This window comes from Acetobacter oeni, from assembly GCF_011516825.1.
GTDB classification, from domain to species: domain Bacteria; phylum Pseudomonadota; class Alphaproteobacteria; order Acetobacterales; family Acetobacteraceae; genus Acetobacter; species Acetobacter oeni.
Window position 1 is genome coordinate 113251 of the sequence record NZ_WOTA01000006.1, and the last position, 57498, is coordinate 170748.

Here is a 57498-nt window from a genome sequence, read left to right on the forward strand (position 1 = left end):
CGCCGCAGCCGAGGCTTTCGTCATCGGCGTGGGGGACGAGGATCAGGGCGGTGCCGGGGGCGATGTCGTCCGGTGTGCCGACAGGCAGCGTGCGGAAGGCGGTTTGAATCTCTCCGGCTTTCATGATCGCGGCGGGTCGCGGCGGGTGAAATGGGCGGCGGCTTCAGCGAGGGTTTCGTCCGGGGCGGGCTGGCGGAGATAGGTGGCCAGATCGCGCATGATGCGTTCGACGACATTGGATTTGATGAAAGCGGAGAGGCCGAGGCCGCGCTGGGTGAGTTCGAGCACGTCCAGCCCGGCGCGTTCGACGGCGATGCGGGCGAGGTTGACTGTTGCGGCGGCATCGGCGGGGGCGATTGTGTCGTCATCCGCGACGAGCGCGGCTTTGCGGGTCCAGAGGGCGGCGGTTTCGCGGGCGATGAGGGCTTCGCCGATACGGGCGCGCTGATAGGGGTTTGAATCGCGGCCACGGGTAACGAGCTGGGCGCGGAGAAGGGTGACGAGGCGGTCGATGCCGCCGAGCGCGACGGCCATGCCGCGCCAGGCGCCGGCGGAGAATTCGGGCTGGCGGAGATAGTCGCCGGGTTCTCCGACGATGGCATCGGGGGTGGTTCTGAAGCCGGTGAAACTGAAGCGTCCGGTTCCGGAGCCGCGCATGCCTGACAGGCTGACGACGGAGGACGATGTCTGGCGATTGTTGCCGACCGGGACGACCAGCATGCAGGTTCCGCTTTCCGGCAATTCGGCGGTGATGAGGGGGTGGGTGACGTGCAGGGCTCCGGAGGCGAAGGATTTCTCACCTTCAAGTGAGAGGCCTGCTTCTGTGCGGACGAGGCGGACGGGGTTTGTGGTTTCGGTGACCCAGATCCCGCAGAGGGCGCCGTTGCGGATATGTGTGGCGAGCTGGCGGAGATGGGCCGGGGTGCCGTAGCGGGCGACCAGGCGGATGGCGTTGATATGGCCTTCCAGGAGGCGGCCGAGGGGGAGGCTGGCCTCGCCGGTGAGGCGTAGCAGGTGGAGGAGGCCGGTAGCGCCGCCGGGATCGGTGCCGAAACCGCAGCCGTCGAGAGATTTTGGCAGGGCGGCGGAAAGGGCGCCCAGGCTGCGGATGAGGGTGAGGCCGCCGGCGGGAAAACTGCCGTCGCGGTCATTTTCCGTGGCTTCGGCTTCGAGTTCGGGAAGGCAGGCTTTCAGGCTCTCGAAGGGAAAGGTCATTGGTACGGGGGCCTAACCGGAATGGGGATATGTATGAGAAGCGTGAAAAGATGGCGCGGGTTGCATGGCAAGGAAAAAACGACTGTGAATCCGGTCGTGTGCGGGGTGGTGTGATGTATTTTTATCTGGTTTCAGGTTGTTGTTCTGATTAGATACGGAGCGTATTTTTGATATTGCAGTGGTAATAAAATATCAATAAAATTAGTATTAAAGTAAAATTATTATTTATAAATTTCCTTGCGTGTTTAATTTTTTATTTACAAAAATTATGTAATTTAATTGTCTGGGATTTAATTAATTTTCATAGAAGGTAGGTGGTATTTAATGTCAGTGATAATCGGATTCAGAACTCACATCTGGAATGATGACATTGAATATATAGCCCGACGATTAAAAGGAGCGTTTTCAAAAGCTGATTTTGTTATTTTAGCAGATGAAACACACCAGACGTTAGATACGGGATCGCTTCCAAAGATTACTCATACAGCAGATTTTTCAGAGTTCGGATTGCCGTCAGTTCCGGACTGGAATGTGTTATGGCACAATGGTGATTATCCTTTGTATGTTCTGCGTCGGGCATTTCCGGACATTACCCATTATCTTATGGTTGAAAATGATGTTCTCGTTAATTTTGATCTGGATGTATTGTTAGATTATATACAAAAAAACAATATTGATCTGGTTGTTCATCAGATTGAAAAAACGTCTTCTGAATGGGGTGGTTATGCGAGCATAGCTGAATATTTTTCCAACCCGATGAAATGTCTTTTTCCATTTATTGCGATCTCAGGGCGGGCAATAGATGTATTGTATAAAAACAGAATAAATCATGCGCGGATGTTTCTGGAAAAGAAAACTTCTCAGTGGCCTTATTGTGAGGGTTTTATTGCATCATCCATCATGGAGGATGAAAATTTATCAGTAAAAGATATTTCTGAATTTTGCGATCCTGAGCATTATAGTTTTAATGGCTGTTACCATTACCTTGACCGCGAAGCTAATATTCATGGAACAATCTGTCACCCGGTGAGGGGGATCGGTTTTGTTCAGAGGCGTCTGGATGAAGATGGTCCGGATATCATTTTCGATCGCAACTCTGTTCTTCGCAGAGGATTATCAAATTTAAAGCCACGGGATTTTTATAATACGCTTTACAGAGCAGTTGTGGGAACAAAAAGGATAGATAAAGTTAATCAGTTTAATGATATAGCGTTGCAGGAAGGGTGGATTATGAAACCGGAGTCAATCAACCGGGCTCTTGGGGCGAAATCATCTCAGTCTTCTGTTTGTCAGTATTCAAGGGTTCAGGACGTATGTCTTGATGCGGAAGGCGCCGTGAGTGGTGTTCCGGGGAAGGATCATTTTTTTCATACTGATCTGGAATTCTCTCCATGGTGGAAGGCTGAATTGTATCAGTCAGTTAATATAAAGCATATTATTATATATAACCGTTCGATTCATAAAGAAAGAGCTTCAAAAATTCATGTTGAGATTTCGGAAAATGATCAGGACTGGGTAACTGTTGCCTCCTACCCGAATGGAATTATATTTGATGGCATTGGTGGTGTGCCTCTCGTTATCTGTGTGAATAGTATAATGGCGCGATTTATTAAAATAAGTCTTCTTGATGAGAACTTTCTTCATTTAAGTCAGGTCGAGGTGTACGATCAATAGCAGGATTACACTGCATTTAACGTTTTTAGATTCAAAATTTAGATCGGGATTGGGACGGCAGCGGCGCGACGGATTGCCGGGAAAGAGGCCGGAAGAGCCACCGTCTTCAGTGGAGAGCGAATAGTCCGGGCACGTCACCAGAGGAAAGCGCGCGGATCGGGCATCGAAAGTATTTTTAATTTTATGGTTATAAAACCTGCTGGCTGAGGTTCTTGCCAAACCATAGCCAGCAGGTTTTATAAAGAGACTATATTCGGAAGTCTGTGATCCCGGGTGGAATTTGCGGGAATTCTTAAGCGTCAGAAAATAAAATCCTGAAATCTGTCATTTAATAAATCCGGTTCAGATCAGGTTGAATTTTTCCGGGTGCGGGAAAGCCCTTGTCCTATTCCTGCTTCGGTACGAAATCTCCTGTGCTGTAAACGGTTTTTCCGCCTACCATTGTCAGAAGGACATGTGTGCCGGCGATGTCGTTTGCGGGGATGGTGGTGACGTCACGATCCAGGATGATGAGATCAGCGAATTTTCCGGGTTCCAGTGAGCCGGCGACGGTGTCTGAGCGGAGTTCGTAGTTTGAGTTGATGGTGATGGCGCGCAGGACGCTGTTACGGGACAGGCCCGGTTCGGTTCCGAGGGGGCGGGCGTATTGCGGGCCGGCATCGGGAGCATTGGTGCGGGTGACGCCGACTTTCAGGGCGAACCATTCGTTCAGCGGGTCCACGGGCCAGTCGCTGCCGTAGGCGATGCGGGCGCCGGTCTGTTCGAGCAGGGCGGCGGGTTCCATGTCGCGGAACCGGTCCGGGCCGAGATAGTCGCGGGCGCCTTCGATGGTGTCGGGCGCCTGTTTTTCCCACTGGAAGGACAGGACGGGGATGGCATTGAGCTGTTTGTAGCGGGGTCGGTCCGCGGGGTCGACGAGTTCGTCATGGGCGATGGCGGGGCGGAAGGTGTTGCCGGGGAGCGCCTGGCGGGTGGCTTTGATGGCATCGAGGGCGATTCGGACGGCGCCGTCGCCGTCGGCGTGCAGGTGGGGATCGAAGCCTGCCTCCACGACGGCTTTCAGGAGCGGAGCGAGAACTTCGGGCGGGAAGTAGGGGGCCGGGCCGTATGAGGTGCCGGGCCGCCAGTCGGGATGGGTCGCCGTGCCTTTATTGACGAAATAGGGCGCGAGGACGCGGCCGGTCAGGGCCGGGGCGCTGATGACGCCGTCCATGAAAAACTTGACGTTGCGGACGGTGATGGCTGGCGCGGTTTGCAGGGGGCCCTGATCATATTGTGCGGCGATGTCGCGCAGGCGGCGGATGTTGCCGTCAATGTCTTTTGCCTCGCCGGGGGAGATGAGGGGAGCGAAGTGGGCGCGGGCAGTGAGGTGGCCGCTTTTTTGCAGGGCGGAGAAGGCGGAGAGGTCTTCGGTGAGGGCCCAGGCGTCCAGGAAGCCGGTGATGCCCTGGGCGCGCATGGCTTTGAGGGCGGCGTCGGCGGCGGCGATGTCATCCTGCGCGGTGGGTTTCGGGAGGACGGCTTGCATGAGGGTCTGGGCGGTGTCTTCCAGGTTTCCGGCTGGCTGGCCGCTGGAGTCGTGGACGATTTCGCCGCCTGCGGGGGCCTGGGTTTGCGCGGTGATGCCGGCGGCTTTGAGCGCGGCGGAGTTGGCGAGGATGGAGTGGCCGAAGGTGGAGAGCACGATGATGGGGTGCTGGCTGTCGACGGTGTCCAGGGCCTGTTTTGTCAGCCGTGTGCCTTCCGGTTTCATGGCTTCCTGGAACCAGTTGCGGACGATGAGCCAGCCGTCGGTGGTGTGCATGGCGGGACTGGCGGCGCATGTCCGGATGCGGCTGGTGAACTCGCCGGCGGTGAGGGCGAGGTAATCGAGTGAGCAGCCGACGAGGTTCCGGCCGCCATGGAGCGGGTGCATGTGGCCGTCGGTGAGGCCGGGCATGACCATATGGCCTTTCAGGTCGATGCGTTTTGTGTGGGGGCCTGCATGGGCGGGGGCGTCCCGGTCGGAGCCGGTCCAGGTGATGCGGCCGTTGCTGATGGCGAGGGCCTGGCGGACGCTGTTCCCGCTGTCGATTGTGTGGATGGCGCCGTTGGTGAGGAGGATGTCGGCGGGGGGTGTTGCGGCCTGTGTGGTGGCGATGTGCGCGGTGGTGGCGAGGAGAGCGGTCGTGAAGAGGGCGGTGAGGCGGTGCATGAGTGGGTCCGGTGCGGTGGAGCGGGGAGAAATGTGTCGGTCGGGTCTTTGGGGACGTCTGAAAAGGCGGACGCGTTATTCTGTTACAGAAACGATAACGGGAAATTTGCCGGAGTTACAGCCCGATTGGAGTAACGGCCGGAATATTCCGGATGAGTTTGCCGGGTGCGGCGGGGCTGGCGCCCTGGACGGTTCTGTCCGGCTGCGTTTCGGTCGGTCCGCTTTTCCGGAGTGGTCGGATCGCGGGTGTCTGACCGGGACGAGACGGTGAATCGCCATCAGGCTATGCGGTGGGCCTGATTTAAGGGGATCAGGAAAGACCTTCGCCGGGGCCGTCGGGCGGGATGAAGCAGCGGTATTGCTCGCTGCGGATTGTGTCGCTGAGGAGGAGGAGGCGGGCTTCGCCGGGCCAGGTCGGGCCTTCGAGCCAGCCGCCGCCGGTGAGGACGCGCCGGATGCTGGTTCCGGAGAATGTGAGGGCTTTGAAAGAGGGATCGAGGGCGATCACGTCCGGGTCGGGGAGGCAGCCGGTCGAGGCTGTTCCGCCCCGACTTCGGGGTGGCCAGGTGGTGACATCGGGGGGCTGGCTTTGCGGGGTTGCCGCGGAGGCGGTTGTGCAGGTCCGGCCCGCGATGGTGGCGCTCAGTGTGCCTGTGAGGAAAGCGCGTCGTCCTGAAAGCATCGTGCTGTAAGTCTCCGGGTCTTTCTGGTGAGGCTGCTTTTTGTGGTGGCAGCGCGACCTGATTCTCTCCGGCCGAGGGTCGGTGGATGTTCGGTCCTCGTCAGGGAAAGCGGGTGCAACAGCCTGTGAGATGACTGGCCCGGCTTCTGTTTCGGGGTGGCCGGGCGGGTGCATCTTTCCGGGCGTACTTTTCTTTGCGTGACGGTTCGGGCAGCATATGCGGCATGAGCGATATGTCTGAAAAACTGATTTCTCCCTTGCTTCCTCTGGTTCGCAGGCTGGATGCGGAGCAGGCCCACCGGCTGGCGATCGACGCGCTGATGCTCGGGGTGGGGGTTCCGCCTGTGTCTGTCAAAGACGATCCGGCGCTGGCGATCCGGACGCTGGGGATGCGGTTTCCCAATCCGATCGGGATTGCGGCCGGGTTCGACAAGGATGCGCGTGTGCTGCGTCCGCTGGCGCGGCTGGGATTCGGGTTTGTTGAGGCCGGGACGGTAACGCCGCTTCCGCAGTCGGGCAATCCGAAGCCGCGTCTGTTCCGTCTGGTGGAAGATCGGGCGATTATTAACCGGATGGGGTTTAACAATCAGGGTATTGACCGGGTTGCGGTGCGGCTGGCGCGGCTGTTCCGGGGTCGGGCGCGGCATCCGATGGTGCCGGTGGGCGCGAATATCGGGATCAACAAGAGCGGCGCGGACCCGGAGCGGGATTATCCGGAGCTGATCCGGCGAGTGAAGCCTTATGTGGACTATATCGTTCTGAACCTGTCCTCGCCGAACACGCCGGGTTTGCGGGCGTTGCAGGGATCGGAGCGTCTGGCGGGGCTGCTGTCGGCGATTGCGGCGCAGCATGCGGAGCGGCCGCCTTTGCTGATCAAGCTGGCGCCGGATCTGTCTGCGGAGGAACTGGGGCCGATTGTGGAGGCGGCTGTGGCTGGCGGCGCGCAGGGGCTGATTATCGGCAATACGACGCTGGCGCGGCCCTCCGGACTGCGGAGTTCGCATGCGTCCGAGGCGGGCGGCTTGTCGGGGAGGCCTCTGAAGCAGAAGGCGCTGGAGGTTCTGCGTGAGGTGGCGCGGCAGGCGGACGGGCGGCTGGCACTGGTTGGTTGCGGCGGGATTGAGACGGGCACGGATATTGTTGCGCGGATACGGGCCGGGGCGGATCTGGTGCAGGTTTACACGGCGTTTGCTTATGACGGCCCGGCCTTGCTCGGGCGTCTGAAGCGGGAGGTTCTTACGATCCTGCGGGAGCAGGGGGTTGAGTCTCTCGGGGATCTGAAAGGTGCTGATGTGGGGGTGCGGTTATGAGCGGGCGTCGGATGGAGGTTTTGTCGGGCGTTTCAGCGCTGGCTGACCGGTATGACGGGTATGTCGTTGATCTCTGGGGAACGGTGCATGACGGGGTGCAGCCGTATCCGGGGGCGGTTGACTGTCTGAAGGCGTTACGCGCGGCGGGGAAGCGGGTTGTGCTGCTTTCGAATGCGCCGCGTCCGGCGGCGGTGATCCGAGAGCAGCTTGCGGGTCTTGGCGTTGATGAAGGGCTTTATGACGGGGTGATGACGTCGGGGCAGTTTACCTGGCAGTTGTTATCTTCGCGTGGAGATAAAGCATTTTATAAAGACTGGCCGTGGCTTGAGGGGATCGGGTCACGGGTGCTGCATCTTGGCGGCGACCATGATCTGTCTCTGTTAGAGGGGCTGGGTCTGACGCTTGCGGATCATCCGGGTGATGCGGATTTTGTTCTGAACACGGGGCCGGACGAGCGGCGGGGCAAGACGGATATTGAGCCGTATCTGGAACCGCTGGCGGCGTGCGCGCTGCGTGATCTGCCGATGGTGTGCGCCAACCCGGATCTGGAGGTGATCCGCGGGGGGGAGCGTCTGATCTGCGCCGGTCTGCTCGGGAAAGTTTATGAGCAGAAGGATGGCGTCGTTCACTGGATCGGCAAGCCTTATGCGGCTGTTTACGAGCCCGTGATGGAGATGCTGGGTGTGCCACGGGAGCGGGTTATCGGCGTTGGCGATGCGCTGGCGACGGATATTCGCGGCGCGGAGGCGGCGGGAATTGCCGGTTTATGGGTTCTCGGGGGGATTCACGGGGAAAAACTCGGAGATGATCCGGTGCTGGCGCAGGAGGAAGCGGACGGTGCCGGTCTGGCGCCGGTGGCGACGGTGCCGACATTTGTCTGGCAGGCGCGATGAACGCCTGAAATGCGAGGGAGACCGGAATCCTCCGGAACGCGGTGTGTTTTTGTGGATCGGGTTCATGGATGTCTGATTTTTGGCGGAAATGCGTAAATCAGCACTGGTCCATTGCGATTTTTGTAGCGTGCGGTGAGCGGAAGCGAGCAGTCTGAGCACAGAGGCAGACCTGCTTTACGGGAGACTGTTTCCGTGACCGACAATATGTTGAAACCCTGGTTTGCGGCAAAGCGATATGGCTATGGGGCGGGCTGGCCTGTTGCCTGGCAGGGGTGGGTTTTGCTGCTGGTGTTTGTGTGTGCGCTGGTGGAGATTATTGCTCTGGTTTCGGGGTGGAGGCAGAGTCTGGCGATTTTTGGGACTACGGTGGTTTTCGGAGGCATTGCTTCGCGGAAAACAGTGGGTGGCTGGCGCTGGCGATGGGGCAGGTGATGGTTTATTCCGGCTCTGTTCGTGTCCGGCGGGGAGCGTCACGCGAAGGCGTGGCAGGCATGATGGTTTCTGTACTCCGTTTGTGAGGACTGAAAGGTTTCCGGAGGCTCCCGGTCTTTGGTGGGTTTCAGCGCAATGTCCAGAGAAAAGCAGCAACATTGAATGAGAACCAGGCCATCGCTTTTTGTCGCGCGTGTGTCGTCCGGAAGATGCGTTTGTCTGTCACGCTTCTTGTCAGAGGCGGGCTTTTAGCGGCTGGTGTTTGGCGGAGCGCGCCGGTTGAAGCCGGATGTGCCTGAAATTGCGGGCAGACCGGATGTTTTCTGATCGTCCTCAGTTTCTTCGCCGGTTTTCCTTAACGGTCATAAGAGGCTGGGGCTGATCATTTGAAAGTCTTGTTTGCTTCTGATCTTCTTACAGATCTTTGAAGGTCTGTTATTTGTCTTCCACGGGTTTGTATAAAGGCAGGTTCTGATTTTATTCAGTATAATGCTGAATAACATAAATATAAGTGTGTTTTCAGCACTAAATTCAATCAACTTATATCGCGATATCTTATTTCGCTCTCCGGACCGGTCGCGCGCGGGTTACCGGATCGCAGAACGCGGTGAGGGCGGCGGCGAAGCCGGAGGCCGCGCCGAGGCCGAGCGCCCAGCGGGGGCCGTAATGGCTGGCGACCCATCCGACGAGCGGGGCGCCGACGGGGGTGCAGCCGAGGGCGACGGCGAGGCGGATGGCCATGACGCGGCCGCGCATTTCGGGGGCGCTGGAGAGCTGCATGAGGCTGTTGGTTGAGGTGGTGAAGGTGAGGGTTGCGCTGCCGATGAGGGCCAGGGCGGCAGCGAAGAGTGTGAAGGTCGGGGCGAGCGCGGCGAGCAGGCAGCCTGTTCCGAATATCAGTGATCCGGACATGAGGGTGTTGAGTGTAACATTTTTCCGGCCCGCGGCGAGGAGGGCGCCGGAAATGGTGCCGATGGCCATGATGGAATTGAGCAGGCCGTAACGGCCGGCGCCGGCATGGAAGACGGTGACGGCCATGGTTGAAATGAAGATGGGAAAGTTGAGGCCGAAGGTTCCGATCAGAAACAGCATCAGGATGATGGTCCGGAGATCGCGGCGGTGCCAGACATAATGGAAACCTTCGCTGATGCCTTTTGAGGTTTTAACGGAACGGGACGGGTGCAGATCCCGGATACGCAGAGTGGTCAGGGATATCAGCACGGCGCAGAAGGAGAGGCCGTTGAGCAGGAAGGCCCATCCGGTGCCGACGGTGGCGATGCAGAATCCGCCTGCCACGGGGCCAAGCATGCGTCCGGCGTTAAAGGAGACGGAGTTCAGGGCAACCGCGTTAGGGAGATCTTCATCACCTGTGAGTTCGGCGACGAAGGTCTGGCGCGCGGGGCCGTCGAAAGCGGCGACGGTGCCGAAGGTGAAGGCGAAGAGCCAGACTTCCCACAGGCGGATGGTGCCTGAGAGGGTCAGTATGCCGAGGGCCAGCGAGAGTGCGCCCATGAGGCCCTGGGTCAGCATGAGGAGCGTGCGGCGGTTGAAGCGGTCTGCGGCGTAACCGGTCCAGGGGAGCATGAGCAGTTGCGGGCCGAGCTGGAAGGCCATGGTGATGCCGACCGATGTTGCGTCCTGGGCGGTCAGTTCGGTCAGAACCAGCCAGTCCTGGGCGGTGCGCTGCATCCAGGTGCCTGTGTTGGACACCAGAGCGCCTCCGGCCCAGATAGCGTAGTTACGGTGACGCAGGGAGCGGGTGACGCGTTCGGCGAAAAGAGAGAGGGGTTTCAAAGCCTGTCAGCACAGTCCTGATTTATCGGGGTGATGATCCCGGTGGTGCCGGAACCCTTGTGTGCGGGGCGGGCGTGTTGTGACCGGCTGAGAGCCTTGTACCCGGTTGCCTGCGCAGGCGTGTTCCGGGGTGATGGGGAGGGCTGAAGCGGGGGGCCGGAGAAGCACCGGAACGAAGCGGGGCGCGTTGACCACGACTGGTTATATCCTGACTGAAAGTGCTGGTCAGGTTAGCTGTGCCGTTTGAAGCTGCGCAAGGGCTTTGTTCCGGGCGGCGGCTTCGGGGGATGGGTTTGCCGGGTGTCCTCAGCGGGGAAGCCCCGCCCGGTGCGGGCAGGCGGGGCTCCGGTCTGAAGGAACGGGATGTGATCCTTCGGAAAGAGGGAGTTATCTTATGCGGAGAGGCAGGCCAGCATGACCTGTACACGCGGATCGGTCTGGTCCGGGGTGAGGTAATTTCCGTTGTTGGCGAGCCATTTGTCGTCACACCAGACGGTTGTGGCCAGGACACGGGAATCCGCGGTCAGGTCCGTTAGCATGGCTTTGAGGGCGGCGACGGAGACAGCGTCGGACGGGCCGCCGGTTTCACCGAGGATGATGCCGGAGTAGCAATCGGGCAGGGTTGAGGCGAGCAGCCCGGCGAAGCGGTCGACGCCGACTGTGGTGCTGGTTGAGGCGTCTCCGGCTCCGGAATTGTCCGGGTCCAGGTAGCAATGGACCTCGACGACGCAGGGGCCGACGGAATCCACCACGGCGGGCACGGGGTTGCTGACGCTGAACTGGCTGGCGGCCTGATAGGCTGTCCAGGGAACGGTGATCACGCCTGTGTAGCCGGTGGCGCGGATTGCGGCGATGGCTGTGTTCCAGAGCGGCTGATAGGTTGCGTTGTCGTGCTGGGAGGGTTCGTTCATGAGGCCGATGGCGACGCGCCAGGGATCGGCGTCGCCCATCCAGTCTTTGATGCCGGTGGCGAGGCGGGTCATGTAATCGATATACTGGGCCTGGCCGTCGGTGGTGGTGATGTCGACGGTTGTTCCGCTGGTCTGGATGCTGCCAAATCCGTGCGGGTCGAAAATGACGAAGCCGTTTGCATCGAGATAGGGCTGTGCGAGGCTGGTGGAGTATCCGAGGTAGGTTGCGTCGAGTGCGGTGCCCTGACCGCCGGGCTGCATACGATACAGGTTATGGGGGATGCGCGCTGCGAGGCATCCCAGGGAAATCCAGTTTTCCGCGAGGGAGACTGAGGGAACATTGTAATCATAATTGGCTCTGGCGGAAAATGTGCTTCCGTCTTCAAGGCCACCGAGGTTAACGCCGATAAGCATGAGGTTCTCCTGAGAAACGATCGGCGACGTATTTGCGGAAAATACAGATCAGCCGTTCCGGAATTGTCCTGTTTCCGGCAGCGAAGTTGCTGATATCTGGAAAGGACACCCCAAAGGTGGCCGTCTCGCCGGCCTGTCGATGTAACGAAGTAATACGATTAGTATGCGCATGGGTGCTGGTGAGGCTGTGCGGGCAGTAGGAAAACCGGACACAAAAAAGCCCCTGCCGGGAGGTGTTCCGGCAGGGGCGCCTGATAGTCTGCTGAAATGTTCAGGCAGTATTCAGTTGTTATCGTCGTCGTCGCCATTATCGGGGGAGGCGCCGCTGTCGTTGCTGTTATCGCCGCTCAGAGAGACGGCGACAAACAGGGACTGGCCATCACGGAGGACCCGAAGCAGCACGGCCTGGCGGGATTTCAGCGCGGCGGCGACGGCGGTGACGGCGGCTTTCGGGTTGTCGATCTGCTGATCGCCTACTGCCTGGATGACGTCACCGGGGCGGATGCCGGCCTGTTCCGCGGGCGAGCCGGGTTTGACGTCGCTGACGACGACGCCTTTCACGGACTGGTCGAGACCGAGCTGCTGGCGGGCGTCGCTGTTGAGCGGAGCGAGCGAGACGCCGAGTTTCTGGCCGTTGCTGCCCAGGCTGGCCGGGGCGCCGGGGGCACTGCCGGAGCCTGCCTGATTGGAGATCTTCACGGTGAGGTCGCGTGGTGCGTTACCACGCAGGATTGTGAAGGTGGCGTCTGTTCCGGGGATCAGCGAGGCGACTTTGACCGCGAGGTTATGCGGTGTGTCGATGGATTTGCCGTTCAGCTTTGTAATGACGTCTCCGGCTTTGATACCGGCTTTTTCGGCCGGGCTGTCGGAGGAGACGCTGGCGACGAGGGCGCCTGCGGGCGCTGCGCCGGGGGTGGCGGGTTTGAGGCCCAGGGCGCTGGCGATGGTGGGCGAGACCACCTGTGCCTGGACGCCGAGATAGCCGCGCGTCACATGTCCGGTGGTCCGGAGCTGGGTGACGACGGTCTGGACGATATCGGAGGGGATGGCGAAGCCGATGCCGATCGAGCCGCCGGAGGGTGAGTAGATCGCGGTGTTGACGCCGACGACTTTGCCATCCTGGGTGATGAGCGGGCCGCCGGAGTTGCCACGGTTGATGGGGGCGTCGACCTGGAAGAAGTTGTCGTAAGGTCCGTCTCCGATATCGCGGCCGAGAGCGGAGACGATGCCGGCGGTGACGGTGCCGCCGAGGCCGTAGGGGTTGCCGACGGCGATGACCCATTCGCCGGGCTGCACGTCGTCGGACTCGCCGAGCTGGATGAAGGGCAGTTTGCCGGTCGGGGTGAGTTTCAGCAGGGCGATATCGGTTTTGGGATCGCGCCCGACGATGCGCGCGGAGAGTGTGGTGCCGTCATCGAGTGTGGCGGTGACTTTGGTCGCGCCTTTGACGACGTGGTTATTGGTGACGACGTAGCCGTCGGCGGAGATGATGAAGCCGGAGCCGCGGGCTTCGATGGTCTGATGCTGCTGGGGCATCATCTGGAACGGGAAGGGGAACCCGAAGGGCATCTGCTGTCCCTGTCCCTGTCCTTCGCCCGGATCGACGGAATCGGCGCGAATTTTTGCCGTGATGGAGACGACGGCGGGCTTCACCTGTTTAACGAGGCTGACGAAATCCGGGATGGTTTTGGCCGGAGCTGTCGGCTGGATCAGGCTGGCTGTATCGGCTCTCGCGGCCGGTGCCATGATGCTGGCGAAGGAGAGACCGGCGACGGCGGCGCACAGGAGAGCGCGGGACGTCCGTGTCGGCAAATTCTGTACTGGCATATCTCTTCCGATAAATCCCAAAAGACCTGGCCGCCGCGCGCGGCCCGTGTACGGTGTCATGATGGGCGAGGGTGCCGCTGAGGGCAATCCATATGCGCCTGACGGTGTTCGCAATACGCGGTTTTATCCGACGGGTATCTTACGTGGTGATGAAACATGTGTCAGGCGGCGTGGTTTCCGTGATGCGCGATCGGATTCACGATTGTCTGGCGTGAGGGCCTCGTTTTCCGGCTGCGGTTGCGCGAGGCGGGAGATCGGTGCTCAGATATGACAAAATATTGCGGGCTGGCGGAGGGCGGATGATGGCGGCGTGGTATCGGCGGGGGTTTTTTGCAGTCGGGGCTCTGGGACTGCTGACGGTTCTGCCGTCCTGTGAGAGCACCAGTGAGATAGTGGCTCAGAAAGAGGATCATCTGGCGGCGGCGGGGTTTGCGTTCAAACCCGCGAACACGCAGGAGCGTCAGGCGATGATCAACCGTCTGCCGCCGCATCATTTCGTGCGTCGGGTGAAGGGGGATCAGCCATTTTATGTGTATGCCGATCCGACGGTCTGTGATTGTCTCTATGTAGGCGATGAGGCGGCGTATGCGCGGTATCAGCAGTACCGGCAGGCGCAGGCTCTGGCCGATGAACAGGAGATGACCGCGATGGATTATCAGGACGCCTCGTGGAACTGGGGTGCCTGGGGGCCGTGGGGCGGTGGTCCTTATGGCTGGGGAGGTTTGCCGGGCGGGGCTTACGGGGGATGGAATCCGGCCTGGGGGAATTGGGACCCGGGGATGGGGCCGACCGGGTGGTGAATGTTTTCTGACCGGGGGAAGACGTGGGGCGCAGTGCTTTTCGCTTCCGCTTCGATGTTATTTCGATTGCCAGGCGGAATGGTATGCTGGTATCCGCCAGGGCCTTGATACGCCCGGCCTTCGGTCGGGCGTTTTCTTTTGGGCGCTGATAACACTGCGTCCGGGTACGGCTGTGCGTGATGATGTCCGGGGCGGGGGTTGTTGCCGGGGTTATGCAGGGCTTTTCCCGGACGGACCGGAACGGGTTTGTGAAGATATTATCAAAGAAAATTTTAATTTTGTCTTTGTGCGTGCTGAGCGGATGCTACCAGGTCGGGCCGCGTCGGCTGGATCAGGATGAGAGTGATTATTCCCGTGCGCTGACCAGTTCGGGGAAGCAGCAGACGCTGTTGAATGTGGTGCGTCTGCGTTATGCCGATACGCCGGGTTTTCTGGATACGACGCAGCTGATTTCGGGCTATCAGCTGCAGCGTAATCTGTCTGTCGGCGTGGGAACGGATTCGCCGGTGAGGCCGATTGGCGGCGCGGCGGTTCAGTTTCAGGAGAGTCCGACCTTTACCTTTCAGCCAGTGACCGGGGATGCGTATGCGCAGAGCTTTCTGCGTCCGTTGCCGCCGGGCAGTCTGCTGCCGCTGGCGATGGGTGGTCTGCCGATTGACGTATTGTTTCGGCTCTCGGTGCAGTCGATCAATCTGATCAGCAACGCGGGGGCGATCGGGGGCGATGTCGGGCGGGGATCGCCGGAGTTTTTCGAACTGATTCACGATCTGCGTCTGCTTCAGGTGGCCGGTCTGCTTGGTATTCAGCTTGAGCACGCGCCGGAGGTTTCGGGAAAAACGGCGCCGGCGGACCATGTTTTTCTGACTCTGGCCAGCACGCATGATCCGGTGTTGTCGGAAGTTGTTTATGAAACGCGGCGTTTTTTCAATATGTCGAAAAACGATGAGCGGGTGGAGGTCGTGTATGGCGGCGGGCAGCCCCGTCGTGGCGAGGTGCGGCTTCTGACGCGCACGGTGCTCGGCGTGATGGGACAGATTGCGTATCAGATCGAGGTGCCCGCCGAGGATGTGACCTCCGGGCGCACTTTGCCGCGTGTATCGCTGATCGGCCGGGAGACGAAACCGGTCGTCGTGATTCATGTCAGGAAAGAGCAGCCTGAGAATGTGTTTGCGTGGACCACGTACGATCACAAATTCTTCTGGATCTCGGATCGGGATTACGACAGCAAGCTCGCTTTCACGATGTTGCAGATTCTTCTGGAACTGTCGAAGACCAGCAAGAATCCGGGCGCGATCGTGACCATTCCTGTGAACGGGTAGGCGGCGTTCAGCGGGACGGGAGCGTGTTGGGCCGGGTGCCGGTGTCCGGGTTGCTGTTGCAGCTGACCTGCCCGTGTTTTTTGTCCGTGACAGTGATCTGGTAGAGATTTGGCCAGAGTTTTCCGGTGACGAAAAGGCGTTTTTTCTCCGGGTCCCAGGCGATGCCATTGAGGACATTATCGCTGTAGGGCGTGCGGGTCGGTCCGATATGGCTGAGATCGAGGAAGCTGGTGACTGTGCCGGTTTTCGGGTCGATGCGGGCGATCAGGCTGGTCAGCCAGATATTGGCGTAGATCTGGCCATCGACCCATTCGAGCTCGTTGAGATTTGAGACGGGGCATCCGTCGGCCGTGACGGCGAGTGTGGAAACCTGGTTCAGGGTCTGCGGGTCGAGGATGCGGAGGTTCGCGCTGCCGTCGCTCATGATGATGGCGTGGTCGTTGCGGGTAAGGCTCCAGCCTTCGCCGGGATAGGTGAAGCGGCCCAGGGGTTTCAGTGTTTTCAGGTCGTAGATGAAGCCGGTATGGTTGCGCCAGGTGAGCTGATAGAGGCGGTCTTTCCAGGTAATGATGCCTTCACCGAAATAAGGCGTGTCGAGGCGGGTTTCCTGGAGCGGTCTGGCGGTTTCGGGCTGTTCTTTCCTGATCCAGGAATGACCGGTCATGCCGGTGCTTTCGTAAAAACTGCCGTTCAGAAAGAAGAGGCCTTCGGTGAAGGCGCGGGGATCGTGCGGGAAGGTGGCCTGGACGGTGACGTCATAGATCGGCGTTGGGCTTGCGGCGGCGGGAAGGGGCAGGAGGCAGGCGGCGAACAGGCACAGGCTGGCGATTTTATGGCTGTGTCGGTTCATAAAGCGTTTTTCCTGCTGCGGTTTGTCTCCGTTGGGGGGATATAACAATATCAGGCGGTTACGGACAGTCGGGGCCGGTCAGGCTTTTCTGAAACGACGCGAGAAAATCTGGAGGAGGAGCAGAGAGCAAAGCTCGACGCTGCTCAGGGCGTACGGGTCCAGGAACAGGCTCAGGAGCGGCCAGAGTTTGCGGGCCAGTATCAGAGTCATGGCTGGCTCCTGTTCGGGGGCGGGGCGTGAAGGTCTGGCCCGGATACGTATTGTGTCGGGAGCAATCTGGCGCCGGAGTTTTTCAGGCATGTGTCCGGAATGTACCGTGTTTGAAATATGACTTTCTTTTTATGGTATTTTTAAAAAATAAGTGATTTCAGCCTGACGCCGGTTGCGCGTGAGGGGATCGCGTTCAGTTTTTCCGGAGGCTCCGGAAAAAGGCTTTCAGGAGGTGTGCGTTTTCCTGTTCCCGGATGCCGCCGATCACTTCGGGGCGGTGGAGGCAGGCTGGCTGGTCGAAGATGCGGGGGCCGTGATCGATGCCGCCGCCTTTCGGATCGTACGCGCCGAAGAGGATGCGGCGGATGCGGAAATGGACGGCGGCGGCGGCGCACATGGGACAGGGTTCGAGGGTGACGACGAGTGTGCAGTCGCTGAGGCGGGTGGTGCGGCGGGCGCGGGCGGCGGCGCGCAGGGCGAGGAGTTCGGCGTGGGCGGAGGGGTCGTGATCGGTTTCCACGCGGTTTGAGGCGCGGGCGATGGCCGTGCCGTTTGAGTCGAGGATAATGGCTCCGACGGGGACTTCGCCGTTCTGAGCGGCGTGGCGGGCCTCGGCGATCGCGAAGGCCATGGCTGTACAGGGGCGGAGGCCGCCGGGGTTGAAGGGGGTGGCGGGGGGCGGTGGCACGGGCGTTTCCGCCTCCGGACGGAATGGAAAATCCGGCGGTGAGCAGGGCGGCGTGTGTGTGTGTAAGGGGGGCTGACGGGGCACGATTATATGTTGCGTTTCAGAAATATGACATTTGCCTTAGTTTGGCCTTGATCTTGCAACCGGAGCAGATCACAATGCGTTACGGCGATGTTACCTAAATTGTAATTTGTGTCATCGTAAAAAAGAGATGCCGGACGGCGTGGTGCACGGGTTCGGTAATCTTACGGTCAATGAGGCGCAGGAAGGAGACAGTCATGCATAGTCTGACACTTGTTCTGGCTGCTGCTGCGATCGGGCTTGGTTTTGCCGCGTCGGAGCATATTGGAATCAATCATTCTGTTTCGTCGCATGATCATCTGAGACGTTCCGTGCAAACGGCAAGGGTTGTGGCTGCGGACTGAGAGCGGGTTTGTACCGGGCGTGCCGTGCGGTTTAGCCGGGCGCCGGCTGTGAGTATGATCTTTGCCTGGGTCTGGGATAAAGTCTGGCTTTTCCTGATCCGTCGTAAATTTACTTTTTGTTAATTATATGTGGCCCGGCTCTGACCCGGTCGGGACCGTGGATTTCGGAAGCCGGCTGACTGTCGGGGGCGGGGCATATACCGGCGTCCGGCATTGTTCTATGGGGAGCGGTATGACGGCTTCCCTTCCTTTGATCGGTGTGACGCCGGATCACGAATCCGGTGGTCCGGGTCAGTATTCGGCTTTTCCCTGGTATGCTTTGCGGGCGAATTATATGGGGGCGGTGGTGAAGGCTGGCGGGCTGCCTGTTGCGCTGCCTCATGTGCCCTGTCTGGCGGAGGAGATGGTCGCCCGGCTGGACGGGCTGATTGTGACGGGCGGGGCGTTTGACATTGATCCGGCGCTGTATGGTGAGGCGCGGGATGAGCGGACGCCGTTGCTGAAGCCGGGGCGGACGGAGGCCGAGCTGAAGCTGATCGGCGCGGCGCGGGCGCGGGGTATTCCGGTTTTCGGGATTTGCGGCGGGATGCAGCTTCTGGCGGCGGTTCTGGGCGGGACTTTATATCAGGACATTGCCGCGGCTGTTCCGGGTGCATTGCCGCATGAGCAGCCTAATCCCAGGGATGAGGCGGGGCATATTATCTCGATTGAGCCGGGCACCATTCTGGCGGGGATTGTCGGCCGGTCTTCGATGGCGGTGAATTCGTCGCATCATCAGGCGGTTTGCGATCCGGGCCGGGCGGTTGTGTCGGCCCGGGCGGAGGACGGTGTGATCGAGGCGATCGAGGACCCTGATGCTGCGTTTTGCCTGGGGGTGCAGTGGCATCCTGAATTTTCGATTGATCGTGGTGACGGGGCGTTGTTCGCGGCGTTTGTTGCCGCGGCGCGGAGGGTGGGCGCGTGAGCGCGGGGCATGGGGTATCCGGTGTTTTATCCGGGGGAGATGAGTGATGAGCGGGCAGAATGAAGACGCGCGGGATGAGGCTGCGCGGGGCGAGCGGATTGCGAAATGGCTGGCGCGGAGTGGCGTGGCGAGCCGTCGTGATGTGGAGCGGATGATTGAGGAGCGGCGGGTTTCGCTCAACGGTCAGATTGTGGAGCATCCGGCGACGTTTGTGAGATCGGCTGATGTGGTTCAGGTGGACGGGCAGGTTGCCGGCGCGCCGGAGCGGACGCGGCTGTGGCGGTATCACAAGCCGGACGGGCTGGTGACGACGCATCGCGATCCGGAAGGGCGGAAGACGGTATTTGAGTCGCTGCCCGAAGGAATGCCTCGCGTGGTGAGTGTCGGGCGGCTGGATCTCAATAGTGAGGGGCTGCTGCTGCTGACCAATGACGGAGCGCTGGCGCGGCGGCTGGAACTGCCTTCGAATGGGTGGCTGCGGCGGTATCGGGTGCGGGTGTTCGGCGTGGTCGATGAGAGACAACTGCGCGAACTGGCGAAGGGGTCTGTCTTTGAGGGTGTGAAATACGGGCCGATCGAGGCGGCACTGGATTCGCGCAAGGGCGACAATGCGTGGCTGACGGTGTCGTTGCGAGAGGGGCGGAACCGGGAGGTGCGCAGGGTGATGCAGGGGTTGAATCTGCATGTGAGCCGGCTGATCCGCACGTCTTACGGGCCGTTTCCGCTGGGAGATTTGCAGCCCGGGGAACTGGAGGAGGTTCAGTCGCGGGTGATTAAGGCGCAGATTCCGCGTGAGGCGGAGACGGAGGGGGCGGCCAGGCGGCGGTAGCTGCTGCTGTCTTTTTATTCAATCGAGGTGCGGGGGCCGGTGGCTTCTGCCGGGAGACGGGGCTTTGCTCCGTGGGCTGACTGATGCGGATTATTGCAGGAAGCAGGCGCGGGCGGGTGCTGGAGGCGCCGGAGGGAAGTGCCACGCGCCCGACGGCGGACCGGGTGCGTCAGGCGCTGTTCGACATGCTGTTTCATGCGCCATGGGGCGGGCGGGACTGTGTGGAGGGCGTGCGGATTCTGGACGGATTTGCCGGGACGGGGGCGTTGGGTCTGGAAGCGTTGTCCCGGGGGGCGGCGTTCTGCACGTTTTTCGAGGTGGATCGGGCGGCGCTCGGGGCGTTGCGGGCGAATCTGGCCGGGTGCCGGATGCGTGAGATGGCGCAGGTTTTTGCCGGAAGTGTGCTGAGGCCGAAGCGGGCTGTTGAGGCGTGCGGGCTGGTGTTTCTTGACCCGCCTTACGGGGAGGGGTTGCCGGCGCGGGCGCTGGCGGCGTTGTCCGGGGCCGGGTGGATTGCGCCGGGGGCGCTGATTGTTGTCGAGACCGGGCGGGAGGAAGCCGCTCCTGTGGAGAACGTGGAGATTCTGGCGGAGCGGGTGCATGGCGCGGCGCGGCTATGGGTCTGGCGTGCGGGCGGTGATGCGGCGGAGTGACGTGGGGCGATGGCTGAGACGCTGACCGGGCCGGCTCTGTTTGAGAAAGAGATAAAGAAGAGTCGTTTTATTGCGCAGGCGGCGCCGGTCGGGTCGGAGGATGATGCGGTGGCTTTTATCCGTGAGGTATCGGACGCGGAGGCGCGGCATAATTGCTGGGCGTGGAAGATCGGGGCGCAGTATCGCTCGCACGATGCGGATGAGCCGAGTGGTACGGCGGGGCGGCCGATTTTGCAGGTGATTGAGGCGCAGGGGCTGGATCGCGTTGCTGTGGTGGTGACGCGCTGGTTTGGCGGGATCAAGCTGGGTGCGGGCGGGCTGGCGCGGGCCTATGGCGGCACGGCGGCGGAGTGTCTGCGGCTGGCGGCGCGGGAGGAGATTATCGAACGGACGCGGGTTTCGTTTCATTGTCCGTTTTCGGATCTTGCTCTGGTGGGCGCGCGGTTGCCGGGGCTGGGAGCGCTGGTTGAATCCGAGGAGTTTGATGGAGAAGGGGCGGCGTATGTGGTGGCGGTTCCCTGTGAGGCGGTGTCGGAGGTACAGGCGCGGCTGGCGGATCTGACGAGCGGACGGATTGTGGCGCGGATTGTGGAGGCGGGATGAAATTTACTGGTTGTTGTGCTGATAATTTGGTGGTTTTGTTCTGAATAGCGCCGGATGGAATAGTTTTTACAGAGTATTAAAATACTTTTTCAGGAATTTTCTCTTCGAATCTGGAGTAAAAACGGGCGCAGTCGGGGTGTGAACCTTCTCGTGATTTGTTCTTGTTTTTGCATCCTTGCGTTTTTTCCGGGATGTATTTTTAACGCGTTTGAAACTCCGGCCTGGTAGAGGAAGCAGAAGGGCTTCCGGCAGGTTGGGCGTTGTTTCGTGGATGGGCTGAGGGTCAATTGTATTGTTCAGGCTGCGCTGATTCTCGTAGCCGCTCTGGTGTTTATGGCGACCGGCTCGACTCTGGATGTTGATCGCGGTTTTGTTGCGTTTTTCCTGCTGCTGTTCGGACTGTTGTTTATCGCCGTACGTGTTGTGCGCGGGCAGATGCTTATCCTGGCGTGCCAGGGGCTGATTTTCTTTGTTGTTGCCGGGTTCTGCGCGGGTTTTACGGCGCTGGCTGCACTGCGTGCCGGTGCGCCGCTGGCGGACGGGCGGCTGGATGAGTGGGATCACTGTCTGGGCGTGCATACCGAGCGGGTGATGGCATTTTTTGCGTCGTTCGATGTTTTCAATGCTGTGCTGGGATATATTTATCAGCTGACGGTGCCGGGAATTATTGTCACGATTCTGGTTCTTGCGCTCCGGCAGGATCGCACGGGCCTTTGCAGAATGTGTTTTATATTTGCAGTTTCAGCGATGATATGTGCGCTGTTTAATCTGTTTTTGCCGGCATCTGGCTCGACCATACATCATAACCTGTCGCTGGCTGTCATGAGGCATTTTCCTGCCGGGGCCGGGGTTTATTTTAAAGTGCCGTTTCAGGTTTATCATTCCCGCAGGATGTCCGTCATTTCACCGTCCTCGCTGAGCGGTGTAGTGGCGTTTCCATCCTTTCATGCGGTGATGGCCCTGATCGAGTTATCGTTTCTGAAAACGAACCGGTTTTTTAATGGCATCGTTTTTATTTTTGTCATGCTGGTTTTACTTTCTGCTGTTCTGATCGGCGGGCATTATCTTGTCGATATTATTGCGGGGGCTGTCCTGTTTTATGGGCTTGATCTGCTCTCCAGGCGGGTCGTGCGGTAGGGTGTGGGGGATGCCGGTAGTCCGGAACGGGCTGGTCTGTGCGTATTCGCCTTGCCTGTCAGGAGGAATTGGGACCACATCCGGCATGATCTGTGGTAACCGGGAGTGGATGATGTCGCATAGCATTGCAGTTGTGACCGGGGCTGGCGCGGGGATCGGGCGCGCGGCGGTCAGGGCTCTGGGCAGGGCAGGGTTCGATGTCGCGTTGCTGGGGCGAAATGAGGAGCGTCTGCAGGCGGCCGCGGCAGCGCTGGAGCAGGCCGGGGCGCGTGCGTTTTGCGTTTCGGTCGATGTGAGCGACGCAGAGGCTGTTGAAGCGGCGGCTGATCAGGTCGAGACAAAGCTCGGTCCGATTGCGCTGTGGGTGAACTGTGCGGGGGCGACGGTGACCGGGCCGGTGGCGGAACTGGATGCGGCGGAGATCCGTCGCGCGACCGAGGTGACGTATCTTGGCACCGTGCATGGAACGATGGCGGCGCTGCGCCGGATGCGGCGGCGGGGAAAGGGTGTCATCGTCAATCTGGATCTGGGGCCGCGTCTCCAGGGGTTGCCGATGCAGGCGGCGGAGAGTGGCGCGCGGGGGGCTGTTCGCGGATTTTGCGAGAGTCTGCGGACGGAAATTCTGCATGATGGCGATCGTATCCGGGTGGCTCTGGTGCATCTGCCGGGGCTCAACACGCCGCGTTATAACTGGACGCGGAATCTGACCGGGAAACGGTTGCGGCCTGTAGCGCCGGTTTATGAGCCGGAGGTGGCCGGCGAAGCGATTTGCCGCGCGGCCTTTTACGACTGCGATGAGGTATGGATCGGGCTTGGCGGGCAGGTGACGCGCGCGCTGAATGCGTTTTTTCCGCGGGTGATCCGCAGGCGGCGGGCGCGGCTCGGCTATTATGCGCAGATGGAGAAGGCGGATGCGGACGCAGATGCGCCGTCGGATCTGGAGGCGAGCGTGACGGGGGCATTTGCCGCGCATGGGCCTTTCGATCAGGAAACACGCAAGGCGACCGCACTGACGCCGGTATTTCTTTGTGCGCCATTACCTCGTTTTGCGAAGTGGATTCTGGGAGTGGCCGGTGGTCTGGGAATGGCGGGCCTTGTGGTCCGTTACCGCTGGGGAAAGCGGGAACGGTAGCGGACGGCTGGCGTTTCCTTTCGGGCAAGGCCTGAAGCGGCCCCGGTCTGCCAGGCGAAGGGCGGGACAGGCTGGCAGCGGTCCTGGCGGGCAGAGGACGTGGGGAGCCTGGGTTTATGGATACGCCTAGCGTACCGGGTTTCCTGTTTACGTTATCGACGCTGTTTGCGCTCATCAATTACTGGACATAAGGCTGCCGATTACCATCGGAGTTATGGTTATTGCCTTACTGTTTTCTGTTTTTATTTTGCTGATCGGGCCGTTTATTTCTGTTGTGGATGTGCATCGGATGATGCTGTCCGTGCCGGGAACGCTCGATCTTCCGAAAAGTCTGCTGGATGGAGCGTTGTCGCTGCTGCTGTTTGCCGGGGCGATGCAGGTCGATCTGAAGGTGCTTCTCGCATACCGGATGTCTGTCGCGGTTCTGGCGCTTGCCGGAACGATTTTTGCGGTGCTGATTCTGGCTGTGCTGATTCTGGCGGTGACGACCTGGCTTCGGCTGCCTCTGACGGGGATTTCGGCTCCCTTATCCTGGTGTGTGATTCTGGGGGCTGTTCTGGCGCCGACAGATCCGGTTTCCGTTGTGGGAATGTTGCGGCGGGCGGGGCTTCCGGCGCCATTGCAGGCGGTGTTTGCGGGGGGAGAGCCTGTTTAATGACGGTGTCGGGATTGTTGTGTTCGGGGCGACGATCGGGCTGGCGACGGGTGATGCATCGCATATAACGACGCAGGAAGTGATCGAGCGGTTTCTGCTTGAGGCCTGCGGCGGGGCGGCGCTCGGGGCGCTGACCGGATTTGTCGTGATGCTGCTTGTGCGGGAAGTCCATGATCATGATGTTGATTTTCTGGCATCGCCTGCGCTTGCCACGGGGACATACGGTCTGGCGCATGCGCTGCATATGTCCGGGCCGATTGCGCTTGTCGTGGCCGGGATGAGCATGGCCACCGAGTTCGGTCTGAGTTCAATACGGAGTGACTCGCGGACGGCTCTGCGCGGATTCTGGTCGCTGACCGATGAAGCCCTGAATGTTCTGCTGTTTCTGCTGATCGGGCTTGAGATTCTGGAGGTCTCGCCGGGAGCGGGCGTTGCTGGTGGTATGCTTCTGGTGATTGTGCTGTCTCTGGTGGCCCGGGGGCTGAGTGTCATACTGGCGGTGTTGCCGCTGGAGTTGCGCCGGGCCCGCCGGATGGTTGCCGTTCTGATCTGGGGTGGATTGCGTGGTGGCATTTCGGTGGCGCTGGCGCTCAGTCTGCCTGCGGGACCGTTGCGGGATACGCTTTTGCCGCTTTGTTACAGGGTCGTGGGGTTTACGATTATCGTGCAGGGGCTGACGATGGATCGGGTGGCAAAGCGGCTTTATGCGTGAGGCCCGCGTGAGAAGTGGCCTTGCGGTGAGGCGGGCTTCAGGCCGGATCAGTTGGCCGGGCCAGACATATTCCAGGTGTGTTCGTTGAGTTTGCGATGCAGTTCGAGACCCTGGGTCAGGCGGGTGGCGTCGGCGGGTGTGATGACGAGGCCGACCGGGCCGTAAGCCGGGTGCTGGAAGGCGAGCACGGAGCCCTGGGTATCGCGATCGAGTTGCAGCGCCCAGTTTGTCCGGCGGACGGGGACGACGTTGACGCCTTCGATGGAAGGGGCGGGGGTATTGACGACCATACCCGTCCGGATGGTGCCGAGGGCGTTAATAAGGCTGGTGATGTCCGCGAGGCTCATCTCCAGGGCGATATTTTCGTCGCCGGAGGTGAGCGTGAGTGTTGCGCGGGTCTTGTCTTCCGACGGTTCGATGTGAACATGGGGCTCTGACGGCTTTGGTTTTCTGGCCATGCTGGAACCATTCTCGCTTTGATGCATCGGTTTCGGATGGAGCAGCCGCATAGGGTGCGCCATCCTTCTGAGGGGGACGGGATCATGCCGGAAATGCGGGCGGGACGCCAGTTGCCCGGCACGCAACAGTATTTCTGTTACCGGCGGGGATTTTAACGAAGCAGGGGGCCGGCATGGACCCACCATCCGGCGCCTGTCGGGTTGTGGGTCAGCGCGCTTGCGGCGGTATCGGCGGCGGCGGCGGTATCGAACAGGCCGAAGCAGGTGGCGCCGGAGCCGCTCATGCGGGAGAGGCGGCATCCGGGCAGGCCGGCGATGGTGTTGAGGACGGTGCGGATGGTCGGGCAGATGTCGCAGGCCGGGGCTTCGAGATCGTTGGTCAGCCGGGCGAGGTCGGTGGCCATGGCTTTTGCATCGGGCCAGGAGGCGGGGAAGGTGGCTTCGGGCGAGAATGACTTTGTCCGGGCCTTGAACACGGCGGGGGTGGAGACGGCTTCGCCGCAGTTGACGAGGATCATGCCGCAATCGGGCAGGGCGGGGGCCGGGGCGAGCTGTTCGCCGATGCCGCTCATGCGGGTGGGATGCTGTGCAAGGCAGACGGGGACATCGGCGCCGAGTTGCATGGCGATGCTGTGGAGACGGTCCGGTGGCGTATTGAGTTCCCAGACGCGGTCGAGCAGGCGGAGCGTGGCGGCGGCGTCGGCTGAGCCGCCGCCGATGCCGGAGGCGACGGGGAGATTTTTTTCCAGGATGAGGCGGCCGGTCTGTTCGGTGGCGCGGTCTTCGGCGAGGAGTCGGGCGGCGCGGATGACGAGGTTGTCGTCGGTGGCTTCCGTGGCGAGCACCTGTCCGAAGGGACCGGTGAAATCGAGGGAGAGAGGCGAGCAGGAGGGGAGATAGCTCAGCGTATCGGCGGCGGCTGCGAAGACGACGAGACTATCGAGGAGATGGTATCCGTCGGTGCGTTTGCCTGTCACATGCAGGGTGAGATTGATCTTGGCGTGGGCGGTTTCGCTGAGGCTCACGGGCGCTTTCCGATCTGCTGTTCTGCTCTGCCCTTTGTGCGGGCTGCCGGGTGCTTAGCGCAGAACGGGAGGCGGGGCCAGAAACGGGGACTGGCTGCGCACTTCCGGGGGCTGTTTCGGGCGAATGAGCTGTATGCGGGGGCAGCGATCCTCGCCGGGTCAGACGGTGTCGTGAGATCGATACGACTGACAACATCAGGCTCGGGAAACTATCTGTTTCCGGTGACGCGGGTGTATCGCTTCCGGCGGGCTGGCGATGTGGGATTTTACGGGGGAATGGCGGTGACTCTGACGACGTGGTGGCTGTTTTTTTCGACGGTGTTCGTGCTGTGCGCGGTTCCGGGGCCGAACATGCTGCATATTATGGCGCGGAGTGTGGAGCTTGGGGTGAGGCGCTCGGTGGTGGCGATGCTGGGCTGTCTCTCGGCGATGGGGGTTGTGCTGCTGGCGTCGGCGATCGGGCTGACGGCATTTCTGCTGGCGGTTCCGGCGGCGTTCGGGATTTTGCGATATGGGGGCGCGGCGTATCTGATCTGGCTCGGTGTGAAGGCGTGGCGGTCGGAGGTGTCTCCTGTGGATGTCGGGGCGGACACGCTGGCGCCGTCTTTTTCGGCGGGGGCTTTGTATCGGGGCGGTTTTGCGGTGGGGATCAGCAATCCGAAGCTGCTGCTGTTTGCGGCGGCGTTTCTGCCTCAGTTTGTGACGCCTTCGCGTCCGCACGGGACGCAGTTCGCGGTGCTGATCGTAACGTTCATGCTGGCGGAGATGTTCTGGTACGGGATTTATGCGTTCGGGGGACGGTCGCTGTCGCGGTTTCTGGTGCGGCCGGAGATGAAGCGGCTGTTCAACCGGATGACGGGCGGGATTTTTGTCGGGTTCGGGGTGCTGCTGCTGCGGGTCCGGGTGGCGGGGGAGTGAGGGCACGGCGGGCCTGGTCTGAGCCCTGTTGAGGGGGGATGGTTTCTGTTGCCCGGCTGATGAAACCGGGAGATTTGTAAGGGTAACGCCTTTGCCGGGCGGGTTGCCGCTTCGTTTTTTAACCGGCGTTTATGGCGTCGTTGCCCCGAAATCCGTCAGGCCGGGTCGGGGCAACCGGAGCAGGCGTGTCCGGGTGACGCTGCTGTTCAGAGCATTGGCGCGTCTTTTCCAGTCATTTCACGGCGGATGATTTTCATCGGCACCAGGCCGGAGCCGAGCAGGGTATCGTGGAATTTTTCCAGAGAAAAAGCCTTGCCCTGCGTGGTCTGCATGTCCTTGCGCAGGTGCAGGATCATGAGTTTGCCGAGCAGGTAGGAGTAATATCCGGGGTCGGCGGTTCCGCGACGGGCTTCCTTGTAAGCCATGACGGAGGACTGGAAACATTCGCGCTGCATCATCTTTGTGGCGTCTGCGAGCGTCATGTTCCGGGTGTGCATGCCAAAGGAGACGAGGAAGCGGCAGTCGCGCAGCAGGGCGTCCTGGAGCTGGGCGAGGTGCAGGCGGGTATCGCCGGCGTGGAAGCCCTGTTCGATCATCATCTGTTCGGTGTAATGCGCCCAGCCCTCGGTGGTGGCGTAGGAGGCGCCGCCTTTGCGGGTGAGGGACCAGTCCGGGCTGGCACGCAGGTAGAGACCCTGCACGAAGTGGCCGGGCATGGCTTCATGCACGGTGATGTTGAGCATGGAGGGGGTGTTGTCGTCCTCCAGGGATTCTTCGGCTTTTGCCGGGCTGAGTTTCGGGTCGATCGGGGTGACGTAATAGAAAGAGGTCGTGGCTTTCGTTTCGAACGGGCCGGGCCAGTCTGTGGCTGCTGTGATCAGGGAGCGTTCGAAGCCCGGTGTGTCGGTGACGACGGGCAGGGTGGTGTTCGGCAGGGTGACGATGTGGCGGGACGTGACGAAGCTCTGAGCGTCTGTGAGCTGGTCGCGGACGAGCTGGTTCAGGGCGTCGGCGGCGACGTGATCCCTGCGGACTTCGGCCAGCGCCTGATCCGGGTGGGCGGGGTTGATGAGGCGGGCGGTTCTGTCGAAGTCGGCCTGGTCTTTTCTGAGCTGTTTCCTGCCGGCTTCGATGACGGTTTCGAGGGGCTCGTCGACCAGATCGGCGGCGAGCATGGCGCGTATGATATCGGGACCGAGGACGAAGGTGCCGCCCGGTGTGAGGGCGCTGATGGTGGTCCGGAATTTTTTGAGAGCTGTCAGGGTGCTGTGTGTGCTGGCTGTGAGCCGGGCCTGAAGCTCTCTGTTCTTAACGCTCGCGAAGGCGGCGGGGACGTTGTCGCGGACGAAGACGATGGCGCCTTCCAGATCTTCCTTTGATATTTCGAGGAAGATGGCGGGCACCTGATCGAGCTGCTTTTCACCTGTGGCCAGCATCGCGGGGATCTGGTTTTCGCGGGAGATAACGTCCTTCATTCTGAGCGGCAGAGGGGCGAAATCGCGGTCGATGAGGCTGTAGAGGGCGTTTGTGGCCAGGCTGATATACGTGTCGGGGTTGTGCCGGAAGGACTGAACCTGTTCGTTTTCGATCAGTTCCCGATTGATATCGGCCACGAGAATATCGCGGTCATTCTGCCGGCGCGGCGGGAGGGCGGAGACGTCCAGGGCGGCCAGGGCCTCGCGTTCCCGGTGCAGGCGCGTGGTCTGTGTGGCGATGGCGGCGGCGGAGAGATCATCCAGGAGGTCATCCCGGTTGTGGATGCCGAGCAGGGTGGAGGTGACGGGGCTTGCGGTCCAGTCGGCTTCGAAATGGGCTTTTTCGAGCGCGTCCAGTGTGGGGACCGGGGCCGCGCGGGCACTGGTTGTCGCGATGGCGGTTGCGGTCACGAGGGCGAGGAGGAGGCGGCGGTTTCCGGTCCGGGTGCGTGTGGTCATGTCGGGAACGATATGACGGGAGCGGGGCATTCGTAAACGGGTGGTTTTCCGGTTCAGATGTCAGGCGTTGCTTTTATGGACAGATGCGGGGGTGCCCCGTCCGGACCGGTTGTGGCGCCGTAAGTGTGGGGCGCAGGGCACGGGGTTACCGGATGGGGTGGGGTGACAGTGTAATATATTGAAAGTGTGAGAGGCCGGCTTTGTTCGCGGACAATTATTTCACCGGGACGGGAGGCGCGTTTTCCAGAGGAATCGTGTCGGCTTTCGGGGAGGATTTCACGAAGGCCAGAGCGTTCTGGATTCTTACGAGGTCGTCCGGTTCGGGTTTCAGGCCGAGGGCGACGTTCCACTGGTCGATCGCTTCGGATTTGCGCCCGAGATCCCAGTAGGCGACGCCGAGATGGTAGTTCACTTCGGGGTCGAGCGGAGTTTGTTCGGCGGCCTGTTCGAGGAGTTCAGCAGCTTTTCTGACATTGCCGGTGCGGAGCCAGGCCCAGCCGAGGCTGTCCCGGATGGCGGCGTCATCAGGATCGAGGGCCAGGGCACGCTCGAGCAGCGTGACCGCGTCTTTTTCGTGGATGCCGCGCTGAATCCAGCCGTAGCCGAGGAAATTCAGGAGGAGCGGCTCGTCCGGCATTGTCTTCCGGGCTTCCTCAAGGTCAGTTTCGGCTCTGGCCCAGTTGCCCATCCGCTCGTAGGCAGCGGCGCGTTCGAAGAGGAGCGTCCATTCCAGGCTGTGGCTGGCGCGGGCGGCATCGACGGCGCGGGAGAAGGCGGTAATCGCGCCGGTCCAGTCTTTCTGTTCGAAGAGCAGTGTGCCGAGCGCACGGGAAGGGAGCACCTGCTGCGGTTCGTCATGGGCGAGGGATTCGAGGATCTGACGGGCGGCGGGGATGTTGCCGAGGGCGTCATCGAGCAGGGCGCGGCGGTATTGCACGACGCGGGTCAGAGGGTCGGTGGGCGGGACCCCTTTGAGGACGGTTTCAGCCACATCCTTATGCCCGAGGTCCTGTTCTATTTCGGCCAGCATGAGGCGGGCGATGGCGAGAGGCGGGTCGAGGGTGAGGGCCATGCGGAGCATCATGGAGGACGCGATGTTGATCTGCTGCTGGCCGTCGCCTTCATCGGCGTGTTCAGCCTGCTGGTGCATAAGAAAGGCGACCAGAAGATAGGCATGCGCCAGGCCCTGGACGGGGGCGGTGACGGGGGGCGAGGTCAGGGCGGCCTGGAGTTCGGGGGCGGCGATGGCGAGCGCGGTATCGGTGCTGGTCATCTGCCGCATCAGGTCATGGGCTTCGGTCTGGCGACCGGACTGCCACAGCCAGTTGCCCCACGCACGGGTCAGGAGCAGATCGCGTCCGGGCATCTGGCGCCGGGCGTCATCATAAAGCCGGCCGGCGAGGATGGTATCGCCGTTGAGGGAAGCGATGAGGCCGGCATGCACGAGATAAAACGGCATGGCTGGCGAGGCGCTTGCCGGGGGGGAGGTGAGCAGCCGGATGGCGTCGGCGCTTTTGTGTTCTCCGGCGAGGCACCAGGCCTGAAGCAGCGGCGCGAGGAGCCGGGTCAGGGCGTCGCCTGGCATGGTTTTGTAGGCGGCGGCGGCATCTTCCCAGCGATTGTGCAGGGCGGCGTCGTTGCCGATGACGAACGCGGTGAGAATGGTGCGCCCGCCCGGATGTTTCGCGCTTTCGCGGGCCAGGGCGACGGCATCCGGGTTTCCGGCGAGGGCGCTCTGGGTAAAGGCCTGGCGGGCGATTTCCGGGTCGTTCGGGTCCCTGGAGAGGGCGGTGCTGAAGGCTTTTGCCGCGGTGGCGTAGTCATCAGCATGGGAGGCGACGAGACCGACGAGGAAGTCCGGCGTATCCACGGGGTCGGGGCTGGCCGGTAGTCTGACTGCGCCGGACGGGATATCGGTCGGAGGCGCGCCGGATGCGGAGACGGGTGTGATCGGGGAACCTGTCAGCGGGGAGCCGGCGCTGGCTGTGGCCTGTCCGGTGGTGAATACGGTGCTGCAGAAGAGAGACGTCAGCAGCAGGACAGGCAGAACCGGACGGGATGACATAGACCCTGAATACCCCTGAGAATGCTCTTGAGCTTTAATTGGCGGACGGCGACTCCCTGGCCCGGGGGCGTGGTGCTGCCGCAGAACGAATGTATGGAAGCTGTGTAACCTGCGTGGCCTGATGCGCCAAACCCGGACTGGTGGCGGGTGAGGACTGTCGTGCGGACAGTGTATCTGCGGCGGGTAACGATTTGATGTATGGGAGGGCGCTGATGGTGTCGTGTTGTCCGGCCGGGATAGTCCCGGGCTGATCCGGGAAACGTTATGGATGGCGTGATGGATACTGAAACAGCGCGGACACTTTTGCGACTCCAGATCGAATGGGGCGTCGATGTCGATCTTGATGACGTGCCGCATGACCGGTTCGCGGAATCGGCTGCTGAGATGGCGCGGCGGGCTGCGGCCTCCCGGGAGGCGTTGCAGGCAGGGGGCGGGGCTTCAGAGCGTGATGCATCCGGTTCCGCCGGACTCTCCGATGTCGGGCGATATGCTGAGAGACCCGGGGATGGCGGCGGATTCCGGGAGGCGGAACGGGCTGGTTCCGGTCGTTCCGGGGCGGGGCGTCCGGCGGTTCCGGTTGTGGCCGATCTGTCCGGTATCAGCACGCCCGAGGCGTTGGCGCAGGCGACGGAGGCGTTTGAGGGCTGTGTTCTGAGGGGGACGGCGACGCATTCGGTTTTGCCGCGTGGTCCGGTCGGGGCGCGGGTGATGGTGATCGGGGATGCGCCGGATGAGGACGAGGACCGCAGCGGGGTACCGTTTTCAGGGCTTGCAGGGTCGTTGCTGGATAAAATGCTGACGAGCATCCGGCTTGATCGGGAACAACTGGTGCTTGCGGCGGCTGTGCCCTGGCGTCCTCCCGGGGGCCGGGCGCCTTCACCCGCGGAGGTTGCGGCGTGTCTGCCGCTGCTTCTTAAAAGTATTGCGGTGTATCGTCCTGAGCGTCTGCTGCTGTGTGGCGGTCTGGCGACGCGGATGATTCTGGGGGCGGCTTCGACGGAGACGACGGCCGGGTTGTCGGTGAATCCCGCACGGTTGCGCGGGGCCTGGCGGGAGACGGAGTGGGGGGAGGAATGGGGCCCCCGGCGTCCGGCTCTGGCGATCAGACACCCGTTGCAGTTGCGGGCCAGCGCGGCGGCTCGCCGTGAGATATGGAATGATCTTTTATTGCTGGCAGTAACACTTGACGGGCTAAATGGTAGCGGCACGTAATTGTGGAATAATTGTGTGCATTCATTTTGGGAATGCTTTGGTCGCTGGTTTCTATTGACGTGTGGTAATCACGGTATTTCAATGCTTTGACCGGGATTTGGATGTGTCTTTCCTGATCCTGTTTTGTCATGATTTTCACAAAGCTTGCTTTTTGGAGTGGGAACTTCTAGACCCCCGCCACCATGCGAGCCATTGGACAGATATCCCAATCCATAGCCACCAGAGTATTGCTTGCCGGGGCGGCGCTTCTGACGGGTGCTTCCGTCGCGACTGCGCGTCCTGCTGCTCAGGGGTTTGATCCGTCGGGTGACGGTCATCAGCGAACCGGAGGTGATCCGAGCGCGCGATCGCTGAACGGCGCCTCGTCCGGGGAGGAGCGTTCCGGTGAGGAATTTGCGATGGCCGTTTCACGTCTGCCGGAGGGCATGACGGGCGGGGATGACGGTGTGGTGGCTCTGCCGCGTCCGTTGTCACCGGAGATGGCCACGCTTGTGCGGTCGATTTTCCGTCTTCAGCGGCAGGGGGCGTTTGCCGAGGCGCTGAGCAGCACGACACGGCTGACAGATACGACATTGCTGGCCGATGTTGTGGCCGAGCGGTTTGTCAATCCGGCCTATCACCCGACGGCGGGCGAGCTGACCCGCTGGCTTCATGCCCATTCGGATATGGCGGACGCGCCGGCTGTTTATTCACGACTGTCCGCGATGTCTGACCGGGGTGTGCTGCCTGTGGCCCCGTCTTCGGCGATGCTGGGCGGTTCCGGAAGCATGACGGTATCCGGCGCGCTTGCGGGGCATCCGTTCGCGCGGAACCAGCTTCTGGACCGGACAGTTCAGGAGCGGGCCTCGCTGGGGGTGAAGGGGGCAGAAAGCGCTCTGCATCTGATTGCGATCACGCCGGGGATGACGCCGCCTTACGCGGCGCAGCTCGGGGGGGAGGTCGCCCAGACGCTGCTGAGTTCCGGCGATGCGGAAAACGCGCTGAAAATCGCCGGGGATGCGTTTCTCCGGGGTGAGAAGCAGGTGGGTTTTCCGGCCTATATCGGTGGTCTGGCGTCATGGGCTCTGGATCGCCGGACAGAAGCGGTTGCGCTGTTCGAGACGGCATCGCGCGCGCCTCTGGTAACGCCGGAACTGATTTCGTCTTCGGCCTTCTGGGCGGCGCGCGGTCATCGCGAGCTGGGTGAGCAGAGCGCTTTCCGGCCATGGTTGCAGCGGGCTCTTGCCGCGCGGACGAGTTTTTACGGTCTTCTGGCGCAGCGGATGCTGGATCGGGAGCCGCGCCATGTCATGGGCGGTGGCGCGGTCCAGAATGCCGATCTGGAGAGGGTGGAGGACAGCGCGCCGTCGGTGCCGGTTCTGACCGAGATTGACATTGAGGCCGTGGCGGCGACGCCGGTCGGTGACCGGGTGTTCGCTCTTCTTCAGGTTGGCGAGCAGGGGCGTGCCGAGATGGCCCTGCGCCGTTACTGGCCGAAGGTTGTGCATGACGCGCCCCTCGCGCGTTCGATGCAGCTTGTGGCCGGGGCGGCGGGTCTGAACGATCTGGCGCTGGAAATGGCGGATTCCATCCAGGCGATGGAGCAGGCTTCCGGGCGGCATGGGGAGCAGCTTCCGCTGCCATCCCTGCATCCGCGTCACGGGTTCACGGTTGATCCGGCTCTGGTCTATGCGCTGACCCGGCTGGAATCGAATTTTGATCCGCAGGCGGTCTCTGGCGCGGGCGCGCATGGTCTGATGCAGCTTCAGCCGGTGACGGCGGGATTTGTGACGGGTCAGGGCGACCGGTTCACGGGGGCGCCTGAAGTGCTGCACGATCCGGGGCTCAACCTGGAGATCGGGCAGCGTTATGTGCGGTATCTCGCGCATCTGACGACCGGTCCGGGAGAGCAGGCTTCCGCCGGCGTGCCGCCGGAAGGTGGTGATCTGATTCGTCTGCTGGCGAGTTATAATGCCGGGCCGGGTGCTATCGCGCGCTGGGAACTGAGCAGCGGCGCGTCTTCCGATCCGTTGCTCTACATGGAGCGGCTGCCGAATCCGCAGACCCGGGCTTATGTGGCGCAGGCGTTTTCTTATCTGTGGACTTATGCGGACCGGCTGAATCTGCCGACGCCTTCGCTTGAGGCGCTGACGCTCGGGCACTGGCCCGGGTTTCGGGCGGAGCTGCAACTGGCGGCGGCGCAATGGCCTTCTCGGACGATCCACTGAAGGCGGCTGGCGCAGGCGGCGTTCTGTAACTGATCCACTGTTGTACCGGGCTCGGATAGCCTGGGAAGTCTGTGACTGGAGCCCGGTTCAGGTTGAGTTCCTGAACACCGCTATTTCCCACCCCGGGGAATCTGTTTTAACTGGTGGATGTGTCTGCGCCATTTATTCCCCCGATGCCGCCTCTGCCTTCTGAATCGACGGGCGGTCTGGGTGTTCTGATCCGGTTGCGGTGGAACGGGTTTTCCGCGTTTCCGGCGCGGTGCTTCACTGAAAATGTTGTCTCACTAAACGCCCTTGGGCGCCCGCTGGTGCTGCCCTGCGGGCCGGAGGCCATAAAGGCTGTGCTTTCGACACAGTCTCAGGATTTTCAGCGGCTGAAGATGGGGCGGCGGGTTCTGGGTCCGATTGTGGGTGACGGGATTCTGGTCAGCGAGGGGGCGGTGTGGAAGCGGCGACGGCGTGCGATGGCGCCGGCGTTTACGCCCCGGGCTGTTCCGACGCTGGCGCGGCATATTGCTGTCTGTGCGGAGGCGGCGGTCAGAGGTTTGCCGTCTGTCGGGGCGGTTGATGTGTTTGCGTTTACGCAGCGTCTGGCGCTCGACATTGCGGCGGTGACGATGTTCTCGATGACGAGTGCGCCGTTCGGGGTGGCGTTGCGGGATATGGTGACGGATTTCATGACCGGGATCGGTCAGCCGCGTCCGTCTGACTTTCTGTTGCCTCCGGGGATTCCAACGGTTCTGGCGTGGCGACGGAGGCGGTTCCGGAGGCGCTGGGTGGCGCTGGTTTCAGAGATCATCGCGGGCAGGGAGGCTATGCCAGCTGCTGCTGAGCCCCGGGATCTGTTCGATCTGCTGGTGCGGGCGTTCGGGAATGAGGATGCCGTGTCCGGGGGGGCTGTTCCGGATCGGGTATTGATCGATGAGGTGGCGACGATGATTGTCGCCGGGCATGAGACGACGGCGACGGCTCTGTTCTGGGCCTGTCTGATGCTGGCGCGGCTGCCGGACTGGCAGGAGGAGGTGGCGCGGGAGGTGCGCGACGTTGATCTGTCGCCGGATCGGGCGGCGGCGGCCTTGCCGGCGTTATCCGTCACGACGGCGGTGGTGCGGGAAGTGCTGCGACTGTTTCCGCCGGCTTTCATGACCGGACGCGAGGCCGGGCGGGATGCTGAACTGTGTGGTGTTCCGGTGCGACGCGGTGCGATGCTGTTGCTGCCGCTCTGGATGCTGCATCGGCGACCGGATTTGTGGCGTGATCCGGACGGGTTTGATCCGCATCGGTTTATGGACGGGGTGGAGCCGGACCGGTTTGCGTTTCTGCCGTTCGGGGCGGGACCGCATGTGTGCATCGGGGCTCAGCTGGCGATGACGGAGGCGGTGCTGGTTCTGGCGCGTCTGGTACAGGGGTTCCGGTTTGGGGTACGGGAGCCGGTGCCGGTTGTTCCGGTCGGGGTATTGTCGACGCGGCCAGGTGGAAATGCGGTGTTTCAGTTCCGGCGGCGGGCGTGTGCATGACGATATGGCGATCGCCGGGGGCGTGGCGCAGGCCTTTTTCGTTTGATTGTTATTTTTGCGGGCATTTTTTATGACAACAGAAACCGTTCTGCCTGAAAGGGGTGCCCGGCTGGCCACGCTTCCTGGTGGAAATGCGATGGCTTTGTTCGTTCTTACTTTCGGGACATTTGTTGTCGGGACAGGTGAGTTTGCCATTATGGGCATGCTGCCAGAGTTCGCGACATCGCTTGGGCTTTCGCCTGCGGATGCGGGCTATGCCATTACGGCTTATGCGCTTGGCGTGGTGATCGGTGCGCCGCTGATTACAATCCTGGGGGCGCGGCTGTCGCGGCGTGAGCTTCTTCTGACGTTGCTGCTGCTGTTCTGCTTTGGAAATTTTCTCAGCATTGTCATGCCGACGCCGGGTCTGGTTGAGGTGGCGCGGTTTATCACCGGATTGCCGCACGGGGCGCTGTTCGGGATTTCGGCGCTTGTTGCCGCCTCGATGGTGGACCGGTCGCGGCGTGGCCGGGCGGTGGGGCGCGTTTTGTCCGGGATTGCGATTTCCACGCTGATCGGGGCGCCGTTTTCGACCTTTGCGGCGGATCATTTCGGGTGGCGTATTGCGTATCTGATGATTGGTCTTCTGGGGTTTGTCACGTTTCTTGGTGTGTGGCGCTACATTCCGGCTGATGCGCCCAACCGTAAGAACTCTCCTCTGAGAGAGGTGACGGCACTTGGGAACACGCAGGTGTTGATGACCCTTCTTACGGCGGCCATCGGGTTTGGCGGCATGTTCGCGATTTATACGTATCTCACGAGTGTTCTTGTTAATGTCACGCAGGTTTCCGAGTGGCGGGTTATGTTATGCATGATGGTCTGGGGGCTTGGGATGCTGGCCGGGGCGAATGTCGGGGCCTGGGTGGTGGATCGTAACCTGGATATCGCGGTGATTGTGGCGCTGGCGGGCAGTGCGGTTGCGATGGTGGTGTTTCCGCTGGTTCTGCACAGTTACGCGGGTCTGATGCTGGATGTGTTTCTGGTTCCGGCTTTTGTGAACGCGCTGGGGCCGGCGCTTCAGACCCGGCTGATGGATTTTGCCGGGGACGCGCAGACGCTGGCGGCGTCGCTGAATCATTCGGCGTTCAATATTGCGAATGCGCTGGGGGCATCTCTGGGGAGTGTGCTTCTGGCGCATGGGTTCGGATACGGAGCGCTGGGAACAGGGGGCGCGCTGCTCTCCGGTGCGGGGTTGCTGGTGTATCTGATGGAGCTGCTGATTCTGAAACGGCGTGGTCTGGAAGAGGTGCGTGAGCCGATCGTCTGAGTGATCCGGAGGGGTGAGGCGAGGCGCGATGGAGGTTCCCGGTGTTCCGGCTTACGGGCGGGCGGTGCGTGTGCTAGAAGTTCCGGTTCTATGCACTGGCTGTGCCGCGTGGTCCTGTTTCGGGCTGTGTGGCCATGACATGACGGAAAAGCCTTGACCGAGAATCCCGACCTGCCCGCCCCGCCTTCTGACCTCGTTCCGGTAGCGATCGAGGAGGAAATGCGGTCCTCCTATCTTGCGTATGCGATGTCCGTGATTGTGGCGCGTGCGCTGCCGGATGTGCGCGACGGGCTGAAGCCTGTGCATCGCCGTATTCTTTATGCGATGCGGGAGAGCGGCTTTACGGCGGACAAGCCCTATCGCAAATCGGCCCGCGCGGTCGGTGACGTGATGGGTAAATATCATCCGCACGGCGACTCCTCGATTTATGACGCCATGGTTCGTATGGCCCAGCACTGGTCGATGCGGGTCAAGCTGATTGACGGGCAGGGGAATTTCGGATCGGTCGACGGGGATAGTCCGGCGGCGATGCGTTATACCGAGGCGCGTCTGGCGAAGGCGTCTTCGTTCCTGCTGGACGACATCGACCGGGACACGGTCGATTTTCAGCCGAACTACGATGAGAGCGAGAGCGAACCGACGGTTCTTCCGGCGGCGTTCCCGAATCTGCTGGTCAACGGCGCGACGGGCATTGCCGTTGGCATGGCGACCAACATTCCGACGCATAATCCGGGTGAAGTGATCGACGCCGCTCTGGCGATGATCCGGAATCCGGACATCACGCTTGAAGAGCTGATGGAGATCATACCGGGTCCTGATTTCCCGACGGGCGGCATTATTCTGGGGCGGACGGGCATCCGCAACGCCTTTGCCACCGGGCGCGGTTCGGTGATCACCCGGGCGCGGGCGGAGATCGAGGAGATCCGCAAGGACCGCAAGGCGATCATCATCACCGAGATTCCGTATCAGGTGAACAAGGCGACGCTTCAGGAGAAGATCGCCGAGCTGGTTCGCGACAAGACAAGCGACCGGCACATTGAGGGTATTTCGGACATTCGCGACGAGTCCGACCGGTCCGGCATGCGGGTGGTGATCGAGCTGAAGCGTGAGGCGACACCGGAGGTGGTGCTGAACCAGCTCTATCGCTTTACGCAGCTTCAGACCTCGTTTGGCGTGAACATGCTGGCGCTCAATGGCGGTCAGCCGAAGCTGATGGGGCTGATGGAGGTCCTGTCGGCATTTATCGCTTTCCGCGAGGAAGTGATCATGCGGCGCGCGCGCTTCGATCTGGCGAAGGCGCGGGATCGCGGGCACATTCTGGTCGGTCTGGTGATCGCGGTTGCGAATATTGACGCCGTGATTGCACTGATCCGCGCTGCGCCGGATGCCGCGACGGCGCGTGAGTCGCTGATGGCGGCGCAGTGGGACGCGGCGGATGTCGAGCCGCTGCTGGCGCTGATACATGATGAGGGCAATGTCGTTGTTGACGGCAGGGTGCGTCTGACGGAAGCGCAGGCGCGGGGCATTCTGGAGCTGCGTCTCCAGCGTCTGACCGGGCTGGAACGCGAGAAGATCCAGAGTGAGCTGTCTGAGGTTGCGGTTAAGATCAACGAGCTGCTGGAGATTATCCGCAGCCGTCCGCGGCGTCTGGAAGTGATGTGTGATGAGCTTCTGGCGGCGCGGGCGGAGATTGCTACGCCGCGTATGACGGAGATTGCCGATTATGCGGGCGATCAGGACGATGAGAGCCTGATCGAGCCGGGGCTGATGGTGGTCACTATTACGCGGGACGGGTTCATCAAGCGGACGCCGCTGGAGGTGTTCCGGGCGCAGAATCGTGGCGGGCGCGGGCGTACGGCGGCGGGGCGGCGCGGGGATGACATTGTTGTCCGGTCGTTCAATGCGCACACGCATCAATGGGTGCTGTTCTTCTCGTCGGGTGGCAAGGCGTATCGGGAGAAGGTCTGGCGTCTGCCGGAGGCGAGTCCGACGGCGAAGGGGCGTGCGCTGGTCAATCTTCTGCCGGATCTGGGCGGGGACTCGATCACGGCGGTTCTGCCGCTGCCTCAGGACGAGGATCTGTGGGAGGCGCTGCATCTGGTCTTTGCGACGGCCAGTGGTGGCGTGCGCCGGAACAGGCTGAGTGATTTCCGCAATATCCGGTCCTCAGGGCTGATCGCGATGAAGCTGGACGAGAATGACAGTCTGATCGGGGTGGCGACGTGCCGCGTGGGGCAGGATGTCTTCCTGGCGACGCGCGGGGCACGGTGCATCCGCTTCCAGATCACGGACGATATTCTGCGTGTGTTTGCCGGACGTGACTCGTCGGGTGTGCGGGGTATTCGTCTGGGCGAAGGCGACAGGGTGATCAGTCTCTGCGTTCTGAACCATGTTGATGCGACGGTTGAGGAGCGGGCGCTGTATCTTCGGGCGGCTAATGCGAAGCGTCGCGCGGAGAATGCGGCGGATGAGGGGGCTGACGAAGGCGCTGAGTCGGATGAGATCGTTAGTCTGCCAGAAGGATCGGATCTGTCGCAGGAGCGGTTCGACGAGCTTGAGGCGGCGGAGGAGATTCTGCTGACGGTGAGCGACGCGGGCTTCGGGCGGCGGTCTTCGGCTTATGACTATCGTGTGAGTGGTCGTGGTGGTCTGGGTATTACGAACATGAACTTCTCGGCCAGCAAGCGCGGGTCGGCTGTGGTTGCGACTCTGCCGGTTCTGGCGGGAACGGATGTGATGCTGGTGACGGATGCCGGACGTTTGATTCGTGTTCCGGTCGATCAGGTGCGAGTCATGTCCCGGCAGGCGAGCGGCGTGACGCTGCTGCGTCTGGACGGGAAAGAGTCGGTCACCAGTGTCTTTCCGGTGCTGGAGGACGATTCGGCTGATGAGCCCGGGACCGGGGCTGATCCCGCAGGGGAGCCCGGCGCGGCGGACAGTGGGAGTGACGATGCCTGAACGGACTCGCCGCATCGGGTTTTACCCGGGCACGTTTGATCCTGTGACGTTAGGTCACATGGACATCATTGAGCGTGCGGCGAGACTGGTTGACCGGCTGGTGATCGGGGTTGCGAAGAACGCGGGGAAAAACCCGCTTCTTTCGATTGAAGAGCGGGTGGCGGCGCTCCGGGAAGAGGTTCCGGGGCTTGTTGAGCGGACGGGGGCCGAAATTGAGGTCATTGCATTCGACGAGTTGCTGGTCGAGGCGGTGCGCCGGCAGAAAGCGACACTGATTTTTCGCGGGCTGCGGCTTCTGGTCGATTTTGACTATGAGGCGCAGATGCAGGGCGCGAACCGGAAGCTTGCGCCGGAAATAGAGACAGTCTTTCTGATGGCGACGGAACGGACGCAGTTTATTTCCTCGCATATGGTGCGGGAGATCGCGGCATATGGCGGGGATATCAGCGAGTTTGCTCCGGAAGGCGCGCGTCGTCGTGTGGTTGCCCGACTGGCCAGGGGCTCTCTCTGATTTTGTGATTCCGGTCGTGTGACGTAAGGCTCCTTTCAGGGTCTGCCTGTTCTGTGAACCATGGTTCCGGCGGCGGACGGAAAGCCGGCACAGTTCTCCTGTCGCGAGTTCCGGTGCCGGAGCGTATGAAGTGATTGGATAATGACATGGCTGAAACTGACAACAACGATCTGCTGAACATGGATCTGGCGTCAGGGCGGGTGGTGATTCGCCTGCGTCCGGACCTTGCTCCTCTGGCGGCTGAGCGTCTGCGGACGCTGTCTGCCGAGGGATTCTATGACAATACGCCGTTTCACCGGGTGATTTCCGGCTTTATGGCGCAGGGCGGCGATCCGACGGGCACTGGCACCGGCGGCAGCAAGCTTCCTGATCTGAAGGCTGAGTTCACGCGGGCTGCGAAGTTCGAGCGTGGCACGATCGGTATGGCGCGGACGATGGATCCGAACAGTGCGAACAGTCAGTTTTTCATCATGTTCGAGCCGTCTCCGCATCTCGATGGTCAGTACACCATCGTGGGTGACGTGACTGAGGGCATGGAACTTGTGGACAAGATCAAGCGCGGTTCCGGCGGTGGCGGCGTGGTGCAGGATCCGGACCGGATTATTAAAATGCGTCCGGCTTCGGCTGCGGCCTGATCATTTTTTGTGACAGTGGTGGTTGACAGAGTCGGCCACCACCTTTACCCGATGGCCCGCAGTGAGCCGGTAGCTCAGCTGGTAGAGCATTCGACTTTTAATCGAATGGTCGAGGGTTCGAGTCCCTCCCGGCTCACCAATTTATCCTGACCTGAATTCTTTCCCGTCAGGATTTTACTCCCCGATTTAGGAAATTGTTAATCAGCTCGCTTTAACCTCCGAGATGTGCTGCGGCGGCGGTTTTTGCACGAACTGTGTGGAGGTCAGCCTGTCCGGAGCCGGAGCGTCGATTCCCGGTTTGTGACCAGGTGGCGTCGTTGTGCAGTTCGGAGTTTGGATGGCGGAAGAAGCTGAAATGGACGGAGCCCCGGAGGCTTCTCCCGGAAAGAAGAAGCTGATGCTCATTGTGGGCATCGTGGTCGTGCTTCTGGCGCTTGGCGGGGGTGGCTGGTTCTATAAGCAGCACAGCGCGAAAACTGTGAAGCCGAAGGTTGAGCAGGTGCAGCCGGAACCTTTCCTGGTTGATATTCCGACGGTTATTTCGAATCTCGACAATTCATCCGGGCGACCGGTTTTTGTGAAGATTTCTGCGAAGCTTCAGGTTGCCGGTGGTCTGATGTCGCAGGTGCAGGCTCAGATCCCTGAGATTCAGAATATTTTTCAGACTTATCTGCATGAAAGTACGCAGGCGGACCTGAGTGGCAACGGTATTTACCGCTTACGGGAAGCATTGCTCGACCGTATTGCGGTGCAGCTTGCGCCGGTTGAGGTCCGGGATCTTCTGTTTACCGAGTTTCTGATCCAATGAGCGGGACGCAGGGTTCACTGAACGGCAACATTCCGCGTCCCGGTCCGACAGCCTCGTTGCGCGATCTTGAAGGCGTGGACCAGGGGCCGGCATATGCGGACGGGGTTCCCCCGGATGATGATGCAGAGCATGTTCTCGATCAGGCGGAAATCGACAGTATTCTCGGCAATGCGTTCGGAGGGGGCGACATTGAGGAGAGCACGAGCGGGCTTGAGAGGATTATCGGCTCGGGACTGGTCAGCTATGAGCGTCTGCCGATGCTCGAGGTGGTTTTTGACCGTCTTATGCGGATTGTCTCTACGACGCTGCGCAACTTCACGAATGATAATGTTGACGTATCGATTGATGGCATCAGTTCGATGCGGTTCGGTGACTATCTGAACTCCGCGCCGGCTTCCTGTATTTTTGCGGTCTTTAAAGCGGAGGAGTGGGAGAACTACGGGCTGATGGTCGTTGACTCGGCTCTGACCTATTCCATGGTCGACGTTCTTCTTGGAGGCGCGCGTAATCCCCGGCCTCTGAATGTCGAGGGGCGGCTCCATACAACGATCGAGCGGTCTCTCATCGAGAAAATGGTAAAGCTGGTTCTGGAGGATCTGAGTGTCGGCTTTGATCCGATCTGCGCCGTAAATTTTAAATTCGAACGTCTGGAAATCAGCTCCCGGTTTGCGGCGATCTGTCGTGCGTCCAATGCGGTATTTCTGGCCCGGATGCGGGTGGAAATGGATGACCGTGGCGGAAACATTGACGTGCTGCTGCCATATTCGACGCTTGAGCCGGTGCGGGATTTGTTGCTGCAGCAGTTCATGGGCGAGAAATTCGGTCGGGATTCGATATGGGAGACGCATCTGGCGGAAAAGCTGCGTGATACGGATGTGCAGCTTGAGGCGGTACTGGGGGAACAGACGATGAAGCTTTCCGAGATCGTAGATCTGAAGCCGGGTTCAGTGATTGTTCTGGAGCATCAGCTTAAGCAGCCGGTAAGTCTGCGTTGCGGACAGATTCCGATGTTCACCGGAAAGCTTGGGCGAAAGAAAGAAAATATAGCCATACGGATCGAGGAAGATCTGCTGGCTGTGCGTCAGCTCCTTGATGCGCCTGAGGGTTTGTACTCATAGGGTGGAGATATTTTATGACGACATTTGAATATGTAATGGAGTTTGTGCTTTGCATTCTCCTTCTTATGGGAATTTTTTATAGTATTTATCTCGGCCGGGCGCTGGCGGTTCTGCGCCGTGACCGGCGAGAGCTTGCCGAACTTGTCGCCAAGCTCGATGAGAGCGGGCGGCGGGCCGAGGACGGAGTTGAAAAGCTGCAGTCGGCGGGAGATATCAGTGGCCGCGCGCTGGGGCGCATGATTGACCAGTCTCGCATGCTGCAGAGTGAACTTGAAACATTATCCAGCCGGGCGGACTCGATTGCAGGCCGGCTGGAAGGGCTGGTTCGTGAAGGCAATCGTCCTCTGACGGAGGAGCGGATGGCATCCGAAGCGGAGCGTCTGGTGATGTCGGAGAAGCTGGTTTCATCCGCGTCCGAACCCGGAGCGATTCCCGGTGCAATGCATGCGCCTGCTTCCTCGTTGCCCGTCAGCCCTCAGTTATCAGACGCTTCCGCGTCGGTTTCTCAGTCATCTGCTCCGGCATTGCGACCATATGAACAGCGCTCCCGTCAGCGTACGGCTGCTGAGCAGGACCTGATCCGCGCCCTGCGGATGGGTTGAAGGTAAGGTATGCCGAAAATCTCGTTTCCACGTGTTTTCCAGCTCTCGGCCTGTCTGATGGCGGGAGTGTTCTCTCTCAAGGCATATCTTCTGACGAGTTCGCTGCTGTTTGCAAATACACCTGCCGGGGCGACTGTGCAGGCAGCCGGATCGAATGTGGCGCAGACAGCAGGGCCTGCTGCCGGAAGCGGAACTGCGCAGGCGCAACAAAAAAGCAGTGTGTCTCCGGCGGGAACACCAGCGGAGCAGATCGGTGCGGTGGTGCCTCCGGGGCAGGGGATTAAACCGGCAGATGAGAAAAACGCCGGACCGTGTTCCGGGGGGGCAACCTGTGTCGGGGAAGTCAGCCAGCCTGACCTGGATGTCGACCATCGTGCGGATGCGGCCCGGCAGGCACTTTTGACCGATCTGGGTGGACGGACGCGTCAGCTTGATGAAGAATCCCGTAAGCTGGATGATATGAAGCGAACGATTGAAGCCTCGCAGGCAGCACTGGACGTGAGACTGCAGAAATATTCACAGGAGCAGTCGAACATGGCGGCGGTGTCAAAGGAGAAAAAGCAGCTCAGTGATGCTGATATCGACCGGTTAGTTAAAATTTACGAATCTATGGCGCCACGTGATGCCGCATCTATTTTCAATGTACTCGATTTTCAGGTTGTGGTTCCGGTAATGACGAAAATGAATCCACGGAAAACATCTGCTATTCTGGCTGGCATGTCTCCGGACCGTGCGATGATGGTGACCCAGCTTCTCGCGGGTATGCCTCGCAAAGGAGGGATGGTGCGGGCAGGCACAAACGGTTAATTCACTCATCTTTATATGTTATTATTTTCAGAGATTGTCGTGCTTACATCTGTGCGACAGTACAAAACAGGGACAGGGTGTGCAGAAAAAACTTCCTCTGACATTGTGGATCGCGACATCATGTCTTGGCGGTTTGCCTCTTTCTGTCGTTACAGCTTCTGCTCAGGTAAATATTAAAGATGGTGTTGCCACTTCAGCAAATGATGCCGTGGGTTCTGCTGTTCCGGCGCAGGATACTCATCGCTATCGGGTCAGAGGTGCAAAGAAACATTCTGTTGCACCGAAAGAGAACGTAACCGCTCCCGGTTCGTCTGAAAGCGCACCGAATGCGTCAGTGGCAGGCGAAAAGACTGCGGCTGACGGAGTGCTGCCCCCCGGCTGGCGACAGGATAAGATCGGTGTGCAGCAGGATAAGGATGTTCAGTCGCCTGCGGGAACATCACCGGCTTCGCCTGGAAACGGTTCGCCTGCTCTGCTGAAGAATACACTCGCTTCCGCGAATTCAGCATCGCGGGATGGCGCGGACGGGAGTCCGGCGCCCGGTGTTGCAGGTCAGGGGGATGGCGGGAGTTCGCAGCTGCCATCTCACGCGCAGATCAGCAAAATTTTCCTGCCAATGGGGGATGGTGCGGGGATCGCCGCATTCTGGTCTCGTAATGATTTCATAATTGTCTCTGATCATGCGACGCAACTGGATGCCGGGGCGCTCAAAGATACAGGGCCATTCTCTTCGGTCGAAGTGCGGACTCCGGGCGGGATAACTGTCGTGACCTTTCATTTTGACGGAAGACAGCCGCTGACACTGAGCAGGCAGCCGGGTGGGTGGATACTCGCGGTGACACCGAAGGAGGAGGGCGGACTGGCGCACCTCTCGCCTGAGCAGAAAGATGGCGGCATTCTTTATCGCATGCCGCAGCCTGGGCGGATCGTGGAGCTTTCTGATCCTGCTTCCGGGGCAAGGCTTCTTGTCGCGACATCGCTGGCGAAAGTGCCGGGGCCGAGACTGCCGCACAGGCATGTGGGATATGAAATCTGGCCTTCCTTGCAGGGACTGGTCTTTGCTGTGGAATCCGACCAGATCGAGGTTCGTGATGGTGGTGGCGGGCCGTTTCTGGATGCTGTTGGTAAGGGCGCGATCCCGCTGGCCAATGGCGCATCGGGACGGGTGGTCGATGACAGAGTCGACTGGTCGTGGCTGGGGCTGAGATCGCTCTCTCCCGCGGCTTTGCGGGAGGATTACCGGAGACACTGGACTCAGGCCGCGATGCTGCCTCCGGAAAACCGCAATGAGGCGCGTCTTGCTGCGGCCCGGTCCGCGTTTGCTCTGGGCGATGCGCATAATGCCCGCGCTATTCTGGCAACGGCGACCCAGGATGATCCAGAACTGGCGCTGCTTCCGAATGTCGCTTTTTTGCGTGCGGCATCTGAACTTCTTGCCGGGAATGTGGCGGGAGCGTCGGTCCTCGACAGTGCGGATACCGGAGAGGATGGTGCTTTGTGGCGCGGGCTTTATATGGAGCGCGCCGGAAACAATCCGGCGCAGGCCGCGTCTTTACTGGCCGGGGCGTATTCGCGTCTTGCGGATTATCCGGTCATGTTACGGGACAGGCTTCAGCCTGAGGCAGCTGCTTTTATCGCTCAGTATGGCTCGGATCAGGATCGGTCTGTTTTGTCGCCATTACCTGTTGAGCCGGCCTACGGAGCGGCCAAAGCGTTTCTGGAATTGCGTGCCGGCGATCAGAATAAGGCGCTTGCGTCGTTTCAGTTGCTGGCAAAAAAGAAAGATCCGGTTCTCTTTGAAGCTGGCTGTGAGCAGGCAATCGGGCTGCGGCTGGCCATGGGGCAGCTCCACCCTGCTGAAGCTGCCGATGCTTATGAATTGCTGATCCCGACCGCACGCCAGGTCGGGCGGGAAGATATCGTGCGTCAGGCCGAGGTTTCCGCGCTGATGCAGGCGGGACAATGGCAAAAGGCTCTTGCTGCGGCTGATGAACAGATGCGGGTTTTTCCTGACGGACGCGCTGCGATGGTATCACTGGTGCAGGATATTTTGCTGCATCTGGCGGAATCGTCTGACGGAGCCGGTAGTCATCAGACTGATGCGATTGACAGTGTGGCGCTGATTGAGAGCCATATTGACCAGATTCCGGACGGTCCGGTGAAGGGGCGCATTCTGGCCGGGCTTGGCGCGAAACTGTGGGGGCTGGGACTGCCGGGTCGGGCCGCGCTGGCCTTTGAGCGTGCTTTGCCGCTGGCGCCGGGCAACGATCAGCGGGCCGCCTGGGGTGGTGAACTGGCCCGGGCTGACATTGAAGCCCAGAGGCTTGGCCAGGCGCGCAGGGCGCTGGATGAGACGGCAGACCCCGCGGCGGGAGGCGATATTGCGTCCCGCCGGCGGGTCATCGCGGCGAGCCTCCTGGCTAAGGAAGGCAATAAAGATCAGGCATTACAGATGCTGGCTCAGGATGAATCGGACCAGTCGCTTGACCTTCGCGGGCGTCTTCTGGAGGAAGAGCGGAAGTGGCCTGATGCGGTGCTTGTCGTCGGGCGTCTGGCGACAAAGAATATTCCGGAACAGGGTACGCTGACGGATATGCAGCAGGATATGGCAGTCAGGCTTGCGACGGATGCGGCGCGGGCGAATGACGGGGAAACGCTGGACCGGTTGCGCGAGTGGGTTGGACGGAGGCGCATGACGCCTGAACGGATACGGGTTTTTGATCTGCTTGTTACCTCTCCGGAAGACGATATCCGCAGGCGTGCTGGCGGGCCGTAAGAGACGACTCTTTTCCTGGATTCCGGCTTCTGTTTTGTGGGGCGTTGCGATCGGAATGACTGTATTCAGCAGGAACTGATGACGGAGGCGGCATAAATAGCCGCGGGAAAGTCAAGAAAACTCTTGCGCCCTCAGGTATGAGGGCTTATCAAACGCTTTCTTAAGCCCAAGGGGGCGTTTTCGCCCAACAGGCTGTCTACTGGTTTTGGGGTACGTCAATGAACGCACTTGCTCAACTGGGGATGGTCTCGGAACTCCCGAGCAATAACCAGATTTCTCCCGCCGCTTCTTCCTGTGAAGATGAGCGGAAAGATTATTTTGTCGAACGTGACGGCGAAAAATTCGCCGGCACGCATCTGCTCGTTGATTTGTGGGAAGCATCCTGTCTGGATGATCCTGAGCAGATTGACGCTACGCTCTGTGAAGCGGCGATTGCTGCCGGTGCTACGATTCTTCATAGTCATTTTCACCATTTTACGCCGAATGGTGGTGTGTCTGGTGTGGTGGTTCTGGCTGAGAGCCATATTTCCATTCATACGTGGCCGGAACGGTCTTTCGCTGCCGTAGATATCTTTATGTGCGGTGCATGCGATCCGAATCTGGCCATTCCGGTGATGCAGCGTCTGTTTCAGGCGGGGCGCATTCTGGTTGATGAGCAGCGTCGCGGAAAAGTTCCGGCCTGAACAGGATGTTCTGAAAATGCAGAGGTTGTTTCCGGTCGGGTGAGGTCATCGCCTGGCCGGACGCTTCTTTGCGTTGCGGAGCATGCCTGCGGGCAGACGGTCTCCCGGTGTCATATTTCCCGATATCTTCACATGGCCGGTAGTTGTGTCCGGTCATAATATATCCTGACGCTGTGTTGTTTCTCCCCGGTAAGATGCAGTGATCTTATTTTTCTGAAGGGTGTCTTATGTCTGAAACCTGGCTGAATGAAGGGCTGTATGACAGCTGGGGACAGCGGTTCCGGGTTCGGAAAGAACTGGCGCGTATAAAAAGTCCGTTTCAGGATATCGTTGTTTTTGAAAGCGAATTTCATGGTCGCGTGCTGATGCTTGACGGCGTCGTGCAGATCACGGAGGCGGATGAATTCGTTTACCAGGAAATGCTGACGCATGTTCCGCTGTTTACGCATGCGGCACCGAAGAGCGTTCTGATTATCGGAGCTGGTGACGGCGGCGTTCTGCGGCGTGTTCTTGAGCATAAGAGCGTTGAGCGCGCTGTGATGGTGGAAATCGATGGTGATGTCATCGAATTGTCAAAAAAATATCTGCCGGGTATCGCCGGAGATGCGTGGAACGACCCGCGCGCTGATGTGATCGTTGGTGACGGGATCGAATACGTTGCGAATGCGGCGGATGGTTCTTTTGATGTGATTATTGTTGACAGCACGGACCCGATCGGAGTGGGAGAAGTCCTGTTTACGGACGCGTTCTATCAGCATTGCGCGCGTATTCTCGGGACAGGCGGGCTGATTGTGAATCAGTGTGGTGTGCCGTTTATGCAGGCGGACGAACTGCGCGAGACCAGCGAGCGACGCGCGAAGTTTTTCCCGTATGTATCGGCTTATGTAGCGGCCGTTCCGACTTATGTGGGTGGGTTTATGACGCTGGGAATTGCCTGCAAGGGCGCGAATCCGGCGGTTCAGGATGTGACTGCCGTTCGGACGCGGGCGGAATTGTCAGGGATTTTGGGCACAACGCAGTACTGGACGCCGGAGATCCATGTCGGGTCGTTCAATCTGCCGCCTTATATTGCGAAGCATCTTCCCGCTTCAGAGGGGTGACGGCGAAAGGTCGGAACCGGCGCGGTTCCGATACCGGTTCCGGATTACTTTTTCTCCTGATTGAAAACGCGATCTCCGGAAATATTTGTTTGACAGCGGAATGACAGGGTGCAAGATCAGCCTGTCGCAGAGGGAGAGTCCGGCTTGCAAAGCCGGCGCCGAAGGAGCAACCGCCCCGGAATCTCTCAGGCTAACGGACCCTGCGGCACTGGTTTCTGGAGAGTGGCGCATCAGGCGTCCGCCGACGGGATAGCGATCTCAGGCAAACGGACAGAAGGGGCACGAAACTGATCCTGGTAAAGCCAGGCGGAGCGTGTGCCGATGTCTGCCTGTATATCGATTTCTGCTGACGGAGCGCTGTCGTGAGTGATGATCTTCTCCGTACTCCGTTATTTTCTCTTCATGAAGAGCTTGGTGCGCGGATGGTGCCATTCGCGGGCTATATGATGCCATTGCAGTATCCTGCGGGGATCATGGCCGAGCATTTGCAGACCCGTGAGCATGCGGGACTGTTTGACGTGTCACATATGGGGCAGGTCGCGGTGCGTCCGGTGGACGGGGATATGGCGCGGGCGGCTCTGGCGCTTGAGCGGCTGGTGCCGGTTGATGTCGTCGGACTGAAGCAGGGCCGGCAGCGGTATGCATTTTTCACGAACGATCAGGGCGGTATTCTGGACGATCTGATGATTGCCCGGATGGACGGCTGGTTTCTGGTGATCGTGAATGCGGCGTGTAAGGCTCAGGACATTGCGCTGATGAAAGCGGGGCTGGAGCCGGAATGTTCTGTTGAACCACTGGAGGACCGGGCTCTGCTGGCGTTGCAGGGGCCTGACGCCGAAGCGGCGCTGGCGCGGTTCATGCCGGATGTGGCGTCCATGAAATTTATGGATATGCGGCAGGGCACGTTTGATGGTGCGCGGGTCTTTGTGTCGCGATCCGGTTATACTGGCGAAGATGGGTTTGAAATCAGTGTTCCGGCGGCGAATGCTGAGCGGGTGGCGCGGATGCTGCTGGATCAGCCGGAGGTGATGCCGGTTGGGCTCGGGGCGCGGGACAGTTTGCGGCTTGAGGGGGGCATGTGTCTCTACGGTTCTGATCTGGATGAGACGACATCACCTGTTGAAGGTGCGCTGGAATGGGCCGTACAGAAGGTGCGGCGCAAGGGAGGCGCGCGTGAGGGCGGGTTCCCCGGCAGTTCTGCTGTGCTGGCGCAGCTTGAGAGCGGGGCTTCGCGGCGGCGTGTCGGGCTGCAGGCGGAAGGGCGGGCTCCGGTGCGTCATGGGGCGCCGCTTTTCTCGCAGGCTGAGGGGGGCGGGCAGATCGGCGTTGTGACGTCGGGTGCGTTCGGGCCGCAGGCGAAAGCGCCGGTGGCGATGGGGTATGTTGAGACGGATTATACCCTGAACGGTACAGAAATTTTCGCGGAATTGCGTGGAAAGCGGATACCTGTGACGGTGGCGGCGATGCCGTTTGTGCCGGCGCGATTCAAACGCTGAGCGGATATGGCAGCCCTGTGTCCGGGTCCGGATGCGGGGATGTTGTGGTTTTTTCAGGCTGGAGGACCTGCAAGGCGGGTCGGGAACGGGAAGAAAACAATGACGCTTTATTTCACGAAAGAGCATGAGTGGCTTCGCGTAGAAGGCGATGTGGCGACGGTCGGGATCACGAAACACGCGGCGGAGGAACTGGGGGAGATTGTGTTCTTTGAACTGAACACTTCCGCACCGGAAGTGAAGCAGGGAGACTCGATCGCGGTGGTTGAGTCGGTGAAGGCGGCGTCCGATGTTTATGCGCCGGTAGATGGTGTCGTGACGGAAGGTAATCCGAGCCTTGCGAATAATCCTGAGCTGATCAGCTCCGATCCTGAAGGTGAGGGCTGGATGATGAAGCTGAAGCTGACGAACACGGCGCAGCTTTCCGAACTGATGGATGACGCGGCGTATCACGCTCTGATTTCCTGACACCGGCACGAGGCGGCCTGGCGGCGGAGCGCTGCGCGGGTTGTCATCCGGTAATTTTCGGTTGTGAAATTTCTTGTTTCCACGAGGGAAGATCCTGACTGTGCAGACACACTGGTCCGATTTGCAGACACCTGTGCAGGCTTTTGCCTCTCGTCACATTGGTCCGCGTGAGGCGGAGATTGAGGCCATGCTGAGTGCTCTCGGGCTGGAGAGCGAGGCGGCGCTGCTGGACGAGACGGTGCCGTCCTCGATCCGCACGGAAGCGGCTGTGGGAATTGGTCCCGGCTGGTCTGAAGTCGAGGTTCTGGCGCGGCTGAAGGCGATGGCGGACCGGAACAGGGTCATGACGTCGCTGATCGGGCAGGGATATTACGGCACGATTCTGCCGGGGGTGATCCAGCGCAATATTCTGGAAAATCCTGCCTGGTACACGGCTTATACGCCTTATCAGCCGGAGATCAGTCAGGGGCGGCTGGAGGCTCTGCTGAATTTTCAGACACTGGTGACGGAGCTGACGGGGCTGGATATCGCCAATGCGTCGCTGCTGGACGAGGCGACGGCGGCGGCTGAGGCGATGGCGCTGGCAAAGCGGGTTTCGAAGAGCCGGTCGAATGTATTTTTTGTTGATGAGGACACGCATCCGCAGAGTCTGGCGGTTCTGAGGACGCGGGCCGGACCTGTCGGGATTGAGATTGTTGTCGGTGATCCGGCGAAGGAACTGGATGCGGCGTCCGTGTTCGGGGCGCTGTTTTCCTGGCCGGGCAGTTCGGGCGCGGTGCGTGATCCCCGGGCGGCGATCGAGGCTCTGCATGCGGCGGGTGCGATTGCGGTGATGGCCGCCGATCCGCTGGCGCTGGTGGTGCTGGCGTCCCCCGGGTCTCTGGGGGCGGATATCGCCATTGGCTCGATGCAGCGTTTTGGCGTGCCGATGGGCTTTGGGGGGCCGCACGCGGCTTACATGGCGGTGCGGGATGCCTGGAAGCGCAGCATGCCGGGGCGTCTGGTGGGTGTGTCGGTGGACAGCGCCGGGCAGCCGGCTTACCGGCTGGCGTTGCAGACGCGTGAGCAGCATATCCGTCGTGAGAAGGCGACGTCGAATATTTGCACGGCGCAGGTTCTGCTGGCGGTCATTGCCGGGATGTATGCCGTTTATCACGGACCGGAAGGGCTGACGGCGATTGCGATGCGGGTGGCCGGGCTGACGGCGGCGCTGGCGTCCGGGCTGCGGAAACTGGATGTGGCTGTGGTGTCGGAATGTGTGTTCGACACGGTGACGGTGCGGGTTTCAGCGGATGTCGCCGCTCATGTTCATGCGCGGGCGGTGGCGGCGGGGATGAATTTTCGCCGGGTCGGCGAGGGTGTGATCGGGATCAGTCTCGATGAAACGACGACGCCGACGGTGGTTGAGGCTGTGTGGCGGTGTTTCGATCCGGCGTGTTCGGCTGAGGAACTGGCGGCGCTGGTGCCGGGCCGGACCGGGCTTGCGGATGCCGTTCCCGCGAGGTTGCGTCGTGAGGGTGCGTTTCTGAAGCAGGATGTGTTCAGCATGCATCGTTCGGAGACGGACATGCTGCGTTATCTGCGGCGACTGGCGGACAAGGATCTGGCGCTGGACCGGTCGATGATTCCGCTGGGGTCCTGCACGATGAAGCTGAATGCGACCGTGGAGATGGTGCCGATCACCTGGCCGGGATTCTGCGATCTGCATCCGTTCGCGCCGGCGGATCAGACGCAGGGTTACGCGGAGCTGTTCCGGGATCTGGAAAGCTGGCTGTGCGCGATCAGCGGTTATGACGCGGTGTCTTTGCAGCCGAATTCCGGGGCTCAGGGGGAATATGCCGGGCTGCTGGCCATTCGGGGCTATCTCCGGGCACAGGGGCAGGAGCAGCGGGATGTCTGTCTGATTCCGGCTTCGGCCCACGGGACCAATCCGGCTTCGGCGCAGATGGCGGGGATGAAGGTTGTCGTAGTGCGCTGCGATGCCAGTGGCAACGTGGACATGGACGATCTGAAGGCGAAGATTGCGGCGCATGCGAACACACTGGCGGCGATTATGATCACCTATCCCTCGACGCATGGTGTGTTTGAGGAATCCGTGCGTGAGATCTGCGGGCTGGTTCATGAAGCGGGTGGCCAGGTTTATCTGGATGGCGCGAACATGAATGCGCAGGTCGGGATCGCGCGGCCGGGGCTGTATGGCGCGGATGTCAGCCATTTCAATCTGCACAAGACGTTTTGTATTCCGCATGGCGGTGGTGGCCCGGGCATGGGGCCGATCGGGGTGCGGGCGCATCTGGCGCCGTTCCTGCCCGGGCGTCCGGAAGAAGGGGGGGCGGCTGCGGTGTCGGCGGCGCCGTTCGGGTCGGCTTCGATTCTGCCGATTTCCTGGGCTTACATTCGCCTGATGGGGGATGAGGGGCTTGTGCGGGCGACCACGATGGCGATTCTCAATTCCAACTACATCGTGTCCCGTCTGGAAAGGGCTTACCCGATTCTTTATCGCGGCGGGAAAGGCCGCGTGGCGCATGAGTGCATCGTCGATCTGCGGCCGATTAAGGATATGACGGGCGTGACGGTGGACGATATTGCCAAGCGTCTGGTGGATTTCGGGTTTCATGCGCCGACGGTGAGTTTTCCGGTGGCGGGTACGTTCATGATTGAGCCGACCGAGTCTGAAGGGAAGCGGGAACTGGACCGGTTCTGTGACGCGATGCTGGCGATCCGCGAGGAGATCAGGCGGATAGAAGTGGGGTGTGTGACGGTTGAGGAGTCCGCTCTGCGTCATGCGCCGCATACGGCGCGGGATCTGGCCGTTGCTGAGTGGCGGCGGGCTTATCCGCGCGCGAAGGGGTGTTTTCCGCCGGGGGTGGCGCCGGACGTGAAGTACTGGCCGCCGGTCGGACGCATTGACAATGCATACGGGGACCGGAATCTGGTATGTTCGTGTCCGGAAACGGCTTCGTACGAGTAATCCCGCCGCGTATGTCGGCCCGCCGGACTGGTGATTCCCGGCCGATGGCCGTGCGGGCGGATATTCCGGGATCTGTGAAACATGGTGAAAGCGCCTTCGGCTCTGGAAAGCGGGCTGGGAAGTCATGAAACGCTGGGGCAGCGCATCCGGGCGTTGCGGCAGTATGCGGGCATGACGCAGACCGAACTGGCGCAGGCCATCGGGCTGTCGCGGAGTGCGATTGCGCACTGGGAGACGGACCGGGATGGACGGGTGCGGGAGTATCTGCCCCGGCTGTCCGAGCTGTTTCAGGTTCCTGTTGAAGTGTTTCTCAATGGCATGGCGTCGCAGGACGCGACGGTGGAACTGACAATCGATGAGGTCGATCTGCTGAAGCTGTATCGCAGCCTGGATGTCGGGGAGAGGCTGTCCGTGCAGCGGTCAATCGTGCGGCTGCTGAGGCGACGGAAGGCAGCCTGACCGGGCGGCGCTGTTTAACGCTCTTCTCTTACACGCGCTGCTGTGCTTCCCGATGAAGATCCAGCCAGGGGTGCCGTTCGGTCATGAATGTGACGATCCGGGTTCGATGATCATCATGTTCGGTGACGCTGTTGGTCATTGATGTTTCATGCACGCGGTATTCGGCGACGACTTCGGGCAGATGCGTGGATTGCAGACCCATTTCGCCGAGTGTGCACCAGAGATCGTAATCCTCCCAGCCCATGACATCACGACGGATGTAATAGCCGCCGGCTGCGGCCCAGGCCCATTTTGCGACCAGAGCCATGGCATCGATATAATTGCCGCTGATGAGCTGAAGGGGGCGGGCGGGCAGCGTGCCGACGATACCACGGGCGCTGCTGCCGCCAAATTCGCGGAGTTGCGGATAGACATAAGCGGTGAGCGGGCCGGTTCTGGCGAGAAGCCTGTCGCAGGCATCGGGAAGCAGGCGGTTATCGGCGTCCAGAGAGAGGAACCAGCGGGTTTCGCTGGCGGAGACGGCGATGTTACGGGCGGCTCCGAGGCCGATATTGTGATGTGGCGCCAGGACCAGAAGGCGGTTGAAGCGTTCGGCGTGACGTGTGGCCCAGTCGAGAATGGTCTGCACGGACTGATCGGTCGACGCATCGTCCACGACTATCAGGTCGAGGTTCGCGATGGTCTGGACGCGGACGGATTCGAGCGCTTCGACGATGAGGCTCTCGTAGTTATGGGAGGTGATGATGACGGTCACATCCGATGGCCGGAAGCTGTCATGCTCGAAGAGAATGGTGTTGTCTGCGATTTGTGGCAGACCGCGGCTGCGGTAATCGCCGCGCACGAGCCAGGTTTCGGTTGCGCGGGCGGTGGCGATCTCGTTGCCGAGTGAGGCGATGGCGGTTTCCATCAGCATGGCCTGTCGCTCGGGGCTGAAGTTCCACAGCACATCGTTGAGAGCGTCCCGGGCCATGCGGGCGCGCAGGGCGGGATCGTCGATCAGGGTGGTGAGATGGCGTTCCCACTCTTCCGGGGTGGAGGCGAGGAAGCCGGTGACACCGTTGGTGATGCATTTGCGATAGGGCTCTGTCGGGGACACCACGGAAGGGACGCCGGCCAGTGCCGCTTCGAAAAACTTAATCTCGCTTTTGACGTCGCAATAGGTGCTGTCCGGCTGGAGGGGCGCGATGGAGATATCGAACAGAGCCAGCTTTCCGGGCAGCTCGGGAAGGGGAACGGTCTCCTGCCACTCGATCCGGTCGGACACCGGCGCGAGGCAGGGGAACTCGTCGGGAAACATGATGGGGCGTTTGTTGCCGGGTTCCCGGAAGAGGACGAGGCGAAGTCCGGATCTTTCGCGCAGAAGCTTTGCGAGGGTTTCGGCAACGACGGCGAAGTCTTTCTGGTGGGTTCGTGTGCCGGCGGCGTAGCCGATGCGGATCAGGCCGTCGGACCCGGCGGCATGGCGGGCTCGGGCGGCGGCGCGGCTGAGGCGAAGGGATAATGCATCGAAGGTATTGGGCAGTGTAAACGCCAGGGAGCGGAAGCGCCGGATTTCCCGGGCGAGGGTTTCCGTTGTGGTGAAGCAGCCGTCGCACCGATCCATTGTTGCGCGCATGGCGGTGTAGAGGCTGGCAATATGTTCTTCAGTGGCGCCGGTGGTGCGGATGCCGTCCACCAGGGAGACGTTGGCGAGAGCGGGAATGAAAACCAGGTCATCGACATCGAAGATGATGACGGCCCCGTTTTCCCGGGCGAGTCTGATGAGAATACTGACGTGCTCACTGAAGGAGGCGCGCCAGAGAATGACGATGCCGGCCCAGGAAAGATCGTCGGGTGTCACGGCGGCGCAGTCCCGGAGGCGTGTGTTATGGCCGATACTGGCGCAGACGGCGGCATTGCGGGTGCAGCGATAGAGAGTGCCGGGGGTATTGGGTTCGCCGCTGATGAAGAGGACGTTCTGTCGGAGGGCTCCGGCCGGCAGGGGCGTGGTTTCGGGAGCAGCCTGAGACGATGCGTCTGGTGACGTGGGTGCCGGAAGGCTTGTGATGACGGGCCTGGAGGGAGCGGGGGGCAGTGTCAGGGGGGGCAGCGCGTTCACCGGATCGGGGATTGTGGGAACGAAGTGGGGGCGCAGCAGGGCGTGATAGAGGCGGTGTGGCAGATCGGGGCGTTGTTTTAGGAAGCTGCGGAGGGCGGTTAGGCCGGATTCCTGGTCTGTCAGTCTGGCATTCAGCCGAGTGATCTCGGCATTTTTGGCTTCGATATGCCCGGTCCAGTCCTTCACTGTTTCGACGAAAGGAATTGTTTCTGCGAGCTGCTGCTCTGTCTCTGCGAGTTGTTGTTGCGTTTCTGAGAGCTGACGTTGCGCTTTAGTAAGCAGCCCGTTTGTTTCCGCGAGTTTTTGTTGTGTCTTTACGAGGCTTTCCTGGCGGGTTGCGAGGGCGATTCTCGTTTCTGATAAGGTGAGATGAGTCTGGCGACTGGCGGTGGCCCGCTCTTTGTTCTGGCGGTCGTTTGCCTGTAGCCGGGCCAGGTCCGCCCAGTGTGTGCCGAGCATTTCAAGGCGGGCAAAGAGACGCGCCCGGGCGGTCGGGGCGAGTTTCTGCTCGTCCGTTCCCAGGAGACAGGTAAGTGTCTCCGGAATCTGTCCCGGGGCAATCAGCCCCAGCCCTTCTCCATAGGAGAACAGGCAGTTAGGGGAGGACCGGCTGAGTATTTTCCAGGCGGCGCTTCCTTCTCTGGTCTCCGTTCCGTGAAGGGCGATGATGGCGGTGGGGCTGAGCTGAGACAGGAGGTGGCTGAAATTTTCCTGCTGATCGTATCGGGATGAGCCGGCTGGCAAAGGCTGAGTGAAGTCATAGTGAACGAATCCGAAAGGTTCGCTGGTTGGTGACAGGTCCGGATGTTCCGGGGATGAAATGACCTGGATTCGTGTGCCGAGTTCCTGGCTGGAAACGATCTGTCTGGCGTAAGTGATAACGGACGGGGCGGAGTCGATGAATACAGCATCTGCGGGATGTAATGCCGGAATAAGCACCGCGAGTAGTGGCAGATATGTGTATTGGCACAGGCTGGCATCAATACCTGGAGGGGGATTGAAGGGGGCTCCGAGGCGGGAGTCGGCGAGAAGGGAAAAGACGCAGT

Annotated in this window: 49 protein-coding genes, 1 tRNA gene and 1 riboswitch (2 of these 51 cut by a window edge); of the genes, 35 read left to right on the forward strand and 15 right to left on the reverse strand. The window is 60.8% G+C overall.

Annotated elements, in window-relative coordinates; all coding sequences use genetic code 11:
- Together GOB90_RS05955 and GOB90_RS05960 are read right to left on the reverse strand one after the other, a co-directional pair.
- A protein-coding gene (locus GOB90_RS05955; RefSeq protein ID WP_146885589.1) for a PIG-L deacetylase family protein crosses the window boundary here: on the reverse strand, nucleotides 1-124 show its beginning. It extends 605 nt beyond the left edge of the window; 124 of the gene's 729 nt are visible here — the first part of the coding sequence; the start codon lies at nucleotides 122-124; its stop codon lies off the left edge, out of view.
- Nucleotides 121-1215 carry an acyl-CoA dehydrogenase family protein gene (locus GOB90_RS05960; RefSeq protein ID WP_146885587.1) on the reverse strand — a complete coding sequence of 365 codons (1095 nt, stop codon included), beginning with the start codon at nucleotides 1213-1215 and terminating at the stop codon, nucleotides 121-123. Before GOB90_RS05960 ends, GOB90_RS05955 begins: the two co-directional genes overlap by 4 nt.
- Nucleotides 1216-1539: 324 nt before the next feature.
- Here GOB90_RS05960 and GOB90_RS05965 point away from each other — a divergent pair, with 324 nt between their 5' ends.
- Nucleotides 1540-2889: a discoidin domain-containing protein gene (locus GOB90_RS05965; protein WP_146885585.1), complete on the forward strand. Its 1350-nt coding sequence runs from the start codon at nucleotides 1540-1542 to the stop codon at nucleotides 2887-2889.
- A gap of 385 nt (nucleotides 2890-3274) precedes the next feature.
- Here GOB90_RS05965 and GOB90_RS05970 read toward each other — a convergent pair whose 3' ends face one another.
- Entirely contained in the window at nucleotides 3275-5083 is a 1809-nt protein-coding gene (locus GOB90_RS05970; protein WP_146885583.1) for an amidohydrolase, read from the reverse strand.
- A gap of 310 nt (nucleotides 5084-5393) precedes the next feature.
- Nucleotides 5394-5765, reverse strand: a complete 372-nt coding sequence (locus GOB90_RS05975; protein WP_146885580.1) for a hypothetical protein — start codon at nucleotides 5763-5765, stop codon at nucleotides 5394-5396.
- A gap of 224 nt (nucleotides 5766-5989) precedes the next feature.
- Between GOB90_RS05975 and GOB90_RS05980 the strand changes: the two genes are divergently transcribed.
- The 3 genes from GOB90_RS05980 to GOB90_RS05990 all read left to right on the forward strand — a co-directional run bounded on the left by GOB90_RS05980 (nucleotide 5990) and on the right by GOB90_RS05990 (nucleotide 8400).
- On the forward strand, nucleotides 5990-7075 hold the full coding sequence (locus GOB90_RS05980) for a quinone-dependent dihydroorotate dehydrogenase (protein WP_146885578.1): 1086 nt from the start codon (nucleotides 5990-5992) through the stop codon (nucleotides 7073-7075).
- Nucleotides 7072-7968: a TIGR01459 family HAD-type hydrolase gene (locus GOB90_RS05985; RefSeq protein WP_146885576.1), complete on the forward strand. Its 897-nt coding sequence runs from the start codon at nucleotides 7072-7074 to the stop codon at nucleotides 7966-7968. Before GOB90_RS05980 ends, GOB90_RS05985 begins: the two co-directional genes overlap by 4 nt.
- 192 nt (nucleotides 7969-8160) lie before the next feature.
- Nucleotides 8161-8400 carry a hypothetical protein gene (locus tag GOB90_RS05990; protein WP_261765909.1) on the forward strand — a complete coding sequence of 80 codons (240 nt, stop codon included), beginning with the start codon at nucleotides 8161-8163 and terminating at the stop codon, nucleotides 8398-8400.
- Nucleotides 8401-8955: 555 nt separating this feature from the next.
- On the opposite strand, the gene GOB90_RS05995 is transcribed toward GOB90_RS05990, so the two are convergent.
- The 3 genes from GOB90_RS05995 to GOB90_RS06005 all read right to left on the reverse strand — a co-directional run bounded on the left by GOB90_RS05995 (nucleotide 8956) and on the right by GOB90_RS06005 (nucleotide 13346).
- Entirely contained in the window at nucleotides 8956-10194 is a 1239-nt protein-coding gene (locus GOB90_RS05995) for an MFS transporter (RefSeq protein ID WP_146885574.1), read from the reverse strand.
- A 392-nt stretch (nucleotides 10195-10586) separates the two neighbouring features.
- A complete protein-coding gene (locus GOB90_RS06000) occupies nucleotides 10587-11519 on the reverse strand; it encodes a cellulase family glycosylhydrolase (protein ID WP_146885572.1) in 933 nt (310 codons plus the stop codon).
- 282 nt (nucleotides 11520-11801) lie between these two features.
- Nucleotides 11802-13346: a trypsin-like peptidase domain-containing protein gene (locus GOB90_RS06005; protein ID WP_146885570.1), complete on the reverse strand. Its 1545-nt coding sequence runs from the start codon at nucleotides 13344-13346 to the stop codon at nucleotides 11802-11804.
- 257 nt (nucleotides 13347-13603) lie between these two features.
- Here GOB90_RS06005 and GOB90_RS06010 point away from each other — a divergent pair, with 257 nt between their 5' ends.
- Together GOB90_RS06010 and GOB90_RS06015 are read left to right on the forward strand one after the other, a co-directional pair.
- Entirely contained in the window at nucleotides 13604-14146 is a 543-nt protein-coding gene (locus tag GOB90_RS06010; protein ID WP_373322049.1) for a hypothetical protein, read from the forward strand.
- Nucleotides 14147-14394: 248 nt separating this feature from the next.
- Complete coding sequence (locus GOB90_RS06015) at nucleotides 14395-15465, forward strand: hypothetical protein (protein ID WP_264812433.1); 1071 nt, start codon at nucleotides 14395-14397, stop codon at nucleotides 15463-15465.
- Nucleotides 15466-15472: 7 nt separating this feature from the next.
- On the opposite strand, the gene GOB90_RS06020 is transcribed toward GOB90_RS06015, so the two are convergent.
- The 3 genes from GOB90_RS06020 to GOB90_RS06030 all read right to left on the reverse strand — a co-directional run bounded on the left by GOB90_RS06020 (nucleotide 15473) and on the right by GOB90_RS06030 (nucleotide 17156).
- Nucleotides 15473-16315 carry a glutaminyl-peptide cyclotransferase gene (locus GOB90_RS06020; RefSeq protein WP_146885568.1) on the reverse strand — a complete coding sequence of 281 codons (843 nt, stop codon included), beginning with the start codon at nucleotides 16313-16315 and terminating at the stop codon, nucleotides 15473-15475.
- Nucleotides 16316-16393: 78 nt separating this feature from the next.
- On the reverse strand, nucleotides 16394-16615 hold the full coding sequence (locus GOB90_RS06025) for a hypothetical protein (protein WP_146885566.1): 222 nt from the start codon (nucleotides 16613-16615) through the stop codon (nucleotides 16394-16396).
- Nucleotides 16616-16718: 103 nt separating this feature from the next.
- Nucleotides 16719-17156, reverse strand: coding sequence for a nucleoside deaminase (locus GOB90_RS06030; RefSeq protein WP_146885631.1), 438 nt, complete (start codon nucleotides 17154-17156; stop codon nucleotides 16719-16721).
- A 335-nt stretch (nucleotides 17157-17491) separates the two neighbouring features.
- Between GOB90_RS06030 and GOB90_RS06035 the strand changes: the two genes are divergently transcribed.
- From GOB90_RS06035 to GOB90_RS19645, 9 genes are all read left to right on the forward strand, one after another.
- On the forward strand, nucleotides 17492-17638 hold the full coding sequence (locus GOB90_RS06035; RefSeq protein WP_173571950.1) for a hypothetical protein: 147 nt from the start codon (nucleotides 17492-17494) through the stop codon (nucleotides 17636-17638).
- Nucleotides 17639-17870: 232 nt separating this feature from the next.
- Nucleotides 17871-18602 (forward strand): gamma-glutamyl-gamma-aminobutyrate hydrolase family protein, encoded by a 732-nt coding sequence (locus GOB90_RS06040; RefSeq protein ID WP_146885564.1) that lies wholly within the window; start codon nucleotides 17871-17873, stop codon nucleotides 18600-18602.
- Nucleotides 18603-18648: 46 nt separating this feature from the next.
- Nucleotides 18649-19431, forward strand: coding sequence for a pseudouridine synthase (locus tag GOB90_RS06045; protein WP_146885563.1), 783 nt, complete (start codon nucleotides 18649-18651; stop codon nucleotides 19429-19431).
- A gap of 83 nt (nucleotides 19432-19514) precedes the next feature.
- Nucleotides 19515-20084 (forward strand): 16S rRNA (guanine(966)-N(2))-methyltransferase RsmD, encoded by a 570-nt coding sequence (gene rsmD / locus GOB90_RS06050; RefSeq protein ID WP_146885562.1) that lies wholly within the window; start codon nucleotides 19515-19517, stop codon nucleotides 20082-20084.
- A 9-nt stretch (nucleotides 20085-20093) separates the two neighbouring features.
- A complete protein-coding gene (locus GOB90_RS06055; protein WP_146885561.1) occupies nucleotides 20094-20687 on the forward strand; it encodes an IMPACT family protein in 594 nt (197 codons plus the stop codon).
- A 267-nt stretch (nucleotides 20688-20954) separates the two neighbouring features.
- The gene (locus tag GOB90_RS06060) at nucleotides 20955-21824 is read left to right on the forward strand and encodes a phosphatase PAP2 family protein (RefSeq protein ID WP_146885560.1); all 870 of its coding nucleotides are present in this window, start codon (nucleotides 20955-20957) and stop codon (nucleotides 21822-21824) included.
- A 112-nt stretch (nucleotides 21825-21936) separates the two neighbouring features.
- On the forward strand, nucleotides 21937-22956 hold the full coding sequence (locus GOB90_RS06065; protein ID WP_146885629.1) for an SDR family oxidoreductase: 1020 nt from the start codon (nucleotides 21937-21939) through the stop codon (nucleotides 22954-22956).
- A 214-nt stretch (nucleotides 22957-23170) separates the two neighbouring features.
- Nucleotides 23171-23611: a cation:proton antiporter domain-containing protein gene (locus tag GOB90_RS19640; RefSeq protein WP_306309429.1), complete on the forward strand. Its 441-nt coding sequence runs from the start codon at nucleotides 23171-23173 to the stop codon at nucleotides 23609-23611.
- The gene (locus GOB90_RS19645) at nucleotides 23589-24323 is read left to right on the forward strand and encodes a cation:proton antiporter domain-containing protein (RefSeq protein WP_306309428.1); all 735 of its coding nucleotides are present in this window, start codon (nucleotides 23589-23591) and stop codon (nucleotides 24321-24323) included. The genes GOB90_RS19640 and GOB90_RS19645 overlap by 23 nt, the downstream gene beginning before the upstream one ends.
- A 47-nt stretch (nucleotides 24324-24370) precedes the next feature.
- Here the strand turns inward: GOB90_RS19645 and GOB90_RS06075 are convergent, their stop codons facing one another.
- Together GOB90_RS06075 and GOB90_RS06080 are read right to left on the reverse strand one after the other, a co-directional pair.
- Nucleotides 24371-24781, reverse strand: coding sequence for a hypothetical protein (locus GOB90_RS06075; RefSeq protein ID WP_146885627.1), 411 nt, complete (start codon nucleotides 24779-24781; stop codon nucleotides 24371-24373).
- Between the two features lie 152 nt (nucleotides 24782-24933).
- The gene (locus GOB90_RS06080; RefSeq protein WP_146885559.1) at nucleotides 24934-25806 is read right to left on the reverse strand and encodes a 4-(cytidine 5'-diphospho)-2-C-methyl-D-erythritol kinase; all 873 of its coding nucleotides are present in this window, start codon (nucleotides 25804-25806) and stop codon (nucleotides 24934-24936) included.
- A gap of 171 nt (nucleotides 25807-25977) precedes the next feature.
- Here GOB90_RS06080 and GOB90_RS06085 point away from each other — a divergent pair, with 171 nt between their 5' ends.
- Nucleotides 25978-26724, forward strand: coding sequence for a LysE family translocator (locus GOB90_RS06085; protein WP_456304217.1), 747 nt, complete (start codon nucleotides 25978-25980; stop codon nucleotides 26722-26724).
- 206 nt (nucleotides 26725-26930) lie between these two features.
- Here the strand turns inward: GOB90_RS06085 and GOB90_RS06090 are convergent, their stop codons facing one another.
- Nucleotides 26931-28688: a DUF885 domain-containing protein gene (locus GOB90_RS06090; RefSeq protein ID WP_146885558.1), complete on the reverse strand. Its 1758-nt coding sequence runs from the start codon at nucleotides 28686-28688 to the stop codon at nucleotides 26931-26933.
- 184 nt (nucleotides 28689-28872) lie between these two features.
- Nucleotides 28873-30723, reverse strand: coding sequence for a tetratricopeptide repeat protein (locus GOB90_RS06095; RefSeq protein ID WP_146885557.1), 1851 nt, complete (start codon nucleotides 30721-30723; stop codon nucleotides 28873-28875).
- Between the two features lie 276 nt (nucleotides 30724-30999).
- Here GOB90_RS06095 and GOB90_RS06100 point away from each other — a divergent pair, with 276 nt between their 5' ends.
- The 19 genes from GOB90_RS06100 (at nucleotide 31000) to GOB90_RS06190 (ending at nucleotide 54354) form a co-directional block, all read left to right on the forward strand.
- Nucleotides 31000-31935: a uracil-DNA glycosylase gene (locus GOB90_RS06100; RefSeq protein ID WP_242011829.1), complete on the forward strand. Its 936-nt coding sequence runs from the start codon at nucleotides 31000-31002 to the stop codon at nucleotides 31933-31935.
- Between the two features lie 182 nt (nucleotides 31936-32117).
- Nucleotides 32118-34142, forward strand: coding sequence for a transglycosylase SLT domain-containing protein (locus tag GOB90_RS06105; protein WP_146885554.1), 2025 nt, complete (start codon nucleotides 32118-32120; stop codon nucleotides 34140-34142).
- 149 nt (nucleotides 34143-34291) lie between these two features.
- Nucleotides 34292-35659: a cytochrome P450 gene (locus GOB90_RS06110; RefSeq protein ID WP_338077451.1), complete on the forward strand. Its 1368-nt coding sequence runs from the start codon at nucleotides 34292-34294 to the stop codon at nucleotides 35657-35659.
- 70 nt (nucleotides 35660-35729) lie between these two features.
- Nucleotides 35730-36965 (forward strand): MFS transporter, encoded by a 1236-nt coding sequence (locus GOB90_RS06115; RefSeq protein ID WP_146885550.1) that lies wholly within the window; start codon nucleotides 35730-35732, stop codon nucleotides 36963-36965.
- Between the two features lie 153 nt (nucleotides 36966-37118).
- A complete protein-coding gene (gene gyrA / locus GOB90_RS06120) occupies nucleotides 37119-39923 on the forward strand; it encodes a DNA gyrase subunit A (protein WP_146885548.1) in 2805 nt (934 codons plus the stop codon).
- Nucleotides 39916-40434: a pantetheine-phosphate adenylyltransferase gene (gene coaD / locus GOB90_RS06125; protein ID WP_146885546.1), complete on the forward strand. Its 519-nt coding sequence runs from the start codon at nucleotides 39916-39918 to the stop codon at nucleotides 40432-40434. The genes gyrA and coaD overlap by 8 nt, the downstream gene beginning before the upstream one ends.
- A gap of 146 nt (nucleotides 40435-40580) precedes the next feature.
- Nucleotides 40581-41069 carry a peptidylprolyl isomerase gene (locus GOB90_RS06130; RefSeq protein WP_146885544.1) on the forward strand — a complete coding sequence of 163 codons (489 nt, stop codon included), beginning with the start codon at nucleotides 40581-40583 and terminating at the stop codon, nucleotides 41067-41069.
- A 63-nt stretch (nucleotides 41070-41132) separates the two neighbouring features.
- Nucleotides 41133-41208: transfer RNA gene (locus GOB90_RS06135), tRNA-Lys, on the forward strand.
- A 216-nt stretch (nucleotides 41209-41424) separates the two neighbouring features.
- Nucleotides 41425-41877 carry a flagellar basal body-associated FliL family protein gene (locus GOB90_RS06140; protein WP_242011830.1) on the forward strand — a complete coding sequence of 151 codons (453 nt, stop codon included), beginning with the start codon at nucleotides 41425-41427 and terminating at the stop codon, nucleotides 41875-41877.
- Entirely contained in the window at nucleotides 41874-42995 is a 1122-nt protein-coding gene (gene fliM / locus GOB90_RS06145) for a flagellar motor switch protein FliM (RefSeq protein WP_146885540.1), read from the forward strand. The genes GOB90_RS06140 and fliM overlap by 4 nt, the downstream gene beginning before the upstream one ends.
- Before the next feature lie 14 nt (nucleotides 42996-43009).
- The gene (locus tag GOB90_RS06150) at nucleotides 43010-43597 is read left to right on the forward strand and encodes a DUF6468 domain-containing protein (protein ID WP_146885537.1); all 588 of its coding nucleotides are present in this window, start codon (nucleotides 43010-43012) and stop codon (nucleotides 43595-43597) included.
- A 9-nt stretch (nucleotides 43598-43606) separates the two neighbouring features.
- Nucleotides 43607-44404, forward strand: coding sequence for a magnesium transporter MgtE N-terminal domain-containing protein (locus GOB90_RS06155; RefSeq protein ID WP_146885535.1), 798 nt, complete (start codon nucleotides 43607-43609; stop codon nucleotides 44402-44404).
- 79 nt (nucleotides 44405-44483) lie between these two features.
- Nucleotides 44484-47180, forward strand: a complete 2697-nt coding sequence (locus GOB90_RS06160; RefSeq protein WP_146885532.1) for a hypothetical protein — start codon at nucleotides 44484-44486, stop codon at nucleotides 47178-47180.
- A 218-nt stretch (nucleotides 47181-47398) separates the two neighbouring features.
- Nucleotides 47399-47863 carry an adenosylmethionine decarboxylase gene (speD, locus tag GOB90_RS06165; RefSeq protein WP_146885530.1) on the forward strand — a complete coding sequence of 155 codons (465 nt, stop codon included), beginning with the start codon at nucleotides 47399-47401 and terminating at the stop codon, nucleotides 47861-47863.
- Nucleotides 47864-48090: 227 nt separating this feature from the next.
- Complete coding sequence (gene speE, locus GOB90_RS06170; RefSeq protein WP_146885527.1) at nucleotides 48091-48963, forward strand: polyamine aminopropyltransferase; 873 nt, start codon at nucleotides 48091-48093, stop codon at nucleotides 48961-48963.
- A gap of 120 nt (nucleotides 48964-49083) precedes the next feature.
- Nucleotides 49084-49173, forward strand: a riboswitch (glycine riboswitch).
- A 152-nt stretch (nucleotides 49174-49325) separates the two neighbouring features.
- Complete coding sequence (gene gcvT, locus GOB90_RS06175; protein WP_146885525.1) at nucleotides 49326-50459, forward strand: glycine cleavage system aminomethyltransferase GcvT; 1134 nt, start codon at nucleotides 49326-49328, stop codon at nucleotides 50457-50459.
- A 99-nt stretch (nucleotides 50460-50558) separates the two neighbouring features.
- Entirely contained in the window at nucleotides 50559-50924 is a 366-nt protein-coding gene (gene gcvH / locus GOB90_RS06180; protein ID WP_146885523.1) for a glycine cleavage system protein GcvH, read from the forward strand.
- A gap of 100 nt (nucleotides 50925-51024) precedes the next feature.
- Nucleotides 51025-53895, forward strand: coding sequence for an aminomethyl-transferring glycine dehydrogenase (gene gcvP, locus GOB90_RS06185; protein WP_261765907.1), 2871 nt, complete (start codon nucleotides 51025-51027; stop codon nucleotides 53893-53895).
- 81 nt (nucleotides 53896-53976) lie between these two features.
- Nucleotides 53977-54354, forward strand: coding sequence for a helix-turn-helix transcriptional regulator (locus tag GOB90_RS06190; protein ID WP_146885521.1), 378 nt, complete (start codon nucleotides 53977-53979; stop codon nucleotides 54352-54354).
- A gap of 28 nt (nucleotides 54355-54382) precedes the next feature.
- On the opposite strand, the gene GOB90_RS06195 is transcribed toward GOB90_RS06190, so the two are convergent.
- On the reverse strand, nucleotides 54383-57498 hold the 3' portion of the coding sequence (locus GOB90_RS06195; RefSeq protein ID WP_146885518.1) for a glycosyltransferase. The gene runs 22 nt beyond the window's last position; 3116 of the gene's 3138 nt are visible here — the last part of the coding sequence; its start codon lies off the right edge, out of view; the stop codon is at nucleotides 54383-54385.

What these genes read in the sequence shown, in the direction of transcription:
- GOB90_RS06155 (WP_146885535.1), top strand. Translation starts at nt 43,607, where the DNA reads ATGCCGAAAATCTCGTTTCCACGTGTTTTCCAGCTCTCGGCCTGTCTG.
- gcvH (WP_146885523.1), top strand. Translation starts at nt 50,559, where the DNA reads ATGACGCTTTATTTCACGAAAGAGCATGAGTGGCTTCGCGTAGAAGGC.
- GOB90_RS19640 (WP_306309429.1), top strand. Translation starts at nt 23,171, where the DNA reads ATGGTTATTGCCTTACTGTTTTCTGTTTTTATTTTGCTGATCGGGCCG.
- GOB90_RS06190 (WP_146885521.1), top strand. Translation starts at nt 53,977, where the DNA reads ATGGTGAAAGCGCCTTCGGCTCTGGAAAGCGGGCTGGGAAGTCATGAA.
- GOB90_RS06105 (WP_146885554.1), top strand. Translation starts at nt 32,118, where the DNA reads ATGCGAGCCATTGGACAGATATCCCAATCCATAGCCACCAGAGTATTG.
- GOB90_RS06075 (WP_146885627.1), bottom strand. Translation starts at nt 24,781, where the DNA reads ATGGCCAGAAAACCAAAGCCGTCAGAGCCCCATGTTCACATCGAACCG.
- GOB90_RS05965 (WP_146885585.1), top strand. Translation starts at nt 1,540, where the DNA reads ATGTCAGTGATAATCGGATTCAGAACTCACATCTGGAATGATGACATT.
- GOB90_RS06030 (WP_146885631.1), bottom strand. Translation starts at nt 17,156, where the DNA reads ATGGCCTTCGCGATCGCCGAGGCCCGCCACGCCGCTCAGAACGGCGAA.
- GOB90_RS06065 (WP_146885629.1), top strand. Translation starts at nt 21,937, where the DNA reads ATGTCGCATAGCATTGCAGTTGTGACCGGGGCTGGCGCGGGGATCGGG.
- GOB90_RS06000 (WP_146885572.1), bottom strand. Translation starts at nt 11,519, where the DNA reads ATGCTTATCGGCGTTAACCTCGGTGGCCTTGAAGACGGAAGCACATTT.
- GOB90_RS06090 (WP_146885558.1), bottom strand. Translation starts at nt 28,688, where the DNA reads ATGCCCCGCTCCCGTCATATCGTTCCCGACATGACCACACGCACCCGG.
- GOB90_RS05970 (WP_146885583.1), bottom strand. Translation starts at nt 5,083, where the DNA reads ATGCACCGCCTCACCGCCCTCTTCACGACCGCTCTCCTCGCCACCACC.
- GOB90_RS06115 (WP_146885550.1), top strand. Translation starts at nt 35,730, where the DNA reads ATGACAACAGAAACCGTTCTGCCTGAAAGGGGTGCCCGGCTGGCCACG.
- speD (WP_146885530.1), top strand. Translation starts at nt 47,399, where the DNA reads ATGAACGCACTTGCTCAACTGGGGATGGTCTCGGAACTCCCGAGCAAT.
- GOB90_RS06025 (WP_146885566.1), bottom strand. Translation starts at nt 16,615, where the DNA reads ATGCCTGAAAAACTCCGGCGCCAGATTGCTCCCGACACAATACGTATC.
- GOB90_RS05975 (WP_146885580.1), bottom strand. Translation starts at nt 5,765, where the DNA reads ATGCTTTCAGGACGACGCGCTTTCCTCACAGGCACACTGAGCGCCACC.
- speE (WP_146885527.1), top strand. Translation starts at nt 48,091, where the DNA reads ATGTCTGAAACCTGGCTGAATGAAGGGCTGTATGACAGCTGGGGACAG.
- GOB90_RS05985 (WP_146885576.1), top strand. Translation starts at nt 7,072, where the DNA reads ATGAGCGGGCGTCGGATGGAGGTTTTGTCGGGCGTTTCAGCGCTGGCT.
- GOB90_RS05980 (WP_146885578.1), top strand. Translation starts at nt 5,990, where the DNA reads ATGAGCGATATGTCTGAAAAACTGATTTCTCCCTTGCTTCCTCTGGTT.
- GOB90_RS06055 (WP_146885561.1), top strand. Translation starts at nt 20,094, where the DNA reads ATGGCTGAGACGCTGACCGGGCCGGCTCTGTTTGAGAAAGAGATAAAG.
- GOB90_RS06150 (WP_146885537.1), top strand. Translation starts at nt 43,010, where the DNA reads ATGACGACATTTGAATATGTAATGGAGTTTGTGCTTTGCATTCTCCTT.
- GOB90_RS05960 (WP_146885587.1), bottom strand. Translation starts at nt 1,215, where the DNA reads ATGACCTTTCCCTTCGAGAGCCTGAAAGCCTGCCTTCCCGAACTCGAA.
- GOB90_RS06045 (WP_146885563.1), top strand. Translation starts at nt 18,649, where the DNA reads ATGAGCGGGCAGAATGAAGACGCGCGGGATGAGGCTGCGCGGGGCGAG.
- GOB90_RS06040 (WP_146885564.1), top strand. Translation starts at nt 17,871, where the DNA reads ATGACGGCTTCCCTTCCTTTGATCGGTGTGACGCCGGATCACGAATCC.
- rsmD (WP_146885562.1), top strand. Translation starts at nt 19,515, where the DNA reads ATGCGGATTATTGCAGGAAGCAGGCGCGGGCGGGTGCTGGAGGCGCCG.
- fliM (WP_146885540.1), top strand. Translation starts at nt 41,874, where the DNA reads ATGAGCGGGACGCAGGGTTCACTGAACGGCAACATTCCGCGTCCCGGT.
- GOB90_RS06140 (WP_242011830.1), top strand. Translation starts at nt 41,425, where the DNA reads ATGGACGGAGCCCCGGAGGCTTCTCCCGGAAAGAAGAAGCTGATGCTC.
- GOB90_RS06095 (WP_146885557.1), bottom strand. Translation starts at nt 30,723, where the DNA reads ATGTCATCCCGTCCGGTTCTGCCTGTCCTGCTGCTGACGTCTCTCTTC.
- GOB90_RS06100 (WP_242011829.1), top strand. Translation starts at nt 31,000, where the DNA reads ATGGATACTGAAACAGCGCGGACACTTTTGCGACTCCAGATCGAATGG.
- GOB90_RS06035 (WP_173571950.1), top strand. Translation starts at nt 17,492, where the DNA reads ATGCATAGTCTGACACTTGTTCTGGCTGCTGCTGCGATCGGGCTTGGT.
- GOB90_RS06005 (WP_146885570.1), bottom strand. Translation starts at nt 13,346, where the DNA reads ATGCCAGTACAGAATTTGCCGACACGGACGTCCCGCGCTCTCCTGTGC.
- GOB90_RS06020 (WP_146885568.1), bottom strand. Translation starts at nt 16,315, where the DNA reads ATGAACCGACACAGCCATAAAATCGCCAGCCTGTGCCTGTTCGCCGCC.
- coaD (WP_146885546.1), top strand. Translation starts at nt 39,916, where the DNA reads ATGCCTGAACGGACTCGCCGCATCGGGTTTTACCCGGGCACGTTTGAT.
- GOB90_RS06130 (WP_146885544.1), top strand. Translation starts at nt 40,581, where the DNA reads ATGGCTGAAACTGACAACAACGATCTGCTGAACATGGATCTGGCGTCA.